Below are 49,347 nucleotides of genomic sequence, written 5' to 3'. Positions count from 1 at the left end.
TTCGCGCCGGGTGGGGACGCCCGGCGCCGGGCACCCCGCTGCGGGGTGCCCGGCGACGGAACGCGTCAGCCGCGCGAGCGCAGCAGCGGCAGGCGCCGCCACCAGGGACGCTTGGGCGCGGCGGGTGCAGCAGCGTCTGGAGCCGGAGCCGGTGCCGCGGAGGCAGCCGGGGCAGCCGGCGTGGCGGACGGAGCTGCCGCGCGCGAGGCCGCACTCGACGCCGCGGGCGTCGCCGCCGGGCGGCTCCCCGCAACAGCTCCCGCAACAGCTCCTGCAACAGCCCCTGCAGCCGCCCCCGGAACCTCCGCCTCAGCCGCCCGAGCCACCGGCTGCCGCGCCGGGAACTGCACCGGAAGCGCCGTGAGATGCCGCGAGTGCCACGACGACACCCACTCCAACTCCTTGTCCTCGACCGCGAGATGGATCCCCGGCAGAGCGGCGAGGAGCACGTCGACCGCGGTCTCGGTGATCGCGCGGCCGATGTCCTGCCCCGGGCACTCGTGCGGACCGCTGCTGAACGCCAGGTGCGAACGGTTGCCGTGCATCGGGACGTTCAGGTCGGGCCGCACCGCGGGGTCCACGTTGCCGGACGCCAGGCCCAGCAGCAGCATGTCGCCCGCCTTGATGGAATGCCCGCCCAACTCGGTGTCACCGGTGGCCCAGCGCCCCGGGCACACCATCGACGGGGGCTCGTCCCACAGCACCTGCTCCACGGCGTCCGGCAGCGTCATCCGCGCGCCGGCCAGCGAAGCCCGGAACCGGTGGTCGGTCAGCACCAGGCGCAGGGTGTTGCTGAGGCACACCGTCGTGTTCTCGTTGGCCGCGGCGAGCAGCAGGCGCAGGTGCTGCACGACCTCCTCGTCGCTCAGTTCCGCCGGGTGCGTCATCAGCCACGACGTGATGTCGCTGCCCGGCTGCTCGCGCTTGCGGGGGATCTGCGCCTGGAGGGTATCCACCACGAACTGGTTGCTTTCGTAAGCGGTTTCGGTGCCGCGAACCAGGTCCAGGGTGGCTTCGACGAGCCGCGGGCCGTGCTCCTCCGGCATGCCGAGGAGCTGCGTCATCACCAGCATCGGCAGCTGCTCGGCGAACTGCTCGATGAGGTCGGCCTCGCCGTCCGCCGCGAAGCCCGCGATCAGCTGCTCGGCGTACCGGGTGACGTGCCGGCGGATGCCCCGGCGGTCCAGGCGTCCCAGGCTGTCGGTGACCGCGGAGCGCAGCCGCTGGTGCTCGTCGCCGTCCAGGAATGCCGCCAGCGGCTGCCAGCCGATCATCGGCAACAGCGGCGAATCGGCCGCGACTTCACCGCGCTGGAAGGAGCCCCAGTGGCGCGAGTCGCGGGTGAACCGGTTGGGGGTGCGGACGACCTCCAGGTTCTCGCGGTAGCCGAGCACCAGCCACGCGGGCAGATCGCCGTCCACCAACACCGGTGCCACCGAGCCGTATTCCTCCCGCAGCCGCTCGTACAGGCCCATCGGGTCGGTGCGGTGCTCGGTGCCGGACAGGTGGACCGCACCGGCATGCGCCGGGCAGCCGGGAGGCGGCGTCGCCGCACCGGCATCGGGCACGCCGGCACCAGTGGGGGATGAGGTGGGCGAGGCGGTCATCGGGCCTCCGATCGGGCCAACGTCATGGCGTGCAGATAGCGGGTGAGTTCGAGCAGGACGTCGCGGCTGGACGCGCGGCTGCGGGCGTCGCAGTCCACCAGCGGCACCCAGTCCGGGAGATCGAGCGCCTGGCGGAGTTCGACGAGGTCGTGCAGGGGTGCGTCCGGGAAGGCGTTGAACGCCACGACGAACGGCACACCGCGCTCCTCCAGCCGCCCGATGATGTCGAAGCTGACCTCGAGCCGCCGGGTGTCCACCAGGACCACCGCGCCCAACGCGCCCTCGAACAGGCCCTGCCACAGGAACCAGAAGCGCTCCTGGCCCGGCGTGCCGAACAGGTACAGGACGAGCCGCTCGTTCAGGCTGATGCGGCCGAAGTCCATGGCCACGGTCGTCTCGGTCTTGTCCTCGACCCCGGTGAGGAGGTCGACGCCCTCGCCGGCCTGCGTCATGGTCTCTTCGGTGGTGAGCGGGCGGATCTCGCTGACCGCGCGCACCATCGTGGTCTTGCCGACGCCGAAGCCGCCCACGATCACGATCTTGACGGCGGCGGTGGCCGTCGCGGGCAGCAGGTCCTGCGGACTCGGGCCCGAAAGCGTCGCGGGCCCGTTCCGGCCGACCGCCGGGCCCGGCAGCCCTTCAGAGATTCCGGAGTCCATGCATCACCGCCTCGAGGAGTGCCGTGTCGGGCAGCGACGCGGCCGGAATCGGCGCGCGGGCCTCCACCCGTCCGGCGGCCAGAAGATCGGCCAGCAGCACCATCACGACACTGGCGGGCAGCGCCAGGTACGCGGATATCTCGGCCACCGACAACGGGAATTCGCACATCCGCAGGATCGCCGCGAGCTCCGGCTGCGTGACGTCCTCCGGGTTCGCCCGCGAGACGACGAGCGTGACCAGGTCGAGCGGTTCCGGCCCCGTCGTGCCGCTCCGCCCGCCGGTGATCACATATAAGCGCTCGGGTACGCCCTCGTCCCACTCGGGTCGCCTGGGTCCTGTCATGTGGCCCGCCCGGCCGGGGTCGCCCGCGGCGGCGCGCTCAGGTGCTCGCCGATCCGCATGACGAGGTCGCGCATCCGCTGGCCCATGAGGCCCGCGTCCACGCCCTCGTCGGCCAGCACCGCGAGGTAGGCGCCGGTACCCGCGGCCATCAGGTAGAACATCCCGCCGCTGATCTCGATGACGACCAGGCGCATCCGCCCGTCGCCGTGCGGGAATTCCGTGGCGATCGCGGACGACAGGCTCTGCAGCCCGGCGCACGCCGCGGCTATGCGGTCCGCGGTGTCCACGTCGCAGCCGTGCTGGGCGATGCACAGGCCGTCGGACGACAGCACCACGACGTGCCGGGTCTGCGGGACGCTGTCCGCCAGATCCTTCAGGATCCAGTCGAGATCCGCTCGCTTCTGCATCACCGATCACCCTCGTCCGACGATTCGTCAACTCTCGAGTCCGCGGTCGGCGTGCCGGACACCGCGCTCTGGAACGCCGCAAGCCACAGCCCGGGTTCGGTCGCCGGCCCGGAGTCTCCGGCGCCTGCCGTACCCGCCGCGTCCGCGGCCTCCGGGGCCGGGCGCTGCGCCGGGGTGCCGTACGGCGGGGTCGCGGGCGTACGGCGGCTGCGCTGCGGCAGGCCGTTCGCGGTCCGCTGGACGGGCCTGCCCCGGCCTGCGTCCGACGGCCCGCCCACCGTCCCGGCAGGCGCCGCACCCGACTTGCCGGAATCTGCGGCCGCTGCGGATGCCGCTGCGGACGCCGACGCGGATGCCGATCCGGCCCGAGCAGTGCTGCGTCCCGACCTGACGGACGCTCCGACCGGCTGCGGCGTACGGGAGTTCGGCAGCGCGGGCAGCCCCGGCGCGGCACCGGACACCACGGACACCGGGGCCGTCGTGATCAGTTCCTTCGGGATGACGAGGACGGCGCGGACGCCGCCGTACGCCGACGGCCGCAGCGACACCTTGAACCCGTGCGCCTGCGACAGCCGGCCGACCACCGCGAGACCGAGCCGCGGCGACTCGCCGAGGTCCGCCAGGTCCAGCCCGGCCGAAGCCTCCTCGAGCAGCCGCTCGACGCGCCGTCGGGCTTCCTCCGCCAAGCCGATGCCGCCGTCCTCGATCTCCACCGCGACGCCGGACTGCACTTCGCTCGCGGTGACCCGCACCTTCGTCTTCGGCGGCGAGTAGCGCGTGGCGTTGTCCAGAAGCTCCGCGAGCGCGTGGATCAGCGGCTCCACCGAAGCGCCCAGCACAGCCACTTCGGTGACCGCCAGGATCTCCACCCGCGGATAGTCGGTGATCCGCGACACCGCACCGCGCAGCACGCTGTACAGCGCGACGTTGTTCTGCCACTGGCGCCCCGGTCGGGCGCCGCCCAGGACGGCGATGCTGTCGGCCAGCCGGCCGATGAGCGCCGTCCCGTGGTCGATCTTCAGCAGGTCGCCGAACACGTCGGGCCGGTTGCCGTGCCGGTCCTCCATCTCGCGCAGGTCGGTGGCCTGCTGGTGGACGATCGCCTGCACGCGCCGCGCGATGTTGACGAACGCCCGCTGCGCGGAGTCGCGGAGCCCTTCCTCCGCCTCGACCGCCTCGGCGACCGACCGCAGCACCGAACGCTGCGCCGCCGCGAACTCGGGCGACACGCCCGGCCCCACGTCGACGCCCTGCAGCACCTCTTCGACGCCGTCACCGTGCTGCAGCCGGTAGATGGCCTTCGGCAGCAGCTCACCGGTCAACCGGTGCAGCTCCGCCTCCTGGGCCGCCAGCCGGGCAACCAGCGCCGCCTCCTGCTGCCGGTGCGCCTCTTTCGCCGCGGCGATCTGCCGGCCCCGGCGTACGGCTTCCACTGCCACCACGGCAATTGCGATCGTCGCCACTCCGAGGCCTATCCCCAGAGGTAAACGAACGTCTTTGCCGACCAGAGCGACAGCAGTCGCGGAACAAATGACCGACACGGCCACCGGGATCAACCAGATCGCACCGGCGGGCGTGGGACGTTGGGGTTCGGGTGGTGACCCGACATGGACCATGGACATCCTCGGAATCGCGCGGAGGGACGGGGACCCGTGCCGGGCGAAGCCCCGCCGGCACGGCCGCGGTCCGCCGCCTTACCGCCGCACCGCCCCGGCGCGTGCGGCAACAGGAGCACCAGCGCGCACCGTTGTCGCTTGCCGTCGGCGTTCGGTAATCGGCACCGAGGCCACCCCGTCTCAACGGTCAGTGGCGGCACCGCGATTGCCGACCACTGGCCGTGATCGCCGCATCTCGCAGGGCCCTCCGGAGCATAGTCGCTTCAGATTGCCGGGCAGTGCGACGCTCGCACGCGAGCTCCGCATACCGCATTCGGACCCGGCCGATACCCGCCTTGTCCGCCTATGCGCGCGCTCTGCAAGCCCTTTGCCCCGGCGCGCACGCCGGCGCGTCCCGCATAACCGAGGCAATTCCCCTCCCGATTCCCGCGCGCAAACCCCTCCGGGAAACCCCAATTCCGACACTCCACCCACCGATTCGCAGCCAGGTGACATCGATCACAACACGCGATGTGACAGTCGGCGCGTCAGGCGGAGGAGCAGCTCGACGGATTTCGGCGCGGAACCTCCGGCATGCTGCTTCTGCGAGGTTCTGTACGTCGCCGATCGTCGGTGTGTCGGAGGCCGGTCAGGGGAGCGCCGGTGAGCCTTTGGTGGTGGTTTGCGGGGTGGCGGCGTTCTTGTAGAGGGCCTCCAAGTGGTGGCCGTGCCGGGTGACGACGATGCGGCGCTTGAGCTTGAGGGAGGGGGTCAGCTCGCCGGTCTCCGGTGACCATTCGCGGGCCAGGAGGTGGTACTTCTTGACCTGTTCGGCGCGGCTGAGGGTGGCGTTCGCCGCCGCGACGGCAGCAGCGACCTCGGTGGCGAGGTCGGGGTGGCCGGCCAACTCGGGGATGGTGCCGGTGAGCCCGCGGGCGGTGGCCCAGGCGGTGGCGGCTTCGGGGTCGAGGACGAGCAGCGCGACGATGTAGGGGTGGCCTTCGCCGTACGCCAGGGCCTGGCCGATGAGCGGGTGCGCCTTGAGGGCGTTCTCGACCAGGGCGGGGGAGATGTTCTTGCCCTGGGAGGTGATGATGAGTTCCTTCTTGCGGTCGGTCAGCCACAGGAAGCCGTCGTCGTCGAGCCTGCCGACGTCGCCGGTGGCGAACCAGCCGTCGGCGTCGACCACCGGCTCGACGGTGCCGTCGGCCCGGAGATAGCCGGGGGTCAGGAAGTCGCTGCGGACGAGGATTTCGCCGTCCGCGGCCAGTTTCAGTTCGACGCCGTCGGTGGCCTTGCCGACCGAGCCGGCGCGGAAGGCGTCCGGCGTATTGGTGGTGGCCACGCCCATGGTTTCGGTCAGGCCCCAGGCGTCCATGATGCGGATGCCGAAGCCGGCCCAGAAGTCGAGGACAGTGGGCGGCATCGGGGCGGAGGCACTGGCGGCGCGCTCGACACGGTCCAGCCCTGCCGAGGCGAGGATCGGCCGGAGCGTCCGGTCGAGGGCGGCCTGGCAGTCGGCGGACGCGGCTGCCGAGGGGCGCGTGCCCTGGTCCAGCGCGTGGTGGTGGTGCCGGACGGTGTCCTGTGCGTCGGCGATGGCGGTACGGAGCTCGGAAGGGAGGCGCTCGACGGCCGCCTGGACGGCCGCGGCGGTCTTCTCCCAGATGCGGGGTACCCCGAAGAACTGGACAGGGTGCACGTCGCGGACCACCGGGCCGAGCATCGCGGCGTCCGGGCACAGATAGACGTGTGCGGCGCGGAAGACCGGGAGGTAGATCCCGAGCATGCGTTCGGCGATGTGCGCGAACGGCAGGTAGCAGACGTGCTCGACGTGGTCGGGAAGGTCGGTCGCGCCGTCCAGGGCGAGGGCGTTGGCGACGACGGCGTGGTGGCTGACCGCGACGCCCTTGGGCTCGCCGGTGGTTCCGGACGTGTAGACGACGGTCAGCAGTTCTGCCGGGTCCGCGGTCCGCCAGGCGGACTCGACCGCCGCCAGGTCGCGGTCGGTGCGCTCCGGGTCGGGCAGCCGGGGGTGCGACGTAGTGCCGGGACGGGCCAGGAGGAGCCGGCTCAGCCGGGATTCGGTGTCCGCCAGGGCCGGTTGCCAGCGTTCGGCCTCGGCGGGACCGTCGAGGATCGCGGTCTCGGCACCGCTGTGCCGGCTGATGTGGCGGATCTGGTCGGCGGCGGCGGTGTTGTAGACGCTGATCGGCACGGCTCCGAGATGCACCAAGGCCAAGTCCGTGAGCCAGTGTTCGGGGCTGTTGGGCATCATCAGCAGGACCTTGTCACCGCGTCCGATGCCGAGGGCGGCGAGTGCCGCCGCCAGGTTCAGGACGCGCCGCCGGGCCTCGCCCCAGGTGAGGGTGGTCCAGGCGGTGGACGCCGCATCGGCATGGGGATCGGCAGCCGCACCCGCACCGGGACCGGCAGCGGCTGCGGCGAGCGCGGCGGAGTGCCAGGACAGGGCGGGCAGGTCCGCGTGGTCCTCGGCGTTGCGGTGAAGCAGCGTGGGCAGCGTGAGCCGGCCCGGCTCGGCGGGGAGCCGCAGGATCCTGGTCAACTGGGGCCTCGTCTCGAACGGGATGCGGGAGGGAGGGGCGCCGGAAGTCCCGGACAGGCCCGATGGGTGGGCGTGCGGGGATGGGAGGAAGAGCGGGGCTACAGCCCCAAGTCGCGGCCGACGATCTCCTTCATGATCTCCGTGGTGCCGCCGTAGATCGTGGAGATGCGCGAGTCCAGGTAGTCGTGCGCGATCCGGTATTCGAGCATGTAGCCGTAAGAGCCGTGCAGTTGCAGGCAGCGGCCGACGATGTCGACGTACTGCTCGGTGGCCCAGAACTTCGCCGCCGCCGCGTCTGCGGCACTCAGCTCCCCGCGTGACTGACGGACGATCAGGTCGTCGATGTACGCACGTCCCACCCGCGCGGTGGTGACCATCTCGGCAAGCTGGAAGCGGGTGTTCTGGAAGGAGCCGATCGCCTGCCCGAAGGCCTTGCGCTCCTTGACGTACACCAGAGTGCGTTCGAGCACGCCTTCCGCGGCCGCCAGCGCGTTCGCCGCTATCGAGATGCGCTCCTGCGGCAGGTTCTGCATCAGCATCTTGAACCCCGTGCCTTCGTCGCCGAGCAGGTTCGCGGCGGGCACCCGGAGCTCGGAGAAGAACAGTTCGCTGGTGTCCTGCGCATGCAGGCCGATCTTCTCCAGGTTCCGCCCGCGTGCGAATCCGGGCCGGTCGGCCTCGACGACGATGAGGCTGATGCCGCCGTGCCGGTCCGGGCCGGTCCGGACCGCGGTGACCACGAGGTCGGCGTTCTGGCCGTTGGAGATGAACACCTTGCTGCCGTCGACCACGTACTCGTCTCCGTCGCGCACCGCGGTGGTGCTGATCCCGGCGAGGTCGCTGCCGGTGCCCGGTTCGGTCATCGCCACCGCGACGATGAGCTCCCCCGCCGCGATGCCGGGCAGCCAGCGGGCCTTCTGCTCGGCGTTCGTCAGGTCGGTGAAGTAGGGGACGACGATGTCGTTGGACAGCGACACCCCGGCCAGCCCGTCCGACACCGGGTGCCGGGAGAACTCCTCGCCGATCACCGCGTTGAAGCGGAAGTCGGACACCCCGCCGCCGCCGTACTCCTCGGGGATGTTGAAGCCGAGGATCCCCGCCTTGGCGGCTTCCCTGAACAGCCGGCGGTCGACCTTGCCCTCGGCACGCCACCGGTCGGCGTGCGGTGCGGCGTACTTCTCGACGAAGGCCCGGACCGTCTCGCGCAGGAGCCTGTGCTCCTCGCCGTATAGCGCGCGTCGGAAGGAGACCACACCGGTCATCAGGAACTCCGATCCGGGCCTGGGGTATTGCTGGGCAAGGCGGAGGTGCGGAGGTGCGCCGGAGCCCGGGCCCGGGCCGTCGAGCGAGGCCTGGGCACCGCGGCGACAGGATCCGGAAACTCGGCCGCAACGAACCCTTCACGGCACCGAATCGCGCCGCTATGTTAATCAGAAATCACATCGCCAGACAACCTTGTCGCTCTCCTTTCAAGTCAGCATCACGCCTCTCATCAAGGTGAGTTCTGGCCTACCCGGAAGCCGGTAAGTAGATGGAGAATCTCAATAGAAGGCAGGCTCTGACGCTCGGTGCCGCCCTGGGTCTGACCACCCTCGCCGCCACTCCGCAAGCGTGGGCATGGTCCTCGTCCGGCTCGCTCGCCGGGACCGACACGGTCGCCGACCCCTTCCAGGTCTGGGACCCGGTGGCCGACGAGGTCGCCGCACGGGTCCTGGCCGACGGCGCCGCCGCCTCGGTCAACGCGGCCTGGGGCTCGTGGCGCGACAACCGCGACCCGTTGCCGAGCGGCATGCCCGGCTACGTGACGGCCTACCTGCAGCAGGTGAACCGCCTGCCCTCCTGGGCCGACCCCGCCCTGCTCGCCCAGTCGGAGAAGCTCTACACCCGGCTGAGCAGCTACCTGTTCGTCTCCGAGAGCCTGGGCAGTGGCATCCTCAGCACCGTGATCCCGCGCGAGGCCCGGGCGGTCTACTGGTCCGAGGGCGGCGCCGACATGAAGGCGCGCGCGGCCAAGACCTTCACCTTCGGCTACGACCTGCACAGCGCGCGGGCCTGGCAACCCACCGGCCACTTCATCGTCACCGCCAACAAGACGCGTCTCGTGCACGCGGCCGTCCGCAACCTGCTGCCGACGTCCGCGAAGTTCATGGCGACCGCAGACCAGCCGAAGCCGATCAGCAACGGCGACATCCTGCGCACGTTCCACTCCGTGGCCACGTACACGCAGAACAACCTCAAGAAGTGGCATGTCCACCTTTCGCCCGCCGAGGCGGCCGCCGACCTGCACGCCTGGCAGGTAGCGCTGTCTCTGCTCGGCGTCCGGGACGAGTTCATCCCGGCCAGCTGGTCGGACGCCCGAGCGCAGGCCGACCAGATGCTGTGGCCGGTCCTGGCCGGCACGTTCGAGGGCAACGAACTGTGCAAGACACTGCTCGGGTACGTGCAGGACCCGGTGGCGGGCCTGGACACCGGATTCGTCAGCGAGCTGGTCCGGTACCTGATCGGCGACACCTACGCCAACTGGCTCAACATCCCGCGCGACTTCCTCGCGCGCGCAATCATCAGGACCGATTGGCCGCTGTACGTCGCCTTCCGCGAGGCCACGTCCTGGTTTATGCCGAACACCTACTACCTGTTCGACCAGGCCATCCGGGCCATCGCCATGCTCTACCTGAACAACGGTACTTCGGCGACGTACACACCGATCACGTTCCCGGCCGCGAACCGTCCCGGCGCCTGAGCGGGACATGCCCCGCGCGATGCCCCGCGGTACGACCAGGTCCGGCCGCGGGGCATCTCGACTATCCCGCCGTCAGGCTCCCCGCGTCCCCGCGTGCCTGGGTGCCCGCGTGCTTGACGTGATCTACACGCCCAAGGCCCCCACGACCAACGCCGTGACCGCGTCCCGGTTCTCCGGGGTGTCCTGCCAGCGCAGCAGCCGGCCGGCCTCGACCACGGCGCCGAAGCCCGCGTGCACCAGGATCCTGGCCTGGCGCGCGTCCAACTCCGGTCGTACCGAGCGGAGTTGTTGCTCCCAGACGGCGATGTGCTCGCGCTGCGCCAGGATCACCGGGCGCTGCAGCTCGTCGGGCAGGCCGCGGACCTCGGCCTCGGCGACGCTGGTCAGCGCGGTGTGCCGGAAGCTGTAGGCGACGTACGTCGCGGCCAGCGTGGTCAGCGCGGTACGCGGTGCGGCGACCCCGTCGAGGTTGTGGTTCACCGCCTGGGAGAGCAGCTCGGCGGCCTGGAGGCAGGCCGCCACGAGGATGTCGACCTTGCCCGGGTAATACCGGTAGAGCGCGGACGGGGCCACCCCGGCCGCCTCGCCGATCTGCCCGTTGGTGACGTTGGCGAACCCGTCCCGGGCGAACAGCGGGACCGCCGCCGCCAGGATCACCGCCCGCCGGGTGCGCGGGACGGGCCGGGCCGGAAGCTCGACGCGCGGTGCGCGGCCGACGGCTGCCCCGGGGTCGGTCCGGGCCGCGTTCACCGCGGCGCCCAGGAGCAGGTCCTCCAGACGGCGCTGGGCCACCGTGGTGTGATGCATCGTCACCGAGCCGATCGCGCCCAGCGCGGCCACCGCCCGCAACCGCTCGCCGGGCAACGGCCCGCCGGGCAGTTCGCCATCGTCGCCCGGCAGTCCGTCCTCGCGCCGCACCGCCTCCGCCACGCGGCCGACCACATGCTCGAACTTGGCCCGCAGGCAAAGCCGGTCGTCGCGCGCCAAGTACCGCGCCTCCCACCGGTACACGCCACCGGACGCCCGGCGCGCCACGGTGACCCGCGTCACCGGCGCGAGGGCGTCCGAGAGGCCGGCGTCGGCCGGCACCGCGTCGAGGGCCGCGACGAGACCGTCCACCAGGCCGTTGGCGCACTCGGCGAACAACGTGTACTTGCCGGGGAAGTGGCGGTAGAGCCCGGCCGCGGTGATGCCGACGGCGGCCGCGATCTCCTCCATGGACGCCGCGTGGTACCCGCGTTCGCTGAACACTCGGCCGGCCGCGTCGACGATGAGCTGCCGGCGGTTGCGCGGCCGGGGTTGAGGACGGGCGGCCGCGGTCGGTTCAGCGGTCACCGGCGGACCTGGGCATGCACGTTCACGTTCACACGCATGGACACGGACGGAACCATGATGCAAGTGAATCACAAGGGGTCCGCCGCGTCGGCCGGCCTGGTGCCCGGTGCCCCGGTCAGACCCGCCTGCCGCCCAGCCGGTCCGCCAGCCGCGCCGCATTCATGTACGCGATCGCCTCGATCGAGATCATCGGGTTCACCCCGGACGCGGTAGGGAAGCACGATGCGTCGGCGACGACGATATTCGGGATCTCCCATGTTGCGCCGTCGGGGTCGGTGGCGCTGCTGCCTCGGGAGCCGCCCATCCGCGCGCTGCCCATGATGTGCAGTGCGGCGATCGCGCAGCGTCCGGGCCGGTAGCCCGCCGTGTGGCAGGCCGTGATGAACTCCTCGAACGTGCCCTGCCCTTCCGGCTCGTACGAGGGCCCGGACTGGTGCGCCGAGAAGATCCGGCGCGCCCCGGCGGCCGCCAGGATCCGGGTCGCGCCCTCGATCCCGGCGCGCATGTGCGCGGCGTCGCGGTCGGAGAGCCGGTAGCGCGGTACGGGTTCGCCGTCGCGGGCCACTTTCACCTCTCCGTGGTCGCGGTCGCGGGTGATGATGCCGATCCCGGCGGTGCGCCGCAGATCTTTGAGCGCGGCTATATGAGCGCTGCCGCCGCGCCAGTTCATGAAGCCCTGCAGCGCGGCCGGATTGCCCGGACCGGTCTCGTAGACGACCCCGTACCCCCGCCCGTCCAGATCGCTGTCCTGCAGCGAGTAGCGGGTCTGCAAACCGCCTTCCCAGGGGCGTACGTCTTCGTCGAACACGCCCCAGACGGCTGTCGCGGGGTGCAGCCGCAGGTACCGGCCGACGGCCGGGTCGGTGAGGCCGGAGCGGCGCAGGAGCGCGGGAGTCTGGATGGCGCCCGCCGCGACCACGACGGCCCGGGCTCGCACGGTGACCGTGTGGCCGGCCGCGGTGGTCCCGACGACGCCGACCGCCCGGCCCAACTCGACGTCGATCCTGCGGACGTCGGTGTCCACGATGAGCCGTGCGCCGGCCGCCTCGGCATCCGCCAGCCAAGTCTTGGTCGCCGACTGCTTGGCGCCGAGGCGGCAGCCGTACCCGCACCGACCGCAGTCGGTGGCCATGTCGCAGCCCACGACGTTGCGGGGCATCGCGTCGACGTGCCAACCCAGCGCGCGCAGGCCGCGTTCCATGACCGTGTCCCGGGCGGACGGGCGGCTGTGGTCGCCATTCACCGACAACCGGTCCATGACCGCCTTCGTGGCCCGGGTGAACTCGTCGTCCGCGAACTGTGCCGCGCCGAGGGCCGCCCATTCGGCGCGGACCGGGTCCGGGGTGGGGAAGGAGGTCGTCCAGTTGACCACGGTGCCGCCGCCCAGGCACGAGCCGGCGACCAGCGCGACCTGGCCTTCGGTGGTGGTCGCAGGGCCGGACGCGTACAGCCGGGTCAGGCCGGACAGCTCCCCGCCGTCGAAGTCGGCATCGTCGTAATAGCCGCCGCGCTCCAGCACCACCACGCTCAGGCCGGCCTCGGCCAGGACGGCGGCGGCCGTCCCGCCGCCTGCGCCGGAGCCGACCACGGCCACGTCGCAGTCGAGTGCGGTGTCGGTGGCCGGCGACAGCGGGGCGAGCCTCGGGCGGGGCGCGGCGGCGGGCAGCGGCCCCAGCGGGCCGGGGTAGCCGATGGCCGCCCATACGGGCGACGTCCCGGTCGGGCCCGGGGCGAGCAGGTAGGCGGACGCGGCCAGCCCGCGCAGGGCCTGGAACAGTACGCGCTTGCGCTCCGAGGAGGACGCACCCATCCGCAGCAGGACGGCTTCGCGGTCCGCCGGGGAGAGCCGGGAGAACCGCCGGCCGCCCGTGCCGAGCAGGAGACCGGCAGCCCGCGAATCCCAGCCGGACAGCAGCTGAGCCATGCGCTTGCGGTCGGCGCCGCGCGGCAGGGCGCCGGCCATCGCGGCGGCGATGTCGACGGCGCCGAGTGCGGAGGCCGCGGGGATGCCGGCGCCGTCGCCAGGGGCGAAGGTGTCGCATATGGCGGTGAGGGCTGCCCGTTGGCGGTGGTCGAGGTCCATGGGGGGTCCTTGTCTGGTGGGGCGCGCGGCGGCGACTCAGTCCCCGAAGTACGCGCGTTGGATCCGGGCCCGGTCCTGCCGGAGTTCCGCGGCCGGCCCGGTCAGCACGATGCGGCCGTGGTGCATGACCGCCGCCTCGTCGGCGACCGAGAGCGCCTGGTCGATGTGCTGCTCGACGAGCACGATCGCCGTGCCGTCCTCGTCGGCGACGCGGCGCAGCTCCGGGAGGATCCGCTGCACGGCGACCGGGGAGAGCCCCATGCTCATTTCGTCGACCAGGAGCACCCGCGGCCGGAGCAGGAGTGTCCGGGCGATGGCCAGCAACTGCTGTTCCCCGCCGGACAGCAGGCCGCAGCGCCGGTTCAGGAGTCCGCGCAGTTGGGGGAAGCGGTCGAGCGCCGGGCCGTAGCCATCCTTCGATCTGGCCAGCCGGAGGTTCTCGGCGACCGTGAGGCGGTGGAACACGCCGCGGTTGTCGGGGATCAGGCACAGCCCGGCGCGGGTGGCGTGCTCGACGCGGCCGGCGATCGGCGTACCGAGCACCGTCACCGACCCGCCGAGCACGGGCAGCAGACCGGCGGCCGCACGAAGCGTAGTGGTCTTGCCCGCACCGTTGGGCCCGAGCAGGGCCAGGATCGAACCGGCGGGCACCTGCAGGTCGATGTCGCGGACTGCGGGCACCCCGCGGTAGCCGGCGCTGAGGCCGCGGATGGCCAGGGCGTCGTCCGTCCTGTCTGCCGCCGGCGCGTCAGGCGCCTGGGAGGCGTCGGGTGTTTCCGCCGTCGGCGAGGTCGCGTTCACGGGGTCACCGGACTTCCCAAGTAGGCGGCGACGACCTGCTCGTCGCGGCTGACGTCGTACGGTGTGCCGGCCGCGATGATCCGCCCGAAGTCCATGACGTACAGCCGGTCGCAGACCTCGAGGACCAGCGCCATGTCGTGGTCGATGAGCAGGACGCCTGGGCCCGCGACCGCGATCCGGCGCAGCTCCCGCCCGAACTCGGCGCTCTCCTCGGTGTCCAGCCCCGCGGCCGGCTCGTCCAGCAGCAGGACCCGTGCCGAGCCGACCAGGGCGCGGGCCACACCGACCAATTTCTGTTGTCCCAAAGAGAGTTCCTCCGGGCGGCGGTCGGCCGAGGCGGCCAGGCCGACCAGGTCCAGCGCTTGGTCGATCGCCGGGTCGATCGCCGGGTCCGCCCGCGTCCGGCGTCCTCTTCGCCGCCTTCCGACCAGGTCGTCGAACACGCCGCGCAGTCCGGCGCGTTCCACCACGACCGCGAGGTTCTCGGCCACGGTCAGGTCGGTGAACAGCTCTCCGGACTGCCAGGTCCGGGCCAGCCCCAGGCGCCGGCGGCGGTGCGCCGGCACGGAGTCGAGCCGGACGCCGCCGAGTTCGATGGTGCCCGTGTGCGACGCGAAACCGGTGACGGCGTCCACGAACGTCGTCTTCCCGGCGCCGTTCGGCCCGATGAGGCCCACGATCTCGCCCGCTCCGACGTCGATGCAGACGTCGTCGTTGGCGAGGACGCCTCCGTAGCGCACCGACAGGCCGCGGGTGGCGAGCAACGGGCTCGGCGCGGGGCCCGGCGCCGAAGCAAGTGCAGGACGCGACGGAGCTGTCGGTACGGATGCCGGGGCAGGATCGCGCCCGGCCGGGTCAGCCGGCATGTGCGGACTCCGGTTCGTGGACGGCGTCGGCGGGCGGCCCCGCCGGTGCGGTCGGGGCGTGGCGCCGGGCGATCGAAGGGAACGGGGCGAGGAGACGGCGTACCCGGGCTGCCCCTTGGGGCATGAGCGCGCGGTCGGGCCTGAAGACGACTACCCGTAGCAGCATCACCGCGGCCACGATGAGCGTGTAGTACTTGCCCAGTTCGAGGGTCTGCGTGCAGAACAGGTACAGCACCCCCAACGGGCCGGCGAGTCCTGCGACGACCGCGCCCGAGATCCGCGTGATGCCTCCTGCGTACGTCGCCGCCAGGACGGTCAGCCCCACGAGCACGGTGAACGACGCGGTGGAGAGCTGGCCGCGGCTGTAGCCGATCAGGCATCCGCCGACCCCGGCAAGGAATGACGCGAGCGCGAACCCCAGAAGTTTGACGGCCGGGACGTTCACTCCCGCCGCCGCGGCGGCGCGCTCGTTCGACCGTACGGCCAGGAACGCCCGGCCGGTGGCACCGGAGAGCAGCCGGGCCAGCGCGATCAGCAGCACGGCCACCATCACGAGGACCATGAACGAGAACCGGAGGGTGATGACGTCGGTGCCCTGGCGTACTGCCAGGGAGTGGCCGAGCATCGACGGATCGCGGATCAGATTGCCGGTATAGGGCGTCAGGGACGGGTTGTTGAAGACGAAGCTCTCGATCGCGAGCGCGGCGGCGATGGTGGCGACGGCGAGCTGCGCGCCTCTGATACGCAGCGCAGGTACCCCGACCACGATGCCAAGTGCCGTGGCCACCAGCGCCGACAGGAGGATCGAGAGCGGGAACGGGACGTGGGCGTTCGTGGTGAGCTTCGACAGCGCGAAGCCGGCGGCTCCGGCGAACGCCATTGTCGTCAGCGAGATTTGGCCCAGATACCCGGTCAGCAGCACGACCGATGCCGCGACGAGCGTCAGGACGATCGACATGACCAGGCTGAACCGCCACTGCCCGGAGGTGAGCACGATGGCGATGCCCGTCGCCGCGAGGGGTGCCGCGGCCGACAGCGGGCGCAGCTGCGGCACGGCCACCGGCGGCAGTGCTCCGGCTTCGCGGGCCCCGCGCTCCGGAATGCCGCGGCCGAGCAGGAAGAGCGCCACCACGACCACGACGAACGGGATCGCGTCGCCCACTCCGGCCGAGGCCCAGGACGGCCACCACGGCTTGGTGGACAGGAACAGCAGGATCTGCTGGAGCGCCCCGAGTACGAGCCCGGCGGCGCAGGCGACGCCGATCGACGACAGGCGCCCGACCAGGGCCACCGCCAGCGCCGGCACGACGTACAGCATGTAGCTCACCGGGTCCAGACCGCCGATGGCCGGCGCCGCGAGGACCACGGTCAGCCCGGAGAGGAAACCGGTCGCGCCCCAGACGACGGCGGCCAGCCGGTCGGGGGAGTAGCCCATCAGGCGCAGGGCCTGCTCGTCCTCGGCCCCGGCTTTGGTGGCGATGCCGGTCCGAGTGAACCGGAAGTATGCGGCCAGCCCGGCCGCAGCGGCGACCGCGAGCCCGGCCAGGAGCAGATTCCCGACCGCGATCGTCGCCCCGCCGAAGGTGAACGTCTGCGCGGTCAGGACCGGGAGCGGCACCAGCCCACCGGGGTCGACCCCCATGGTGTCCCGGTCGAAGCGCAGCGTGACGAGAGCCTGGATGAACAGCATCACGCCGACGGAGGCCACCACCTGCCCCAGCGCCGGGGCCCGGCGCAGGGGGCGGAACACCAGCAGATGGGCCGCGAGACTCCACACCAGCCCGCTGGTCGCGCCGACGAGCACGGCCGGCCACGCGCTCATCGGCCCGTCGCCCAGCGCGACGCTGCCCAGCGGAAGCACCAAGGTGCCGTTCGCGCGCAGGGCGGCGGTCTGCCACACCGCCCACAACGCGACCGAACCCTGCGCGAAGTTGACGACTCCGGTGGCGATATGGAGGCTTACCAGCGACGCGCCGAGGACTGCGTAGACGGCTCCGGTGGAGAAGCCGATCACGGCGAATTGCAGAAGGTCGTTCATCGGGCGGCTTCCCTCCCTCTCCGCCGCCCTGGTCCCCGGCGGTGGTCACTGCCCGGGGCCAGGGGCGACGCAGGGCCGGCGCAGGACCGGCCCGGCAGATGCCTCAACTCGCGCCCGGGATCTGCGCGAGGATCTCCGCGGCCGGGGTGATCCAGTCGCGTGTGACGGGTTGCAGCGTCAGGTCGCCGCCCACCTCGAAGAGCAGCATCTGCGTGGTGCAGTTCGGTGAAGTCGGCTTGCCGCAGCTGATGTTCGGCCCCAGGAAGCTCGGGAAGTCGCGCAGGCTCTGCAGCGTCGCCAGCACGGTCGCGCCGGTGAGGTTGTCCAGCGATTGCGCGGTGGCCAGGCCCTTGGCGAAGTTCACCACGGTGGCGAACTGGGCGTACGAATAGAAGTCGGCCGAGGACCCCTTCTCCGTCAGGTACTTCGTCGCGAGCTTGAGCTGCTCGACCGCCGCCGGCGGCGCGTTCTTCTCCGAACCGGGCATCCACACCGACGAATACAGCACCGAGCCGGGCGCCGATGCAGGGTCCGACTTGATGAACGACGTGCACGCGGCGACCAGCACCTGCCCGCGGTAGCCCACCGAGCGCAGGTTCTTCACCAGCTGGGTGCAGATCGACTCGCTCGGCGAGGCGATCAGCCCCGCCACGTCCGGCTTCGTGGACGCGATCGTGGACGCGACCGCACTGAAGTTCGGATTCGTCGGCGAGAAGTACAGCCCCGTGGCCTTGATGCCCAACAGGCCTGCCAGCGGTGCGACTTGGGTGTCCATGGTCTTGTGCGAGGTGGGCAGGTCCTGCAGCGTCAGCGTCGCGGACGTCTTGCCCTCGGCCTTGAAGCCCTGCAGTGCCCCGACGATGAACGACGCCTGAGGCGCGGCGAAGTACACCCGTCCGTCACTCGAACTTCCCGTCGTCTGGTCGAACGCGATGTTGCCCACCAGCGGCGTCTTGGCCGCCAGCAGGCTCCCGATCCCGGCGCTCGAGCTGTAGTTGAACCCGTCGAACGCGGCGACGACCTTGTCCTGCACGAACTTGTTGGCGCACGCGATGGTGCTCTCCGGCGTGCCGTCGATCGAACAGCTGACGACCTCCAGCGGATGTCCGCCGATCCCGCCCAGTTCGCCGTTGATGTACTTCACGGCGGCATCCGTGGCCGGCTTGACCCCGGGCAGCGCCAGTGCCCCGGCGTCCGGATTGAACAGCCCGACCTTGATCGGCGTCCCGGGGAGCGTCGACGGGGTGCTTGCATCGGCCGAATCCCCGTCGCCCCCACAGGCGGTCGCCAGGAGAACCAGGGCCAGCCCGGCCCCTCCCGCCGCGAGCCGCGACCGTACCGGTCTCCCACGTGTACCCAGCCTCATGGATGCCTCACTTGTCGGAGTCGATCACCCGGAGTACGCGCGTCGCGTGAGCCGCGTCACGCGGGGCAGAAGCTACCGAAAAACTGAGGTTGACGTCAACCTCTACTATTGATCGGATGGCAGCCCAGGTCAGAGGGGGTCCGACGCCCCCGCTGATAACATCGCTGTCCGCCGCGATCGCCGAAGAGAGGTGCGCCAGTGCCCAAGCCCGTCGCCGGATCCGAGGCAGAGGGCGGCGTGCGCACCCGCACCGACCGCCGCCGCGAGACCACCCCGCAGCGGCTCCGCGAAGCGGCCCGCGTGGTCTTCGAACGCGATGGATTCCGCAATGCCCGGCTCTCCGACATCAGCGAAGAAGCCAAGGTCGCATCGGGAACGCTCTACAACTACTACCGTTCCAAACACGACCTGCTGCACGAACTCATGAAGGTCGTCTCCGCCGAGCTCACCGCCATCGCCGCGGACCACGTCAGCGCCCAGCAGGACCCCGTCCGCCGCATCGAGGAAGTCAACCGGATCTACATTGAGGCGTTCCGCCGCAACGCCCGCGTCCTGCACGCCGTTTACCAGGTCCGCGACGAAGACGAACGCCTCAAGGCCCAATGGGACGAAGTGGCCGACCACTTCCAGAGCCGCGTCACCCGCGCCATCGCCCTCTGGCAGGAAGCCGGCCTCGTCTATACCGACCTCGACCCCCGCCACACGGCCCACGCCCTGACCCTGATGGTCGAACGCGTGGTCATGGCCTGGACCTACGAAGGCGTCGAATACGACGCCGAGACCCTCATCGACACCCTCAACAAAATCTGGCTCCGATCCCTGGGCCTCTCCGCTCGCCCCAAGCCGAGCCCCGGTCCGGGCCATTCCTGAAACCAACTACCTTTTCATCAAAGGGCGTTACTCAACTCGCGGCTTCCCGGCCCCACCCCGCCGCTCCCCATGCGCCGCCGTCCCCGACGGCCCCCACACGCGCCGACACCGGCCGACTGCTGGGCAGTCGGCCGGTGTCGGCGGTCGAAGTCGGTCTCGAAGCAGCCGCAGGGGCCGCCCTTCGAGGAGGCGCGGTGCGCGGTGGGGCCGCCTCGCGACGACGCGGCCCCACCAGGTTCCTGCCGGGCGTCAGGCGACGCCGAAGGCCTGCTGGAGGCGGGGGATGTAGTCGATGAAGTCCTGGTTCCAGCAGTTGGGGTGGTGGCTGCCGCCGCAGGAGGCCCAGGGGGTGCCGGCGCCGTTGCCGTAGTTGACGTAGTAGTAGGGCACGCCCGCGGCGTCGAGGGCGTTCCGGAAGTGGTCGTTCGCGCCCGGGAGCCACCACTCGAGGAACATGTTCGCGTCGTTGACCGGCGGGGTTGCGCCACCGCCGCCGTTGCCGACGTAGAAGGAGACGCCGACGCCGCGCAGGTTGGCGGCCTTGGTGCCCGGGCTGTTCTCGTTCCACAGGACGTCGGAGTAGGGGTAGACGACCGAGAACGGGTACGGGGTGCCGTACAGGTCGTCGCTGCCGACCTGCGGGGAGAAGCCGGTCAGCGAGGCGACGACCGCGGTACGCAGCTGCGCCGACATGCGGGAGAGGTCGAGGTCGCCGGAGAACGAGGCGACCTGCGCGAACAGATCGGGGTGGCGCTCGGCGTAGCGGACGGCGCCGTAGCCGCCCATCGAGATCCCGGCGACGGCGCGGTTCGGCTTGTCGGCCTTGGTGCGCAGGTTCGCGTCGATGAACGGGATGACCTGGTTGATGTGGAAGTTCTCCCACCGCTGCGGGCCTGCCGCGGAGTTCTGCTTGAGCCAGTTGCTGTACCAGCCGCGGCTGCCGCCGTCCGGCATGACGAAGATCATCCCGGAAGAGCTGTCGACCTTGTCGTAGCCGTTGAAGTACGTGGCCGGATCAGCCTGTTCGCTGGAGCCGTTGAGCAGGTACAGCACCGGGTACCGCTTGGCAGGGTTGCTGTAGTAGTCCGACGGCAGCACGATCCGGATGTGGTGCCCGCCGTCGTTCAGGGCCGTGCCCTGCACCTCGGGGGTGGAGACGGTGATGGAGAAGTCGTACGCGGTCTGCGCGATATAGGGGTTCGGCGCCGTCGGCATCTGCGTCAGCCCGAAGCCGTTCGCCAGGACCGGGGGAGTGGTCGGCGGGGTGTCGGCAGTGGCGCTGGGCATGGCGACGAGGGCGCCGGTGAGGGTGCCTATCGCCAGCGCGATGGCCGTGGCGGACCTGGCGAGGGTGCGTTTCACTGGTGGAACTCCTCAAGTCGGCCGCCCGGATTGCTCCGGGCAGGCCAGGACGGGGGCCCATGAGGGTGGGCCCGGACTCGGGGAGGGGTGTTGCCGCAGGGCACGGGTACGGCTCGGCGCGGCACGGAGAAGCAGCCTCCCGGCACGGGGCCGAGCGGCTTCCGACCGTCGCAGAAGAATCCCCCTCTTCTTGTATGACCGACCGGTCGGTCATAGGCTCGGGCGCCCGGCGCGAGAAGTCAAGCGAAGTCCCTTGCGGGGCTTGCGGAGCGGCCCGGGACGTCGTTCGATACGGGGCATTCACTGCGGGGGCATTCGACACGGGGGATTCAGCACGGGGGCAGGAGAGGAGCCCGTATGGCACGGCCGGCCGGTCCGGGACGCGAGGCGCTGCTGCGCGCGGGATTCCGCGTCGCCGGGGAGCGCGGTTTGGCGGGGATGTCGGTCAACGCCGTGGTCGAGGCGGCCGGCATGGCCAAAGGCGCGTTCTACCAGCACTTCGCCGACCGGCGCGCGTTCGTCGTCGCGCTGCACCGCATCTACCACGACGAGTTGACGCGGCTGGTGCTGGCCGCGGTGGACGGGCTCGAGCCGGGCGCGGCGCGCTTGAGCGCCGGTATGCACGCCTACTTGGACGCGTGCGCGGCGACCGAGGGAACCCGGGGGATGCTGATCCAGGCCCGTACGGAATTGGACCTGCTCGACGAAACCCGTTTGCGCAACGACCTGATCGTGGAGTTGTGCATCCCTGATGTCGCCGCGGCCGGCTGGCCCGATCCCGAGCCGATCACCCGCATGATGATCGCGATGATCGGCGACGTGTGCCTGCACGAGATGTTCGACGGACGGCGCCACGACCGTTTGCGCGCCGCGGTGTTGGAGCTTGTCGTCAAGGACTCGTGAGGGTGGAGGCGGCAGCGGCTTCTGCCGTGCATGCGGCGCCGATTCGGTCCTGAGCCCCTATTACGGCGTGGCTCCCGATTGTCCGGAGCCGGAGCCCGAGCCGGAGCCGGGGCCGGGCCCGGGGCCCGAGCTGGAGCCAGAGCCGGTGCCAGTTCCCGGACTCGGGCTTGGACTGCTGCCCGGCCCGGGGCTTGGGATTGCGCCCGAGGCGGCGGCCGGGGCCGGGACGGGTGGGGGTGGCGCGGCAGGGGAGGGGAGGGCCTCGGGCGGTGGGCGGAGGATGACGTGGTCGGTGAGGGCCACGCCTGCTGCGAGGTCGAAGGGTTCCGCGGCGGGGAGGCCCATGATGCGGGACAGTTCGGGGGCGTGGACGCGGATGGATGCTTCGAGGAGCTGGGCGTACAGGTCCGTGGCGGCGCGGGTGCGGCGCCAGCCGGCGGTGATGAGGACGGCGCCGACCAGGGCGGCCGGCCACCACCAGATGGTGAGGAGCAGATAGAGGACGCCCCATGCGGACAGCGCAGTTGCGCGGGCGATGGCTTGGCGGGCCGTCGAGGTCTCGGTGCGGACGGTGTCCGGGGCGGTCAGCCAGATGTACGGCCACACGGCGGTCAGGTTCAAGCCGTGTTCGCGGTCGAGCCGGACCGAGACCGCGTTGATGCGGTCGCCTGACCACGTGGGCCGCGCGGGGAGTTCCTGCGAGGTACGCGTGAGCCGGTCGTACGCTGCGTCCCGCGCGGCGCGGTCGGCCCGCCGCCCGGCCCGGAGTTCGGCCACGGCGTCGGCGCGCGCCTGGCGGTAGTCCGCGACGTGCGTCGTCCACTTGGCCTTGCGGGCGGTGACGCGACGCTGCGCAAAGCCGTGGAACGGCCGCGGCCACTGCGTCCAGTCCTGCGCGAGCGCGACGCGTTCGACGAATGAACCGGCCGCCTGGGCGATCGCGCCGACCGCGGCAGCGGCGAGCAGGAAGGCCATGAGAAGCACAAGCTGCCCGCCGGCCGTGTGTGCCGCGGGGCGCTCCGCCCACGCGGTCACCTCGCGGGAGAGCATCGGCGCGTCGAGCGCGTGGCTGTGCCCCAGGGTGTGCGCGGCCGTGGCGACCGCCAGGTACAGCGCGCCCGGAAGGACGAGCAGCGACATCCACTTTTCGGCAAGCTGCTTGCCGAGCTCGGAGACCAGGCTGCCCATCACTACAGACGCTCGCGGCGCAGTTCCGTATTACCGGTCGCGCAGTGCGGCACGGCCTCCCCTGGCTGCGGCCACCACACGCGGGAGCAGGCGCCAGTCGGGCACAGGTACACGGTCTCGTCAGGCCGTGCCCCACCGGAGCGGGCGATGGTGAAGTCGCGGGTGGCTGCGTTGATCCCGACGGGATCGCCCGCAGCGCGCAGCGCGTTGTGCAGTTCGGCGATCGCGGCGTCGACCCGGGCCGGGTCCCCGCCGCAGCCAAGGGCGTCGAGAGCCTGGTCGAGGGGCGCGGCGCTGTGCTGCGGGCCGTCGAGCAGAATCGCGCGGAAGCCCTTCGCGTACTTCGCGATGTACACCGCGGCAGCGATCCGCTGCGCGGCCGTACCGTCGTCGTGCTGGATGTCCACGTTGCCCCCTCGCCGCCGACCCGTACGCACCCAATTCTCGCGCATCCCCCGCCCCCGAACCGCTGGTTGTCCACACCCCGCACCGCCCGTCAACCACGCCGCGCAGACCGCCCACCCGCCCCCGAAAGCTCCTCAAGCGGGCACAGCGGCAGATGGATCCACCCCTCGTCCCGCGCCCGCTCCCGGCCGGCGTCCGGTGACCCCGACGCGGCCGCCGGTCACGGTCAGTGGCCGGCGGTCCACCCGGGGAACGGGCCTCTGCGCAGGTCGGAGGCCTGTTCACGGGCGATGGGCCAAGGCCCCGAACCGACTCTTGTAGAAGTCTCCGAAGATCCGGTCTCGGTCCGTGGACGTTTTCATGTCTTCCTTGTCTGGCTGCCACTGCGCGGCGCGCTGTGTACTCCATCACAGGAGTTGTGAACGAGACAGGAGCTGTCCGTCCACCAGCCGCCCACGGGTCCGCTCGGCCCCCGACCCAGGCTGCCGAGTATTTCCCCAGACAGTGGAGGCCCCTGATGCCCAAGCCGACCTCGCCGGCCCGCTCTCCGCAGGACCTCGACGCGTCGATCTCCGGCGGCATCGGCGACAGCCCGCTGCGGCCGGACGGGACGCTCAAGGTGCGCGGCGAGTACGCCTACTCGTCGGACCTGTGGGCCGAGGACATGCTCTGGGGCGCGACCCTGCGCAGCCCGCACCCGTACGCACGCATCACGTCGATTGACATCGGCCCCGCGCTCGCGCACCCCGGCGTGACCGCGGTGCTCACCCATGCGGACGTACCCGGCGAGAACATCTACGGCCTCAAGGTCGCGGACACCCCCGTACTCGCCGAGGACGTCGTGCGCTACCAGGGCGAGCCGATCGCGCTGGTCGCTGCCGACCACCCCGAGACGGCCCGCCGCGCGCTGCAGAAGATCGCGGTCGCGTACGAGGTGTACGAGCCGGTCACCGACCCGGAGCGGGCCGCGCACGACGACACGTTGCCCAAGCTGCACCCTGGCGGCAACGTGGTGCGCTACCAGCCGATCGTCCAGGGCGACCCGGACGCGACGGCCGACGTGGTCGTCTCGGACGTCTACACCATGGGCATGCAGGACCAGGCGTTCCTCGGCCCGGAGTCCGGCCTGGCGATCCCGGACGAGGACGGCGGCGTCGACCTGTACATCGCCACCCAGTGGCTGCACGTCGACCAGAAGCAGACCGCGCGGGCGCTCGGCCTCCCGCCGGAGAAGGTGCGCTTCACCATGTCCGGCGTCGGCGGCGCGTTCGGCGGCCGCGAGGACCTGTCGATGCAGATCCACGCCTGCATGCTCGCGCTGCACACCGGGAAGCCGGTCAAGATGGTCTACAGCCGCGAGGAGTCCTTCTTCGGCCACGTGCACCGGCACCCCGCGAAGATGTACTACGAGCACGGCGCGACCAAGGACGGCAAGCTCGTCTACGTCCGGGCCCGCATGTACTTCGACGGCGGCGCGTACGCCTCCAAGACACCCGTCGTGGTCAGCAACGGCACCTCGCTCGGCGTCGGGCCGTACCAGGTCCCCAACGTCAAGATCGAAGGCTGGGGCCTCTACACCAACAACCCGCCGTGCGGCGCCATGCGCGGTCTCGGCGCGGTGCAGCCTGCCTACGCGTACGAGTCGCAGATGGACAAACTCGCCAAGGCGCTCGGCATGGACCCGGTGGTCGTACGCCAGATCAACGCCGTCGAAGAGGGCTCGGCCATGCCCACCGGGCAGGTGCTCGACTACCCCGCCCCGGTCGCCGAACTCCTGCAGCGGCTGGCGGACTTGCCGCTGCCGCCCGAGGACCGCACCGGGCCGGCCGACATCCGCGACCTGCCCGGCGGGATCTCCAACACCACGCACGGCGAAGGCGTCGTCCGCGGCGTCGGCTACAGCGTGATCATCAAGAACATCTCGTACGCGGAAGGCGCCGACGACTACTCCACCGCGCGCGTACGCCTGGAGGTCATCGGCGACGAGCCCGTCGCACTCGTGCACACCGCGGCCGCCGAGGTCGGGCAGGGCCTGATCACTGTCCAGCAGCAGATCGCCCGCAGCGAACTGGGCGTGGAGCGCGTCACCATCCAGACAGCCGACACCAACGTCGGCGACGCAGGCTCCAGTTCGGCATCGCGCCAGACCTACATCACCGGCGGCGCGGTCAAGGCGGCCTGCGAAGCAGTACGCGAACAGCTCTTCGCCCGCGTAGCCCGGCAGTTCGGCGAGGATCCCGCGGAACTCTCGCTGTCCGGAGGCAAGATCGTCTCCGCGGCGACCGGCGTCCTCGCGGACCTCGTGGACGCGCTCGGCGACGAGCCGATCGAGGAGACCCGCGAGTACCACCACCGCCCGACGTACGCGATGGACCCGGAGACCGGGCAGAGCCCCCGCGTCCATGTCCAGCACGCGTTCTCCGCGCACCGCGCCGTCGTGGACGTCGACACCGAACTCGGTCTGGTCAAGGTCGTACAGCTCGACTGCGCCCAGGACGTCGGCAAGGCCGTCAACCCGGACGCCGTCGTCGGCCAGATCCACGGCGGCTCGGCGCAGGGCCTCGGCCTGGCCGTCATGGAGGAGATCCTGGTCAAGGACGGCCGCGTCCTCAACCCGTCCTTCACCGACTACCTGATCCCGACCATCATGGACATGCCTCCGATGACGGTGGACGTCATCGAGCGGGCCGACCCCAATGCGCCGTACGGCGTCCGCGGCGTCGGAGAGCCGCCCACCATATCCGCGACCCCGGCAGTCGTGAATGCGATCCGCAACGCGACCGGACTGAACCTGACCCACACCCCGGTCAAGCCGGAGCACATCGTCGGCGTCTGAGACGCACGCGCCCCCGACTTCCCGCCCGGATGCCGCATCGCGCACTGCCTGCACGACACAGGCATCCGGGCAGCCCCCCGTCTTTTGTTTCCTAAGGAGTGACCATGACCGCGCACACCCAAGAAGCGTCCGTCCTCGAGCTCGAGCGCGCCTGGATGGACGAGGCGATCCGGCTGGCCACGAACAGCGTCGCGAACGGCGGCGGCCCCTTCGGCGCCCTCGTCGCCAAGGGCACCGAGATCGTCGCGCTCGGGAACAACCAGGTGACCGCGAACCTCGACCCGACCGCCCACGCCGAGGTAAGCGCGATGCGCGCCGCCTGCAAAGAGCTGAACAACTTCTCGCTCGAAGGCTGCGTCCTGGTCACCTCCTGCGAACCGTGCCCGATGTGCCTCTCCTCGGCGCTCTGGGCCCGCGTCGACCGCATCGTCTTCGCCGCGGACCGCGACGACGCCGCAGTAGCCGGCTTCGACGACCGCAAGTTCTACGACCTCTTCGAGAAGCAGCCCGCCTCGATGTGGCCGATGGGCATCCACCGCCTCGACATCCCCAACCGCAACGAGCCCTTCGAGGCCTGGCTCGCCAAGGCCGACCGCATCGACTACTGACGCATTTCCTGCTGCTCCGTCCGACGGCCACTGCCCTTGGGAATCCCCAAGGCCAGTGGCCGCCGGCCATTCCGGCCGCGATGATGGACCGATGCGGGGGCGACAGGCGGGGACGACGGGCCGGGCATTCGGGAGACCTTGGGATGGGCGTGTCCTGATCGCCGGTTCGGCGGTCGCCGCCGGCGCGTCGGCAGCGGCGGCGGCATGGTGGTTCACCGGCCCGTGGTCGGCACTCGTCGGAGCGGTCGGGGCGACCGTCGCCGGGGTGTGGTCGTCGCGAGGCATAGCCCGGCGTGACAACTCTGCGGCTGCCCAAGCGACTTCACGTCGTCACCTGCATACGGACGCGCGCGGGAGACTCCCGCGGATACGCGCGTGCCGAGACCCGATCCAGCTCGGCGTGCACCCGGCAGCAGGCGGACCTGACGACGCCGGTCGGGTGCCCCCCTTCGTCGCCCGCGATGTCAGCGGGCGCCTGCAAGACCTCCTACAGGTCGAGGAGTTCGTCCTCATCATCGGCGAGTCGACGGCCGGCAAGACCCGGGCGGCGTACGAGGCGATGACCGCTGTCCTGGGCGACCACGTACTCGTGGAGCCGCAGAACCGGGACGGTCTCGCGGCCGCCCTGGATGCCGCGCAGAACAGCCGGCAGCCGTGCGTGGTCTGGTTGGACGACCTGGAGCGCTTCCTGGGCACGGGCGGTCTTACCCGAGCGGACGTCCGCGCTCTTGTCGAAGGCGGGCGGCACCGCAACACGATCCTGGCCACGATGCGTACGGAGGAGCACGCGCGGTTCCTGCACTCCGGGCACCACTCCGCGGACCGCCTCGGCGCCGAGACCCGGGCTCAGGGCGAGGACGTCATCCGCTTGGCTCACCAGATCCACTTGGCCCGACGCTGGTCGGCCGCCGAAGTCGGCCGCCTGCGGGCACACGATGCCGACCCCAGGCTTTCCGAGGCGCTCGCGCATGCGGAAGCCTTCGGGGTCTCCGAATACCTTTCCGCAGGACCGCAGTTGCTCGGCGCGTGGCAGGCCGCTTGGGCACCTGGAACTCACCCGCGGGGAGCGGCCCTGGTCGCCGCGGGAGTCCTGGCCCGCCGCAGCGGCATGCACCGCCACCTGACAGCGCAACAACTCGCGGACGCGGCCGAGGCGTACCTCGAAGCGCGCGGCGGGGCGCTCCTGCGCCCCGAACCCCTCGCCGACGCGGTCGCCTGGGCGACGACACCGCTGTTCGCGACCAGCAGCCTCCTTCTGCCGGATGGCCAGGGCGGCCTACGGGCGTTCGACTACCTCATCGACGCCCTCCCGAAGGAACCGCCGCCTGCTGCTGCTGTGGCAGCGCTCGTTGCGGTGTCCACCCCGGACGAGGCCATCGACCTCGGGGAACTGGCGGACGGGTGGGAACTCCTCGACGTCGCAGAGGAGGCGTACCGACGCGCGCTGAACCATCATCCGGACGCTGCCCGGCGCCGGAGGGCACTCAGCGGGGTCTCGTACGTCATTCTTGAGCGGGACGGTGCCCCGGCGGCGCTGCGCTTTGCCTCTGATCTGGCGCGGGAGTACGAGACCCGGCTGGGGACGATGGATCCCGACTCGCTCGACGCGCGCAGCCTTGAGGCTTGGAATTTCCACCACAGAGGCGACTCGGCGCGGGCCCTGGCCCTTGTGGAATCGCTGCGGACCGCCATCGGTAGTGCGCCGGGCATGGACGAACAGCTTTCGTTGGCTCTGCGCCGCGGCGCTGCGGTGTTCCACGCCGCCTTGGGGAACCACGCTGAAGCGGCCCGACTCTCGTCGGATCTCGCCCAGGATTGGGAGGCGTACGCAGGCCCGGATTCTCCATCGGTGACGCACTCCATGGTGCTGCACGCACAGCACGCCGGTGATGCTCAAGGCCCTGGGCATGCCTACGCGAACCTACAGGCGCTCATGGACGATGCGCGCTTTCGCCCAGGTACGCGCGCACACCGCGAACTTGTCTCGCAGGTCGCATATCGGAGGGTCGCGGCCGGAGACTATGCGGGCGCTGCAAGGTCGTTTGCGGCGCAGGCGGAAGCCTGGGCGCAAGAGGTCGGCGCAGGGCACACGACCGTGCTGTTCCTGCGCTACGAACTGGCGGACTGTCTGGGCCGGGACGGCGATCCCGTCGAAGCCGTGCGAATACTCCATGACGTCGTCCACGAGTACGAGACGCTGACCGCGGCCGATCCTCGGCTCGGGCTGACCCTGCGCACCCGTCTGGCCATTTGGATCGGTCGGGCTGGTGACCCGCATGATGCCCTGCAGCGGCTCCGCCGACTCGCCGAAACCAGCCGGACAGCGCGCGGCGTAGACGACCCGCGGACGCTCTCCATCCGCCGCCATGCCGCCTACTGGGCCGCCGAGGCAGGCGACGTTCCCCGAGCCTTGGCCGAGGCCCGACAACTCCTCGCCGACTGCGAACGTGTCCTGGGCCCGACCGCCGACCTCACCACCGAGGTCCGCGACCAGCACGACGAGTGGGAGCGCACCCTTGCCCAAGCGACTTGATGGGTTGCAGTGATGTTCACCGGCGTCCGGGCGAGGACATGGAGGCGCCCGCTGAGGATCGGCCGGACGGGGGATCCGGCTCCTTCGGAGCGGCCAGTTCGGCCCATACCGTCTTGCCGGACGGCGAGTTGTCGTCGCAGCCCCAGCGATCGGCGATCCCGGCCACGAGGAGCAGGCCGCGACCGGACCGGGCTTCGAGCGATGCGTCGCCCAGCCGGGGGCGTTGCCGTGTGTCGGAGTCGGTGACGTCGATACGAAGCGTCGTGACGGACCTGCCCTCGTCGGCAGGGATCAGCCGCATCCGAAAGTGGAAAGTGGCGGAGGTGTCGTCAGCATGCCCGTGGACGACCGCGTTGGCGGTGAGCTCGCCGATGATCAAGGCCGCGGACAGGCTGAGTTGGGTGTCCGGTCCCCATCCCCAGTCGGCCAGGCAGGACGTGGCGAGGTGGCGTGCCCGGCGTGCGGACTGGGGTACGGACTCCAGGGTGCACTCGAACGTGTCGGTGCGGCTGGCGGATTCGGAGGTCGGCGTTCCGGAGGTCATGCGGCAAGCGTGTTGGCCGGCGAGCGGCGCTGACGAGGTCGGCGGCCGGTACGTGGAAGCGATGTACCTGATCGGGGTGAGCCCGTCCCTTGACGTACCGACCGGCGCTGTGCGGTGGCGAATACCGGCCAAGTGAATGGGTGTTCGCGTTCGGTTCGCTGTGTGGTGCGTCGCGCCGTACGCTGGCCTCGGATGCCCGATGCGGAACGTGTTCCGATGGGTGCTCCACGTGACTATTGGCCTGGGGGTGGGCCGATTGCGGGGTGACGCAGATGGCGGAGAACGACGATGTCCGAGGCGACGGAGCCGACCGGACGGACCTGCTGCCGGCCGAAGATGCGGAGGATGCGCACGGCTTGTTCCGGACCTTGGGGCGGCAGATCAAGATCCTGCGTGAGCGAGCGGGGTTGTCGCGGCGGGAGTTGGCGGATCGTCTCGGTTACAGCGAGGCGACGGTGAACTCCGTGGAGCGCGGACGTCGGGTTCCCCAGCCGGAGTTCTTGGTGGCGGTCGACAAGTTCTTCGACGTGGGCGGCCTGCTCGCGACGGCAGCTGAAGACGTCGAGAAGGCGAAGGTACGAGCCCGCGTCCGGCATCCGGCGTGGTTCCGCGATTACGCGCGTCTGGAGCGGGAGGCCGTCGAGCTGTGCTACTACGTCAACCACGTCATGCCGGGGATCTTCCAGACGGAGGAGCATGCCCGTGCGTTGTTCGAGATGCGGAAGCCGCTCCTTGATGCCGAGACGATCGAGCAGAGAGTAGAGGCGCGCTTGTCTCGCCAGGCGATCCTCGCGAAATGGCCGGCCCCAATGGTGGTCTGCGTGATCGAGGAGGTCGTCCTGCGGCGTCCGATCGGAGGCTGGGAGATCCATCGGCGGCAACTGGAGGCACTCCTGCGCATCGGACGGATGCGCAACGTTGAACTTCAGGTCATGCCGTCCGACCGTGCGGAGCACGCGGGAGTGGGTGGTCCGCTCACGTTGCTGACACCAAAGGGGCGGCCACAAGTCGCCTACCTGGAGGTGCAGAGCGAGAGTATTTTGATCACAGACGCAGAGGAAGTGCGCATTCTGGCTTCGCGGTTCGGAAGCATCAGGGGCCAGGCGCTGACTCCGGTCGAGTCCCTGGCCGTGATCGAGAAGCTTGTGGGGGAACGATGAGCTGCGACACGCAAGGCGCCGATTCCGACATCGTCTGGGTCAAGAGCAGCCACAGCAGCAACGAAGGTGGCGAGTGCGTCGAGGTGGCGCGCACCTCGGTGTCGGTCTTCGTCCGGGACTCCAAGAACCCGGACGGACCGCGCCTACAGGTCCCCGACGGCGGCTGGGCCGCCCTCCTGCAGCGCTGCGGCCAGGCGTAGGCCGCAGGCGAGGATGGCCGCTCCGCATCACCGGCTCCTGACTGCTCTGGCGTTGTTGAAGATGTCGTAGGGCTGGGTGCCGGTGAGGACGTTTTTGCGGGCCAGGGCCGTTACGAGGCGGAGTAGGGCGGTCAGGACTGCCTGGTCGTTCTGGGCCAGGGTGGTCCAGCCGGTGGTGGGGCCGGGGCGGTAGGCGTTGGTGAGGTTGGTGGCGGTGACGTCGACGACGATGTCGCCGTAGCTGCCGTTCATGGTGGTGCAGGACTGGCCTACGGGGGGCCGAGGGCGAGGCAGGTGGTGGTGCCGCCGGAGTCGGTGTTGATGCGGACCGACATGGACTTGTTGAAGACGTCCCAGGGCGGCATGGGGAACTTGCCCTGGAAGGCCAGGAGTTTGACGAGTTGGAGCATGACCTCGAGTGGGGCGTAGGGGTCGTTGGTGACGGCGACCCAGCCGGTGCGTATGGGTTGGGTCATCGTGGGGCGGAAGCGGGCGTCGGCGTCGGCTTGGGTGACGCCGGTGAAGAGGCCGGTGAAGGTGTCGGTGGGGGCGCTGTTCCCGCAGTTGCCGCCGGCGGGGGCGCCCAGGCAGAGGCAGGTGAGGGGGCCGCCGGCGCCGGTGTCGCGGCTGGGGGCGGGAGGGGTGAAGACCCCGAAGGCCTCGGTGGAGGTGAGGAATCCGCTCGTCGTGAGGGCGCCCACGATTTGCAGGAGCACGGCGGCGTGGCCTGTTCGGCCGGGCAGGACGCCGACCCAGCCGGTGCGGTTCGGGACGCGGGTCGGCATGAAGCTGCTGTCGAGTTGGGCGCGCGTGATGCGGGCGGCGACGCCGGTGAAGTTCTCGGTGGGGGCGCCGCTGCCGCAGGTGCCGCCTGGTGAAGTGCCCAGGCAGAGAAGCGTGTAGCCGTTCTGGGTGACCGGGACGGCCTGGGACCAGGGGGCGGCCGGGTAGGTCGCGGAGCCGACCTTGATGGAGTACGGGACTCCGGGGGTGACGGCGGCGAAGGTCAGGGATGGTGTGGTGCTGGTGGGCGTGGCGACGACGCGGCCGAACGGGTCGATGATCTGGGCGCGGTAGGTGGTCGCGCCTTGGACCGGTTGCCATGTGGCGTTGATGCGTGTGCCGTCGAAGGAGGCGGTGATGCCGGTCGGCGGGTCGACGACGAGGGTGATGGGGGTCGGCGGGGAGGGGCGCGAGGTGGTCGTGCCGTACCGGGTAGCGACGGTGACGGTGTGCGGGATCCCGCGCTGGAGACCGGACGCGTTGAAAGTGGTTGCGGGGGAGGTCACTTGTTGGGTGACGAGCAGGGCGCCGCTGGGGGCGTACAGGTACGCGGTGTAGCCGGCGGCTCCGGAGACCGCGGGCCACGTGGCGGTGATGATCGTGCCGTCGAAGGCGAGAGTGGGCGCCGGGGGCGGATCGGCCAGGACGACGGTCGCCGGGGCCGACGGACGGGACGTGAAGGCGCCGATAGTGGTTGTCACGACGACCGAGTACGGGGCCCCGCGCGTGAGGCCGGTGGCAGGCAGCACTGTGGACGTGACGGTGCCGACCGGCACGTTGAGCACGGTGTTGCCGCCCGAGTCGCGAAGGGTGACGCGGTACGAGGACGCGCTGGGCGCTGCCGACCAGTTCACCTGGATCTGCGTGCCGTCGTAGGCGGCGGTCACGCCGGCCGGCGGGTCCGCGAGGCTGATCTGGAACGGGCCGGAGGGCAGGGACGGAGCGGCGGCGGTGACCGTGGTGACGGTCAGGACGTAGGTGCCGCCGCTGACGAGTGACGAGGTGGACAGGGGCAGGTTCGGCGCGGTCGTCCGGGTGCGGAGCGGCGGGCCGCTGGTCGGGGAGACCGGGCGGATGTCGAGGTCGTAGCCGGTGGCGCCGGCCGCCGCGTTCCAGGTGATGGCCAAGGTGGATCCGCTGTACGAGGCGCTCAGGCCGGTCGGCGGGTCGACGACGGTGACCGCGACGGGCGCGGAGGGCCGGGAGGTTGTGGGCCCGGCGATCGAGACGACGTTCACGGTGTGCACGCCACCGCGGGCCAGGCCGGTCGCCGGGAGGGGCAGACTCCGGCTGGAGGTCTGCACGGATCGGACTACCTGCCCGGTCGGGTCGGTGACTGTGACGCGGTAGGACGTGGCTCCGGGCGCGGCGAGCCAGCTCGCCGAGATGATGTCGGCCGCGTACGAGGCGGTCAGGCCGCCGGGCGGGTCCAGGAGCGTCACGGACGCGGGTGCGGAGGGTGCGGATGAGGTCGGTCCGGCCTGGGCGATGACCGTGGCCGTGTACGGCACCCCGCGGGTGAGGGCGGAGGCCGGGAACGAGGCCGTGGGGGACGCGGAGTTCTGCGTGCCCGCGACCGTGCCGTTCTGGTCGCGCAGGACCGCCTGGTACCCGGTGGCGCCCGGAGCCGCGGCCCAGCGGACGGTGACTGCCGTGCCGTCGTAGGTGGCGGTGACACCGGCCGGCGGGTCGGGCGGCACCATGACCGAGACGGGGGCGGACGCGGCCGAGGTGCTCCCGCCGGCCTGGGTGCGGACCGAGACCGTGTAGGCCACCCCGCGGGTCAGGCCCGCACCGGGCAGCGTCGCCGGAGGCTGGGCGGCTGTTGCATTGCCGGCCGGACGGCCGCTCGGATCGACCAACTCGACCGCGTACGACGCCTGGTAGGACACCGGGTCCCAGCGGACCGTGATCGTTCCGGACGCTACCGTGGCGCTTACGCCGGTCGGCGGATCAAGCAGGAGGACGGGCACCGGAGTGCCGTCCACGGCGGTGGTCGGGGCGGCCAGCGCCGTCACGGTCAGCTGGTGCGCCATGCCGCGGGCCAGTCCCGAGGCCGGGATCTGGACGGTGGCGGCGGTGACTTCGGCGGTGTACGCGGTGCTCCCGGAGGGGCCGCGCAGCGTCACGCGGTAGCCGGTCGCGCCGTTCACCGCAGCCCAGTTCGCGGTGATGCGGGTGCCGTCGTACGTGGTCCGCACGTCGGTGGGGGCGTCGATGACCACGACGGTCGCCGCATCCGAGGGCGCCGAGACGGCTGCCCAGCATTCGGTGGCGACGGTGACCGTGCAGGGCACGCCCCTCGTCCGGCCGGCCGCGGAGAAGCGGGCGGACGTCGTTGCTCCGCCGCCGACTTGGTACGTCTGCACCGGATTGGCGGACGCGGGATCGCGTACGGTCACGACGTATCCTGTCGCTTCGGGGACTGCCGTCCAGGACGCCACGATTTCCAGGCCGTCGCAGGCCAGGGTCAGTCCGGTCGGCGGATCGGCCACCGGTACCGAGACGGGTGCGCTCCACGGGCCGATGGACGCGGATTCGGCGGCGTCCGCAGCAGCGGACCGGGCCCGGACGCGGACCGCGTACAGCCCGCGGGGCCGTCCGGTCATCGCGATCTCGACCGGGGATCCGGGGACGACCGTACGCGTGGTGTCGTTTCCGGCCGCTTCCACTTCGTACGACGCCCCGCTCGGGGACGGCGGCTCCGGCGGGTCGAATCGGACGGTCAACGTGTCGGCGGTGTAAGAGGCCGACACGGCAACGGGGTTGCTCAAGACGACAACCGGATCGGACTCCGACCAGGCGCTGCTGTGCCGGGGCAGCATCGACATGAGGTGCACGCTGTACGTCTCGCCGGGGCGCGGCGTGCGGCCGTCGCGACGTGTCAGGACGGTGCTCGTGCCGGTGAAGTCGACGACCGCGCCGACCTCCATGCCGTACTGCGCGAGGGCGGCGTAGTACCGGACCGGCCCGGTGAGCGGTGCCGGGAGCTCGGGCTCCGTCCAGGACGCGGTCAGTACGGTGCCTTCGATGGCCAGGCGTACGTCGGACGGGGCCGCGAGCGTGGCCGCCTCCAGCGGTTCGGACTCGGTCCACGGCCCTGCATTGCCGCCGATCACGGCCCGCACACGGACGGTGTACATGGCTCCGGGCTGCGGTTCGGAGCCGTCCGTGCGGGTGAGTTCGGCACCCGCCTCGCGTTCGCCGTAGCGGGAGCCGACCACGATGCCGCCGTCCAGCAGCTCCAAGTCGAAGGCCGCGGACGGGGCGTCGTCGAGTGCCACGCCTGCCCACGAGACCGCGATGTAGCCCGCGCGCTCCCAGATGTCGACCGACTCGGGGGGCGGCGGGAACCAGATGGTGAAGTCGGAACTCGCCCATGTGCTCACCGTGTTCGTGCCCACGGTGCGAATCCGGACCTGGGCCTGGGTGCCGTTCGCGAGCGGCTCGGTGTCCGCCGTGAGGGTTGCGGGGGAGGCGGGGGCAGACCGGGTGGCGAGGGTGCGGCCGTCCGCGACGATCCTTACTTCATGAGCGGCATCGGAGGGCGTGTCGTCGGGCGATGTCCAGGTGACCCTGAAGGTGCCTTCGGTCCGGCTGACTTCGCCGGGTTCGGGGGCGGTGAGCGCGACGATGTCCAGCGTCGGGCGTTCGCTCCAGGCCCCCGGCAGCTGATCGGTGCGGTCGGCGCGCAGCACGGCCGAGTACAGGCCGGGTACGGGGTCGGGCAGGGCCGTCGCAGCAGTCCGGGCCGTCCCGGCAAGGGGCTGGTCGGGCACCACGCGTTCGCCTTGCGGATCGAGGAAGGCGATCAGGTACGTGTCGGCGGCCGCGAGGTCGGCCGTCCACGTCGCGGTCAGCGTCCCGTCCGCGTACGTCAGCACGGGCGTGGGCGTCGCCGGCTTGACCAGCGGGAGCGTCGCCCACGGACCGTGCAGGTCGAGGCGGTTGCCGCGTACCTGCGCGGTGTACGTGCCGGGCGGCAACGGATCGGGATCCAGGGTGAGTTCGCCCGTGATGACCAGGCCGTAATCGTGCGTGGCGACGGTATGGCTGTCAGGCCCTTCCGGGCCGACGAGGGCAAAGGTGTAGCCGGCCGCGCCGCGGGCCGCGTCCCAAGTGCCGGAGACTGCCCCCGCGGCGTAGGACACCTTGCGCAGATACGGGGCCGCCACGGTGACCGTGTCGCCGCCGCTCCCGCCTCCGCCACTGCCGCCGCCGTCTCCGTCCCCGTCGTCGTCTCCGCCGCCGCCCCCGCCTCCGCCATCACTGCCGCCTCCGTCCCCGCCGCCGCTGTGGTGGCCGGAGCCGGCCAGCGAGATCGAGATGGCGGTGGTTGCGGCGGTCACCGCACCCGTGGCCAGGACGCCGCCCGCGTTCACGATCGCGGTGACGGCGGCGTCCGCGGCGGCCGCGACAACCCCGTCGACCAAGGCGTTGCAGGCGAGTTCGGCGCCGACCTTGAGGGCATCGGGGCCGACGACCATGGCCAGGAACATGGAGATCTTCTCGGGGTCCGCGAGCAGCGCCTGGGCGAACCGTTTGGAGCCCTTCAGGAACTCGGCGGCGAAGACCTCCGGCACGTCTTCCCAGCGCGTCGTGCTCGGGACTTCGACTTCGAGCGGCGGGAACTCCATCTCCAGGAACGGGCCGCCGAGGGCCTCCAGCACGGTCAACGTGTACGTCCCGGTCACACCGAAGACCAGCTTGCTGCCGGCGACCCGTACCGATGTGGCGATCTCGTAGTTGCTCTTGAAGGCGTTGTTGACCACGAGTTCGGCGAGTGCCCCGCAGGCCGATTCCGCGCTCGTGTCGGCCAGCGACTTGATGGTCTCGACGAACTTGACCAGCTCGCGCTCCCAGCCGAAGTCCGGCCAGCCGTCGATGGCGAACTCGCTGTCGGCTTCCGGGTGGGTGGTGTACGTGAAGCTCTGCTCCAGGACGCCGAACGGCTTCAGCTCGTCCGGCGCCTGCAGATTCCCGGTGAACACCGTCCCGCCGTCCGAGCCTTCGGCCACGCTGACCGAGAAGGCCACGAAAGGCGAGCCGAAGAAGTTGATGCCGGAAGAGAGTTCGAAGCGGGGGTGGGCGCCGGTCGCGAAGGACAGGCGCGGGCCGCCGGTGTAGGGATCGCCGGGGACGTGGTTGTCCCGCGAGGCGAGCTCGACGAACACGAGGTCGAGGGGTTCGCGGAGTTCGACCGCGGCGTCGACGCCGGTGTATTCGTCGGCGTCCTCGTCGTACTGGACGTTGATGGTGCCGTCGAGTTCGAGCGTCTCGACGAGGGTGAGGGCCAGTTTGGCGACGACCGTGAAGCCGCCCGGGATCGGCGTCTCGCCGTCGGCGGCGGTGCCCAGTACCCCGTGCGGGTCCTTGTCGTCGGCGTAGTACGTGATCCGGGTGTCGCGGGCGAAGGTGACCTCGATGAACTGCGACGGCCAGGCCGCCGCCGAACCGGTGACGCACTGGGCGATGAACGCGCCGATCGAGAAGTCCCGGTCGAGGACGATCTGGAACAGCACGGGAATGCCGTCCAGCAGGTCGAGTCCGGCATTGCACGAGAAGCGCGCGTCCGGCGTACCCGCAGCCGGTTCGGGGCCGAGCAGGACATGCCCGTGGATGCCGTACGAAGAGGACTGCGGTTTGGCCGGGGTCGCCCACGTGTAGTCCACCCGCAGGCCGAGGCCGGACAGCTCGATGCCCGGGATCCCGAACGGATTGGCGATGGCCTTGGACGTCTGCTCGGCGGTCGAGTGCAGTTTGGTGTCGTCGACGGTCAGCGCGACCGCGAAGGTGTAGTTGCCGTCGAAGATGCCGGTCAGCGTCATCCAGCCGGTGAGCGAGAAGCGGTCGGCCTGTCCGGGCGAGTACGACAGCGCGACCCTGGAGAAGACGATCGTGTCGAGGACGGTGATGTCCGGCAGCCAGGCCGCGAAGGTCGTGTTGGTCGGGTCGGCCTTGTCGATGAGCGCGGAGAGCCAGACCTCGGGCGGGGTCTGGTCGTTGCCGATGGTGAGGATGTGCGCGAACAGCGTGCCGGACGCGAACACGATGCGCGCGGAGACCAGCGCCCCCTCGGACAGCATGATCGACTTGCCGGCCAGGTCGGCGAGCGGGTCGGTGAAGGTGGGGGAGACGCTCCGCATGAGCGGCGTGGTGGCGGTGCTGAGGGCGGACAGCGGGTGTCCGTACAGGTTGCAGACGACCAGGCGGGCGTCGGCCACCTGGATGTAGTCGTCGACGACCGCGAGGACGGACAGCAGCGAGGCGAAGCGGAACTCGGCGCCGAGGTGGAGGGCCACGGCGTAGCTCCAGGGCTCGATTCCGGTGCCGGGATCGGGGTCTGCGCCGGGGTCCGCGTCGGGGTCCGTGCCGGGGTCGGAATCGGGGGCCGTACCAGGGTCGGCGTCGGCGTCGGGGGCGGTGCCGGGATCCGTGCCCGCGCCGGGGTCCGGATCGGTGTCCGTGTCGTCCGCCGGGTCCGGTGCCACCGCCGGCAGCAGCGCCGACGCGGGCGCCAGGTAGACGAAGCCGTCCGCGGCCGTGCCGCCGCCGTACGCGAGCTTGCCGTAGACCATGAACCGCGAACCGGTCAGGTCCAGGTACGCCGTCGCCTCTCCGAAAGTCAGCCCGCCCAGATCCGCGGGCACCAGCGCGTCCCACGTCTCGGTCTCGTCCGCGGCACCGATGCCGTTCGCGAGATCCGGGACGTCGATGTCCGCGGCGGTTCCTGCGGTCGCCACCCCGGTCAGGACGGTCCGGGCCTCGGGGCCGCCGAGTGCCAGCGCGAGCTTCACGTGCAGGCCCGCGTAGTCGAGCGTCCCGGTGAGCGCCGCGGCGACGGGGCCGCCGCCGGCCGGGACGTCCAGCGTTCCGCCGATCGAGCGGATCGCCAACGTGCTGGTGCCCAGAGCGACTTCCCAGTCGAACTCGGCGCCGCCCGCCACGTGCAGTTCGCCCGTGTCCGGCACCGCGCGCACGCTCGCCTCGGTGATCGTGACGGAGGCGGGCAGCCCGTACGCGGTGATGTCGGACGGCAGCACGGGAATCGCGTCGCTCAGGCCCGCGGCCGCCTTCTCCAGGTCGAATGTGGCGCCTTGGAGGAGCGTGCCGGTGAACTCCCAGTGCGGGCCGTCCTCCGGTTTCTCGGCCATGAGGGCGATCTCGGTGCCGCCGATGGCCACGACCGCGCCGACTTTGCCGGTGACCTGGTCGGCGACCACCGGGTACGGCATGAGGACCTGCGCGGTGACGTCGGTGATCGCCAGGTACGGGTCGAGGAGCGGCCAGACGTCCTCGACGTACGCCGCGAAGCCGAACTGCTTGAGCGCGCCGGATCCGTCCCCGGCGAAGACCAGAGTGATCCCGCCGATCTCGAAGCCGTTGCCGAGGGGGAGGGTGTCGGGCAGGGCCGCGGCCGCATCGTCGCCGGCCAGCCATGTGTCGAGCAGGCGGAACGCGTCCACGTGCACGAAGTCCTCGTCGGCCACCGACACGCGCCAGTCGCCGTCCGGCTCGTACTTGCTGACGGTGACGTCGACCGCGCTCTCGCACAGCATCAGGACGCCGTGCAGCATGCCGGTGACGCCGATCGGGTCCGTGTCGGGCAGGAACGAGAACACCGCGGACAGGTCGCTGACCGCCAACTCGCCGGGAATGACCGTCCATTCGCCGGACTGCGTGAAGCCGAAGGCGACGTGCTGCAGAGTGGTGGCGGCCGGGTCGACCGACACTTTGAAGAGATTGAGGGACAGGCCGCCCAGGCTGCTCAAGCCGACGGGGAGGGTGGTCGGGTCGCCGCCGAAGAGTTCCAGGATCTGCGCCACCGTGGGGAGTTCGACAGGTTCGGCGAGTGCGAACGTCCACTGGACGCCGTCGCCGATCGGCACGGCCAGGGTGACGGCGACCGCGGTGCGGACGTCTCCTGAGCCGAGTACGACCGTGCCGGCGAGGGTGCCGGTGGTGGCCCAGCTGTCCTCGGTACGTGCGATGACCATGTCGATGGCCCAGTCGGACACCGTCAGCAGGCTGTCGACCAGCGGCCAGGGCGCGGTCTGGGCGATGGTGAACGCCACTTCGGTCAGGCTCTGGTCGTCCGGGTCGATGAGCAGGCCGACCCGGCTGAGCGTGAAGGCGCGGCCGAACGCGAGTAGCGGGGCGGGCAGCACGCCGATGACGTCGTCCTCGCCGAGACCGGTCAGGCCGGCCAGCACGGCGAGGGTGGGGACTGTCCCGGTGTCCTCGACGGTGAGGTACCAGGGGCCCTCGGGCGGGATGCCCGCGGTCACGTCGTACCGGCCGTCGCCGAGTTGCAGAGTGCCGCGGAGCTCGCCGCCGTAGGAGAGTTCGGGCTCGGGACGCGCGTATCCGGGTGATCGCAGCACGGTGAGTTCGAGCTGGATGTCCTCGACGGCGAGGCCGGGGGCCAGGGTCCAGGTGCCGGCGTCCAGGGTGACGGACGTGAGCGTCGGCACGGTGCCTTCGGGGGCGAACTGCATCGACCAGTCGCCCGGGCGGATGTCCGCCAGGGCCAGCAGCGTGACCGGCAGGAGCGGCCCGAGGACGTCGCCGACGCCGGACGCGGCCAGCATGGTCTCGAGGGACGTGCCGTCCAGGGCGGGGTCGTCGACGTGCAGGGTCAGCAGGGGGGCCAGCGGGGTCGGGAGGTCGAGCGTGGCCGCGCCGAAGGGGAGGCGGCCGGTGAGGGAGAGGGTTTCGGCGGGGTCCTGATCGGCGCTGCTGCCGTCGGCTCCGGTGCCTCCGTCGCTTTCGGGGACCTCGGCCTCGGGGGTGGCAGGTCCGGCGGGGGCGGGTTCGTACGCGAGGACCAGGCGGCCGCCGGTGAGCACGAGCGGGGCCTGGCCGACCGGAGCCGCGGTCACCGGGCCGAGGTCCGAGAAGGAGGTCCACGAGAACTGCGGGACCAGGTCCGGGCCGACGGTCAGCGGGCCGCCGACGACGGTGGGCAGCGCCGTGCCGGATTCCGACCGGGCGGTGCTCAGGTCGTCCCGGACCGTGGTGCCGGCGGCGAAGGAGAGGCCGGGGGTCAGCGTGAACGGAAAGCCGGGTTCGGTGTGTTCGAAGGTCGTGGCAGCGAACTTCGGTGCAGTCGTGGGCACGTACTCGAACGGGCCGCCGGACAGGACCGGGAACGCGTCGGCCAGGTTCCACGGCTCGGGGGGCGTCGCGGTCCAGGTCGCCTGGAGGGTGAAGTCCGCGGCGACGGTGAACACGACCGTCACGGCGGTCGCCGGGTTGCCGGTGAGCGCGGCCGAGGTGCCGGTCAGGACGAGTGCGGGTTCGGCGCTCTCGGCCAGTTCGGGTCCGCTGCCGGAGGTGACGGAGAGCCCGGCGGTGGCCGCCAAGGCGGTCTCCAGTGCGATGCGTACCGCGGCCTGGTCGCCAGGGAGCGCTGCCTCGTCCAGTAGGTAGACCTCGTCGACGGCAGTTGCCAGGAGGCGCTCCTGAAGCTCCGTCAGGACACGCAAGGCGGAGTCGACTTCGATCTGCACGGGTTCGCTCGGCGGGCCGAACGCGGTCACCGCCACGGTGTATGTGAGCCCCGGTTCACCGGTGAACTCGTAGGCGGGGTCGACGACATCGACCTCCAGGCTTACCCCGGCCGAGTCGGAGACCGCGACCCGGTATCCGGCCGCGCCGTCGATCGCGGGCCAGGACGCCTGGACCGTGCTCCCGGAAAGGGTGAGTGTGACCGTGGGCTGGAGACCGCTCGGCATGCTGGGCGTCCCTCGGGTCGGAGGCGGAGGCGGAGCTCAGAGAGGCGGAGCTGCGTTGCGGTGGGGCTGCGGGGGAGGCCGAACCGGGGACCGGGGCGCGGTCAGACGTCCGTGCCGGACGCGTTGACCATGCGGAGCCGCGGCCCGGTGTTGAAGGCCTCGCGCTTCATGGCGGCCTTGGTGAAGTTGGAGGTGTCGATCCGTCCCCGGCTTCCGGCGCCGACCGCGACGATGTACTGGTCCAGGGCGCTGCGGAGGTCGAACGTGGGCGACCGCACCGGTTCCTGGATCCGGGTCAGCGCGATCTGGCCGCTGTCCTGGTCGAAGCTCAGGTACGCGGACCAGGTGATGCCGTCGAACATGACGTGGTTCGGCATCCTGCGGGTGTCCGGGCCGTGCCGGAGCGCGACCGGCATCGTCCAGTACCGCAGTTGCAGGGCGGGTCCGTCGTCCAGCCGGTAGGGGGCGGTGGTGAGACCCGTCGAACCGCGCCCCGCGGGCGGCCTCAGGCCCGGGCGGGACACGGGTGTGCGCTCCTGTTCGAGCAGGTACTCGCGGACGCGCCAGAGCATGTCGCGTCCGGCGCCTCCGGCCATGTCGTCGGTGTCGTAGTTGGACAGCACGTACACCCAGATGTCGGTGCGGTTCGGCAGGGCGCTGACCACGACCGTGTCGCGGAAGTCCTCGGGGTCGGGCAGCGTCAGCAGGATGTAGTCGCCGATGACCTGCGCGTCGATCTGCGACTCGTCGAGCCCGGCCAGCCAGGGCGTCGTCTCGTCCGGCAGGGGCTCGGTCTCCAGGCGGTTCAGCGCGATGCGGTAGGGCTCCAGGCCGGCCTCCTCGCTCGTCGGCGTGATGACGAGGACGGGGTCGAGCCCTTCCAGCGCACGTTCGACCTGCCCGCGGGTCACCAGGCCGGGGGCGATCTCGGCGGCCAGCGAGGCGACCAGGGACTGGCCGGTGCCGCGGTCGAGGGGGGAGTAGAGCGAACCGTTGGTGAGCGGGGCCGTGTAGAACTGCTCCTGCGTGGTCAACGTGCCGTCGGAGAGCAGCGCGTTGTACGCGTAGAACGGCATGAGGAACCCGCGCACGTACGCATCGGCCGGCCCCATGAAGTCGATGACGTTGTGGCTGGCGTCGGAGTACGGCTTGCGGTCGGCGAGGCGCCCGCCGTAGATGTCGGGCGGGATCGGGATGCCCAGGAACTTGAGCTGCATGAACTGCATGTAGCCGACGAACTGGACGACCCGGCCGCCCTCGACGTCGGCTTCCTTGGCCATCTCGGCACGCGCGGCCTTGTCCAGCGTCGGGTCGTAGTAGGCCCGGACCACGGTCGGTTCGACGAAGGCGTCGTCGACCCCGAACCAGTGCGCGCCCACCTTCTTGTACCAGCGGCCCAGGGGGACGCGTGCAGTCGATCTGCCGCGGATCGTCCCGGTCAGGTAGTACTGGCCGTCATCCTCGGACACCGCGACCGTCATCGTTCCCCCTTGGGCGTGCCTGTACGTGCCTGTGCGTGTCTGTACGTGCCAGTACGTGGCGTGCTTGTGCGTGGGTGCGTGCTGTGCAAGTGCGTGAGCGGAATGTGTGCGGGCGGCTCGACCGCAGCCCCGGCCGGCGTGCGAATGCCCGGCGTGCGGGCGCCGGATCAACGGCGCCCGATCAATGCTTGTCCGTGTGCTCCCACGGCCCCATCGGGTACGTCGACCCCGCTTTGTTGATGTCGCTCGTGGGGATCGGACGCAGGCTGTTCTTGTCGGAATAGCGCGCGGTCAGCTCGCCCGTTCCGTACACCTGCACTTTGAGCTCGGTCTTGTTCTCGCCGACTGCGCTGTGGCATGCGGCCACCGACTGGTCCGTAGGCCGGACCACGATGTCACCGAGGATCTTCCCGCCGGACAGATCCGTGGTGAACGGCTTGCTGCGGTACGAGGACGCGATCTCGGTGACGTAGATCTGGTCCACCGTGTTCGGCGTTTCCTTGCCGCCGGTGCCCCGCAGCTCCCAGTCCGGACTGGTCTCGAAGTGCGCCCGGTTGATGGTCTCCTGCGTCGGATGGCCGTGCGACCGGGTCTTCACACCGGAGTTGACGACAAAGAGCAGCGGCTGCAGCGTCGCGAACAAGTGCACGTCGCAGCTGGACGAACTCGCATGGTGATTGGCCTTCATCAAGGTCGCGTACCCCGGGGAGCGGAATTTGGGGACGCCCGCCTTGAACTCTTTCGTCCGGGGGAAGTAGGCCTCGAGTGCGGGCCCGATCTCCTTCTCCACATTGGCGTGCTGCGAGTAGCTCTTCTTCTTCGACATGTCGACGGCGTTGTCGCCGTAGTTGCCGCCCGCCGCGCCGCCGCTCCCGGCAATGTCGCCGCCGAGGAAGTACCGGAACGAGCCGTACTGCAGCATGGTGACCAGTGACCGGTCGTTCTGGTCCACCGCGAGCTTCTTGCCGCGCGGCCGGCGCTTGCCCTTGCCGCCCTTCTTCTTCTTGGCCGTGCCTTTGCGGACCGAGTCGATGCCGATGATCTTCTGCTTGTTCTCGTTCCAGACACCCTGGCCGGACGCGATCACGAAGAGGTCGACCGGGATCACGCCGATGCTGCCGATGTTGATCACGGTGGTCTTGCCCTTGTCGTTCAAGCCGCCGCGCTTGATGTCCACGACCTTGGTGGAGTTGGTCTTGCCCTTGGTCGACGCTCCCTTGAGGTCGTCCTCGAGCGAGTGCCAGGTGCCGCTGGTCGGGTCGGTCTCGCTGCTGGGCGACTCGCGGTACCAGTACGCGGGCCACATCCGCTCGACGAGCTGGACCTTCTGGCCCTTCCGGGTGGGCTCGATGCGCTCCTTGAAGATGCTCCGCAGCCCGGCCATGTGGTCCTCGTGCGGATGGCTCACCAGCACCGACAGCTTGGACTGGTAGCCCTTGCCGGACGCTGCGCCGTGGCGGATCAGGTACTTGACCACGTCGCCGCCGAACTCGTCGTCCCCGCCGTCGATCAGCAGTGCCGAAACGACCGTCCCTTGCAGGCTCTTCTCGCGGCGTACCGCCTCGGGGACGTAGTCCATCGGACTGGTCGGCACGGTGGAGCCGAGCAGGGCCTTCACCTTGTCCAGATCACGGATGATGATCAGGATGGCGTCGCCCTGGCTGACGTTGATGTGATGGACCTCTAACCGCGCGCTGTCCGGCATGGCCGACCCCCAGACGCAGATGCGCAACCGCCCCCCACAAGCGGTTGCCGCACTCCCCAGCCCGGACCATAGGCCGCGGGAAAAGCGGACGTCCATAGCCCGGTCGGCACGAACTCACCGCTTCTTGCTGATCGTTCGGCGGCATGCGCGGGTGTCGCGAGGGCCGGGGTGCGGCGCGGAATTCCGCTGCGAGCAGACAAAACGAGAGGTCGGCGCGGGTCCGGCTTAGCATGAGCCATGGGTGAGACTGGGGCGTTGATTCCTTTCGGGACCGTACGGGCGTCCGTGCGCACTTCTGCGCGGGCCGGGCAGGCGGCGAACGGGCGGGGCGAGCGCGCGGCGCGGCCGGCGGCCGAGCCGCTGTGGCGCGAGGTGCTGGGCGACCAACTCCGGGCGCTGCGCCGCGAGCGCGGCGAGACTTTGATCGAGACGTCCGGCCGGGCCGGGATCTCGCCGCAGTACCTCTCCGAGGTCGAGCGCGGCATCAAGGAGCCGTCCAGCGAGATGATCGCGGCGATGGCCGGCGCGCTGGACGTCAGTCTGGTCGAGCTGACTCTCGGCGTCGCCGAGACTCTGCGGGCGGTCCGTCCGGCCGCAGGTACGGCTCGGGCCTCTGTTTCTGCCTCTGCCTCTGCGGCCGGACGGTACGGGGCTTTCGCGCTCGCGGCCTGACCGCGGCCTGAGCGCGGCCTGAGCGCCGCCTGGTCCCCGGGTGGACGTCGGGTGGACGTCGGCGGAGCGCTGCTGGTCAGCGCTCCGCGATGACGTTGTCGATCAGCCCGTACTCCTGTGCCCCGGCCGCGGTGAACACGCGGTCGTGGTCGGTGTCGGCGCGCAGTGTCTCGGTGCTGCGCCCGGTGTGCCGGGACAGGATGTTCTCGATGTCCGCGCGTACCCGGACGACCTCGTCGGCGCGCAGGATCAGGTCGGGGATGGTGCCCCGGCCTTGCGCCGCGGGCTGGTGCAGGACGACGCGGGCGTGCGGGAGGGCCGAGCGCTTGCCCGGCGCGCCCGCGGCCAGGAGCACGGCGCCGATCCCGACGGCCTGCCCGACGCAGGTCGTGGCGATCTGCGGCTTGATGTAGCGCATCGTGTCGTACACGGCCAGCATCGCGCTCGGGTCGCCGCCCTCGCAGTTGATGTAGAGCTGGATGTCCTGGTCGTGGTTGTCGGCTTCCAGGAAAAGCATCTGCGCCACGAGCGCGTTCGCCACGCCGGCGTCGACCCCGGTGCCCAGGTAGATGACGCGTTCGGCCAGCAGGTGCGAGTAGACGTCCATGATGCGCTCGCCGCGCGAGTTGCGGGCGATGACGTTGGGGATCGTGTACGTGCTCATCGGGCGGCTCCCTGGAATCCCGCGTCGGCGCCGAAGCGCTTGGCGCCGCGCGGTGCGATCTCGGCGAAGTCCTGGACGATGGCGTCGACGAAGCCGTAGTCCAGGGCCTCCTGTGCGGTGTACCAGCGGTCGTGCAGCGAGTCCTCGAAGATCCGCTCCACGGGCTGCCCGGTGTCCTGCGCGATCAGGCCGAGCACCGTGTCGCGGGTGTGCCGCAGGTCGTTGGCCTGCAGTTCGATGTCCACCGCCGTACCGGCGATCCCGGCCGACCCCTGGTGCATCAGGACGCGGGCATGCGGCATCGCGCGGCGCTTGCCCGGCGTACCGGACGAGAGCAGGAACTGCCCTGCGCTGTAGGCGATCCCGAGGACCAACGTGGAGACGTCGCACGGCACGAGCCGCATCACGTCCCGGATCGCCAGCATCGCGGGCACCGAGCCGCCGGGCGAGTGGATCCACAGCGCGATGTCGGCGTCCGGGTCCTCCGCGGCCAGGCTCATCATCTGCGTCGCCAGCAGGCTGCCGTTGTCGTCGTCCAGCGCGCCGTCCAGGACCAGCACCCGCTGGTCGTACAGCTCGCGCCGGGCCCGGTCGTGGAACGAGGGTGCCTTCGTCGTTTCGCTCATGCCTTCACCCTGCGCCGCCGGCGCCGCCCGCGGTCCGGATATCTGCCTGCAGCGGATTCGCTCTCGGCGGACATCCCCGAATCGCCGGTGCGGCGCGCCCGGAAGCGCCGGGACGCCGGGGATTCGGGTTGCATAATGGGGCAAAAGTTGCGGGGAGATCGGCAAGACTTGAGTAGTTCGTTGCCTTGAATCGTTCGTGTCTGCGCAGTTAGCTTGGGTCATGACTGCGACGCGGATCCCTATCGCCGCCGGTGCGGCGCGGGAGGACCGCCCCTGATCCCCGAACGAGCCACCGCACCCCGTTCCTGTGCAGCGTGATCCGCCTAGTCCGGAAGGATTTCCGATGTCCGAGAACCATGACGCAATCGTCACCGACGCCAAGGCGGAGGGCGGGGGTGGATGCCCCGTCGTACACGGGCGCGCCCCCCACCCGACGCAGGGCGGCGGCAACCAACAGTGGTGGCCGGACCGGCTCAACCTGAAGATCCTGGCCAAGAACCCGGCGGTGGCGAACCCGCTGGGCGCGGACTTCGACTACGCGGCCGCGTTCTCGGCGCTCGACCTGCCCGCGGTGAAGCGGGACATCGCCGAGGTGCTCACCACGTCGCAGGACTGGTGGCCCGCGGACTTCGGCAACTACGGCCCGCTCATGATCCGCATGGCGTGGCACAGCGCGGGCACGTACCGCATCAGCGACGGCCGCGGCGGCGCCGGCGCCGGGCAGCAGCGCTTCGCGCCGCTCAACAGCTGGCCGGACAACGCGAGCCTGGACAAGGCGCGCCGCCTGCTGTGGCCGGTCAAGAAAAAGTACGGCCAGAGCCTCTCGTGGGCCGACCTGATGGTCCTCACCGGCAACGTCGCCCTGGAGACTATGGGCTTCAAGACGTTCGGCTTCGGCGGCGGCCGTGAGGACGTCTGGGAGTCGGAGGAGGACGTCTACTGGGGCCCCGAGCAGGAGTGGCTCGGCGACGAGCGCTACACCGGCAACCGCGAGCTGGAGAACCCGCTCGGCGCGGTGCAGATGGGCCTCATCTACGTCAACCCGGAGGGCCCGAACGGCAATCCGGACCCGATCGCCGCGGCCCGCGACATCCGCGAGACGTTCCGCCGCATGGCGATGAACGACGAGGAGACCGTCGCCCTCATCGCGGGCGGCCACACCTTCGGCAAGACGCACGGCGCGGGCCCCGCGGACGCCGTCGGCGCGGACCCCGAGGCCGCGCCGCTGGAGGAGCAGGGCCTGGGCTGGCGCAGCACGTACGGCACCGGCGTGGGCGGCGACGCGATCACCAGCGGCCTCGAGGGCATCTGGACCAACACGCCGACGGCCTGGGACAACAGCTTCTTCGACATCCTCTTCGGCTACGAATGGGAGCTGTTCCAGAGCCCGGCCGGCGCCAACCAGTGGCGGCCGAAGGACGGCGCGGGCGCGGACACCGTCCCGGACGCGTTCGACCCGGCCAAGAAGCACGCGCCGACCATGCTCACCACCGACCTGTCGCTGCGCTTCGACCCGGCGTACGAGCAGATCTCGCGGCGCTTCCACGAGAACCCGGCGGACTTCGCGGACGCGTTCGCGCGCGCCTGGTACAAGCTGACGCACCGCGACATGGGCCCGATCGTGCGCTACCTCGGTCCCGAGGTGCCGTCCGAGAAGCTGCTGTGGCAGGACCCGGTGCCGGCCGTCGACCACGCGCTCGTGGACGCCGCCGACATCGCGTCGCTCAAGGCGCAGGTCCTCTCCTCGGGCCTGTCGGTGTCCGAACTGGTCGCGACGGCGTGGGCGTCGGCCTCGTCGTTCCGCGGCAGCGACATGCGCGGCGGCGCCAACGGCGCCCGCATCCGCCTCGAGCCGCAGCGCGGCTGGGAGGCCAACGACCCCGACCAGCTGACCCGGGTCCTCGGCACCCTGGAAGGCATCAAGCAGAGCTTCGACGCCGCGCAGTCCGACGGCAAGAAGATCTCGCTCGCCGACCTGATCGTGCTGGCCGGCGGCGCCGCGGTCGAGAAGGCCGCCAAGGACGCGGGCGCGGACGTCGAGGTGTCCTTCCGCCCGGGCCGCACCGACGCGACCCAGGACGACACCGACGTCGAGTCGTTCGCCGCGCTGGAGCCGGGCGCCGACGGCTTCCGCAACTACCTCGGCAAGGGCAGCCGCCTTCCCGCCGAGTACCTGCTGCTGGACCGCGCCAACCTGCTGAACCTCAGCGCGCCGGAGATGACGGTCCTGGTCGGCGGCCTGCGCGTGCTCGGCGCGAACCACCAGCAGTCGCAGAACGGCGTGCTCACCGACGCCCCCGGCACGCTGACCAACGACTTCTTCGTCAACCTGCTCGACATGGGCACGACGTGGAAGGCGACCTCCGAGGACGCCAACGCCTTCGAGGCCCGCGACGCCTCCGGCGAGGTCAAGTGGACCGGCACCCGCGCCGACCTGGTCTTCGGCTCGAACTCCGAGCTGCGCGCCCTTGCCGAGGTCTACGCGAGCGACGACGCCAAGGCCAAGTTCGTCACGGACTTCGTGGCCGCCTGGGTCAAGGTCATGGAGTTGGACCGCTTCGACCTGGCGTGAGCCTGCGGCTGACGTCTGAGTAGGCAATACGTGTGGGGCGCCCCCGACGACGGGGGGGCCCCCACGGCGGCGCCCCCCGCCCCCCCCCGAGC

Annotated in this window: 33 protein-coding genes; 10 read left to right on the top strand and 23 right to left on the bottom strand. The window is 70.9% G+C overall.

The window, feature by feature from the left end; genetic code table 11:
* Positions 1-65 precede the first annotated feature (65 nt).
* The 7 genes from LZ495_RS01465 to LZ495_RS01435 all read right to left on the bottom strand — a co-directional run bounded on the left by LZ495_RS01465 (position 66) and on the right by LZ495_RS01435 (position 8,439).
* Complete coding sequence (locus LZ495_RS01465; protein WP_235049931.1) at positions 66-1,607, bottom strand: cytochrome P450; 1,542 nt, start codon at positions 1,605-1,607, stop codon at positions 66-68.
* Entirely contained in the window at positions 1,604-2,266 is a 663-nt protein-coding gene (locus LZ495_RS01460; protein WP_235049929.1) for a GTP-binding protein, read from the bottom strand. The genes LZ495_RS01465 and LZ495_RS01460 overlap by 4 nt, the downstream gene beginning before the upstream one ends.
* Complete coding sequence (locus LZ495_RS01455) at positions 2,247-2,609, bottom strand: DUF742 domain-containing protein (RefSeq protein ID WP_235049925.1); 363 nt, start codon at positions 2,607-2,609, stop codon at positions 2,247-2,249. Before LZ495_RS01455 ends, LZ495_RS01460 begins: the two co-directional genes overlap by 20 nt.
* Positions 2,606-3,016, bottom strand: coding sequence for a roadblock/LC7 domain-containing protein (locus tag LZ495_RS01450; RefSeq protein WP_268822174.1), 411 nt, complete (start codon positions 3,014-3,016; stop codon positions 2,606-2,608). Before LZ495_RS01450 ends, LZ495_RS01455 begins: the two co-directional genes overlap by 4 nt.
* Positions 3,016-4,479 (bottom strand): sensor histidine kinase, encoded by a 1,464-nt coding sequence (locus LZ495_RS01445; protein WP_308267492.1) that lies wholly within the window; start codon positions 4,477-4,479, stop codon positions 3,016-3,018. The genes LZ495_RS01450 and LZ495_RS01445 overlap by 1 nt, the downstream gene beginning before the upstream one ends.
* Positions 4,480-5,260: 781 nt before the next feature.
* On the bottom strand, positions 5,261-7,177 hold the full coding sequence (locus LZ495_RS01440) for an AMP-dependent synthetase/ligase (RefSeq protein WP_235049920.1): 1,917 nt from the start codon (positions 7,175-7,177) through the stop codon (positions 5,261-5,263).
* 98 nt (positions 7,178-7,275) lie between these two features.
* On the bottom strand, positions 7,276-8,439 hold the full coding sequence (locus LZ495_RS01435; RefSeq protein ID WP_235049915.1) for an acyl-CoA dehydrogenase family protein: 1,164 nt from the start codon (positions 8,437-8,439) through the stop codon (positions 7,276-7,278).
* 269 nt (positions 8,440-8,708) lie between these two features.
* Here LZ495_RS01435 and LZ495_RS01430 point away from each other — a divergent pair, with 269 nt between their 5' ends.
* Positions 8,709-9,917 (top strand): oxygenase MpaB family protein, encoded by a 1,209-nt coding sequence (locus LZ495_RS01430; RefSeq protein WP_235049913.1) that lies wholly within the window; start codon positions 8,709-8,711, stop codon positions 9,915-9,917.
* Positions 9,918-10,040: 123 nt separating this feature from the next.
* Here LZ495_RS01430 and LZ495_RS01425 read toward each other — a convergent pair whose 3' ends face one another.
* From LZ495_RS01425 to LZ495_RS01400, 6 genes are all read right to left on the bottom strand, one after another.
* Complete coding sequence (locus LZ495_RS01425; protein ID WP_235049910.1) at positions 10,041-11,252, bottom strand: TetR/AcrR family transcriptional regulator; 1,212 nt, start codon at positions 11,250-11,252, stop codon at positions 10,041-10,043.
* 115 nt (positions 11,253-11,367) lie between these two features.
* The gene (locus LZ495_RS01420; RefSeq protein WP_235049908.1) at positions 11,368-13,335 is read right to left on the bottom strand and encodes a GMC family oxidoreductase N-terminal domain-containing protein; all 1,968 of its coding nucleotides are present in this window, start codon (positions 13,333-13,335) and stop codon (positions 11,368-11,370) included.
* A gap of 36 nt (positions 13,336-13,371) precedes the next feature.
* A complete protein-coding gene (locus LZ495_RS01415; protein WP_235049906.1) occupies positions 13,372-14,136 on the bottom strand; it encodes an ABC transporter ATP-binding protein in 765 nt (254 codons plus the stop codon).
* Positions 14,133-14,900: an ABC transporter ATP-binding protein gene (locus LZ495_RS01410; protein ID WP_235049904.1), complete on the bottom strand. Its 768-nt coding sequence runs from the start codon at positions 14,898-14,900 to the stop codon at positions 14,133-14,135. Before LZ495_RS01410 ends, LZ495_RS01415 begins: the two co-directional genes overlap by 4 nt.
* A 91-nt stretch (positions 14,901-14,991) precedes the next feature.
* Positions 14,992-17,040 (bottom strand): ABC transporter permease, encoded by a 2,049-nt coding sequence (locus LZ495_RS01405; RefSeq protein ID WP_235049903.1) that lies wholly within the window; start codon positions 17,038-17,040, stop codon positions 14,992-14,994.
* A gap of 103 nt (positions 17,041-17,143) precedes the next feature.
* Positions 17,144-18,406: an ABC transporter substrate-binding protein gene (locus LZ495_RS01400; protein WP_235049902.1), complete on the bottom strand. Its 1,263-nt coding sequence runs from the start codon at positions 18,404-18,406 to the stop codon at positions 17,144-17,146.
* Positions 18,407-18,604: 198 nt separating this feature from the next.
* On the opposite strand from LZ495_RS01400, the gene LZ495_RS01395 reads away from it, so the two are divergent.
* Entirely contained in the window at positions 18,605-19,276 is a 672-nt protein-coding gene (locus LZ495_RS01395) for a TetR/AcrR family transcriptional regulator (RefSeq protein WP_235049901.1), read from the top strand.
* A gap of 249 nt (positions 19,277-19,525) precedes the next feature.
* Here LZ495_RS01395 and LZ495_RS01390 read toward each other — a convergent pair whose 3' ends face one another.
* Positions 19,526-20,638 (bottom strand): alpha/beta hydrolase, encoded by a 1,113-nt coding sequence (locus tag LZ495_RS01390; RefSeq protein WP_235049900.1) that lies wholly within the window; start codon positions 20,636-20,638, stop codon positions 19,526-19,528.
* Between the two features lie 357 nt (positions 20,639-20,995).
* Here LZ495_RS01390 and LZ495_RS01385 point away from each other — a divergent pair, with 357 nt between their 5' ends.
* Positions 20,996-21,541 (top strand): TetR/AcrR family transcriptional regulator, encoded by a 546-nt coding sequence (locus LZ495_RS01385; protein WP_235049899.1) that lies wholly within the window; start codon positions 20,996-20,998, stop codon positions 21,539-21,541.
* Between the two features lie 60 nt (positions 21,542-21,601).
* Here LZ495_RS01385 and LZ495_RS43720 read toward each other — a convergent pair whose 3' ends face one another.
* Together LZ495_RS43720 and LZ495_RS01375 are read right to left on the bottom strand one after the other, a co-directional pair.
* Complete coding sequence (locus tag LZ495_RS43720) at positions 21,602-22,729, bottom strand: hypothetical protein (protein ID WP_268822173.1); 1,128 nt, start codon at positions 22,727-22,729, stop codon at positions 21,602-21,604.
* A 2-nt stretch (positions 22,730-22,731) separates the two neighbouring features.
* Positions 22,732-23,136 carry a hypothetical protein gene (locus tag LZ495_RS01375; protein ID WP_235049898.1) on the bottom strand — a complete coding sequence of 135 codons (405 nt, stop codon included), beginning with the start codon at positions 23,134-23,136 and terminating at the stop codon, positions 22,732-22,734.
* A gap of 515 nt (positions 23,137-23,651) precedes the next feature.
* Here LZ495_RS01375 and pucD point away from each other — a divergent pair.
* From pucD to LZ495_RS01360, 3 genes are all read left to right on the top strand, one after another.
* Positions 23,652-25,970 carry a xanthine dehydrogenase subunit D gene (pucD, locus tag LZ495_RS01370; protein ID WP_235049897.1) on the top strand — a complete coding sequence of 773 codons (2,319 nt, stop codon included), beginning with the start codon at positions 23,652-23,654 and terminating at the stop codon, positions 25,968-25,970.
* A 104-nt stretch (positions 25,971-26,074) separates the two neighbouring features.
* Positions 26,075-26,578, top strand: a complete 504-nt coding sequence (locus tag LZ495_RS01365; RefSeq protein WP_235049896.1) for a nucleoside deaminase — start codon at positions 26,075-26,077, stop codon at positions 26,576-26,578.
* Positions 26,579-27,017: 439 nt separating this feature from the next.
* On the top strand, positions 27,018-29,111 hold the full coding sequence (locus LZ495_RS01360; protein ID WP_235049895.1) for a tetratricopeptide repeat-containing protein: 2,094 nt from the start codon (positions 27,018-27,020) through the stop codon (positions 29,109-29,111).
* Between the two features lie 16 nt (positions 29,112-29,127).
* Here LZ495_RS01360 and LZ495_RS01355 read toward each other — a convergent pair whose 3' ends face one another.
* Entirely contained in the window at positions 29,128-29,655 is a 528-nt protein-coding gene (locus LZ495_RS01355; protein WP_235049894.1) for an ATP-binding protein, read from the bottom strand.
* Between the two features lie 272 nt (positions 29,656-29,927).
* On the opposite strand from LZ495_RS01355, the gene LZ495_RS01350 reads away from it, so the two are divergent.
* Both LZ495_RS01350 and LZ495_RS01345 read left to right on the top strand, forming a co-directional pair.
* Positions 29,928-30,815 carry a helix-turn-helix domain-containing protein gene (locus LZ495_RS01350; protein ID WP_235049893.1) on the top strand — a complete coding sequence of 296 codons (888 nt, stop codon included), beginning with the start codon at positions 29,928-29,930 and terminating at the stop codon, positions 30,813-30,815.
* Entirely contained in the window at positions 30,812-31,015 is a 204-nt protein-coding gene (locus LZ495_RS01345; protein ID WP_235049892.1) for a DUF397 domain-containing protein, read from the top strand. Before LZ495_RS01350 ends, LZ495_RS01345 begins: the two co-directional genes overlap by 4 nt.
* 27 nt (positions 31,016-31,042) lie before the next feature.
* Here LZ495_RS01345 and LZ495_RS01340 read toward each other — a convergent pair whose 3' ends face one another.
* The 4 genes from LZ495_RS01340 to LZ495_RS01325 form a co-directional block, all read right to left on the bottom strand.
* Positions 31,043-31,267 (bottom strand): hypothetical protein, encoded by a 225-nt coding sequence (locus LZ495_RS01340; RefSeq protein WP_235049891.1) that lies wholly within the window; start codon positions 31,265-31,267, stop codon positions 31,043-31,045.
* Positions 31,268-31,284: 17 nt separating this feature from the next.
* Positions 31,285-41,535 (bottom strand): fibronectin type III domain-containing protein, encoded by a 10,251-nt coding sequence (locus LZ495_RS01335; RefSeq protein ID WP_235049890.1) that lies wholly within the window; start codon positions 41,533-41,535, stop codon positions 31,285-31,287.
* A gap of 101 nt (positions 41,536-41,636) precedes the next feature.
* On the bottom strand, positions 41,637-43,016 hold the full coding sequence (locus LZ495_RS01330; RefSeq protein ID WP_235049889.1) for a hypothetical protein: 1,380 nt from the start codon (positions 43,014-43,016) through the stop codon (positions 41,637-41,639).
* Between the two features lie 181 nt (positions 43,017-43,197).
* The gene (locus LZ495_RS01325; protein WP_235049888.1) at positions 43,198-44,721 is read right to left on the bottom strand and encodes a ComEC/Rec2 family competence protein; all 1,524 of its coding nucleotides are present in this window, start codon (positions 44,719-44,721) and stop codon (positions 43,198-43,200) included.
* Positions 44,722-45,006: 285 nt separating this feature from the next.
* Here LZ495_RS01325 and LZ495_RS01320 point away from each other — a divergent pair, with 285 nt between their 5' ends.
* Positions 45,007-45,393, top strand: a complete 387-nt coding sequence (locus LZ495_RS01320; RefSeq protein WP_235049887.1) for a helix-turn-helix domain-containing protein — start codon at positions 45,007-45,009, stop codon at positions 45,391-45,393.
* Between the two features lie 76 nt (positions 45,394-45,469).
* On the opposite strand, the gene LZ495_RS01315 is transcribed toward LZ495_RS01320, so the two are convergent.
* Both LZ495_RS01315 and LZ495_RS01310 read right to left on the bottom strand, forming a co-directional pair.
* Positions 45,470-46,057, bottom strand: coding sequence for a ClpP family protease (locus LZ495_RS01315; RefSeq protein ID WP_235049886.1), 588 nt, complete (start codon positions 46,055-46,057; stop codon positions 45,470-45,472).
* Entirely contained in the window at positions 46,054-46,683 is a 630-nt protein-coding gene (locus tag LZ495_RS01310) for a ClpP family protease (protein ID WP_235049885.1), read from the bottom strand. The genes LZ495_RS01315 and LZ495_RS01310 overlap by 4 nt, the downstream gene beginning before the upstream one ends.
* A gap of 343 nt (positions 46,684-47,026) precedes the next feature.
* Here LZ495_RS01310 and katG point away from each other — a divergent pair, with 343 nt between their 5' ends.
* Complete coding sequence (gene katG, locus LZ495_RS01305) at positions 47,027-49,255, top strand: catalase/peroxidase HPI (protein ID WP_235049884.1); 2,229 nt, start codon at positions 47,027-47,029, stop codon at positions 49,253-49,255.
* Positions 49,256-49,347: the final 92 nt, after the last annotated feature.

The sequence above is a fragment of the Yinghuangia soli genome, from assembly GCF_021502675.1.
GTDB classification, from domain to species: domain Bacteria; phylum Actinomycetota; class Actinomycetes; order Streptomycetales; family Streptomycetaceae; genus Yinghuangia; species Yinghuangia soli.
Note: the sequence above shows the minus strand (reverse complement) of the source record. Positions and strands in the feature narration are given on the sequence as shown.

What these genes read in the sequence shown, in the direction of transcription:
- LZ495_RS01465 (WP_235049931.1), bottom strand. Translation starts at nt 1,607, where the DNA reads ATGACCGCCTCGCCCACCTCATCCCCCACTGGTGCCGGCGTGCCCGAT.
- LZ495_RS01460 (WP_235049929.1), bottom strand. Translation starts at nt 2,266, where the DNA reads ATGGACTCCGGAATCTCTGAAGGGCTGCCGGGCCCGGCGGTCGGCCGG.
- LZ495_RS01455 (WP_235049925.1), bottom strand. Translation starts at nt 2,609, where the DNA reads ATGACAGGACCCAGGCGACCCGAGTGGGACGAGGGCGTACCCGAGCGC.
- LZ495_RS01450 (WP_268822174.1), bottom strand. Translation starts at nt 3,016, where the DNA reads ATGCAGAAGCGAGCGGATCTCGACTGGATCCTGAAGGATCTGGCGGAC.
- LZ495_RS01435 (WP_235049915.1), bottom strand. Translation starts at nt 8,439, where the DNA reads ATGACCGGTGTGGTCTCCTTCCGACGCGCGCTATACGGCGAGGAGCAC.
- LZ495_RS01430 (WP_235049913.1), top strand. Translation starts at nt 8,709, where the DNA reads ATGGAGAATCTCAATAGAAGGCAGGCTCTGACGCTCGGTGCCGCCCTG.
- LZ495_RS01420 (WP_235049908.1), bottom strand. Translation starts at nt 13,335, where the DNA reads ATGGACCTCGACCACCGCCAACGGGCAGCCCTCACCGCCATATGCGAC.
- LZ495_RS01405 (WP_235049903.1), bottom strand. Translation starts at nt 17,040, where the DNA reads ATGAACGACCTTCTGCAATTCGCCGTGATCGGCTTCTCCACCGGAGCC.
- LZ495_RS01400 (WP_235049902.1), bottom strand. Translation starts at nt 18,406, where the DNA reads ATGAGGCTGGGTACACGTGGGAGACCGGTACGGTCGCGGCTCGCGGCG.
- LZ495_RS01385 (WP_235049899.1), top strand. Translation starts at nt 20,996, where the DNA reads ATGGCACGGCCGGCCGGTCCGGGACGCGAGGCGCTGCTGCGCGCGGGA.
- LZ495_RS43720 (WP_268822173.1), bottom strand. Translation starts at nt 22,729, where the DNA reads ATGGGCAGCCTGGTCTCCGAGCTCGGCAAGCAGCTTGCCGAAAAGTGG.
- pucD (WP_235049897.1), top strand. Translation starts at nt 23,652, where the DNA reads ATGCCCAAGCCGACCTCGCCGGCCCGCTCTCCGCAGGACCTCGACGCG.
- LZ495_RS01365 (WP_235049896.1), top strand. Translation starts at nt 26,075, where the DNA reads ATGACCGCGCACACCCAAGAAGCGTCCGTCCTCGAGCTCGAGCGCGCC.
- LZ495_RS01355 (WP_235049894.1), bottom strand. Translation starts at nt 29,655, where the DNA reads ATGACCTCCGGAACGCCGACCTCCGAATCCGCCAGCCGCACCGACACG.
- LZ495_RS01350 (WP_235049893.1), top strand. Translation starts at nt 29,928, where the DNA reads ATGGCGGAGAACGACGATGTCCGAGGCGACGGAGCCGACCGGACGGAC.
- LZ495_RS01345 (WP_235049892.1), top strand. Translation starts at nt 30,812, where the DNA reads ATGAGCTGCGACACGCAAGGCGCCGATTCCGACATCGTCTGGGTCAAG.
- LZ495_RS01340 (WP_235049891.1), bottom strand. Translation starts at nt 31,267, where the DNA reads ATGAACGGCAGCTACGGCGACATCGTCGTCGACGTCACCGCCACCAAC.
- LZ495_RS01335 (WP_235049890.1), bottom strand. Translation starts at nt 41,535, where the DNA reads ATGCCGAGCGGTCTCCAGCCCACGGTCACACTCACCCTTTCCGGGAGC.
- LZ495_RS01330 (WP_235049889.1), bottom strand. Translation starts at nt 43,016, where the DNA reads ATGACGGTCGCGGTGTCCGAGGATGACGGCCAGTACTACCTGACCGGG.
- LZ495_RS01325 (WP_235049888.1), bottom strand. Translation starts at nt 44,721, where the DNA reads ATGCCGGACAGCGCGCGGTTAGAGGTCCATCACATCAACGTCAGCCAG.
- LZ495_RS01315 (WP_235049886.1), bottom strand. Translation starts at nt 46,057, where the DNA reads ATGAGCACGTACACGATCCCCAACGTCATCGCCCGCAACTCGCGCGGC.
- LZ495_RS01310 (WP_235049885.1), bottom strand. Translation starts at nt 46,683, where the DNA reads ATGAGCGAAACGACGAAGGCACCCTCGTTCCACGACCGGGCCCGGCGC.
- katG (WP_235049884.1), top strand. Translation starts at nt 47,027, where the DNA reads ATGTCCGAGAACCATGACGCAATCGTCACCGACGCCAAGGCGGAGGGC.